Annotated in this window: 55 protein-coding genes and 1 riboswitch (2 of these 56 cut by a window edge); of the genes, 40 read left to right on the top strand and 15 right to left on the bottom strand. The window is 65.9% G+C overall.

All coding sequences use genetic code 11. The features are described from left to right. Positions 1–133, top strand: partial view of a protein adenylyltransferase SelO gene (locus AB0313_RS01740; protein ID WP_366303144.1) — the end only. Its footprint begins 1,337 nt before the window's first position; 133 of the gene's 1,470 nt are visible here — the last part of the coding sequence; the start codon falls outside the window, past its left edge; its stop codon occupies positions 131–133. 141 nt (positions 134–274) lie between these two features. Here the strand turns inward: AB0313_RS01740 and AB0313_RS01735 are convergent, their stop codons facing one another. After that, positions 275–1,093 carry a LysM domain-containing protein gene (locus AB0313_RS01735; RefSeq protein ID WP_307306161.1) on the bottom strand — a complete coding sequence of 273 codons (819 nt, stop codon included), beginning with the start codon at positions 1,091–1,093 and terminating at the stop codon, positions 275–277. A 3-nt stretch (positions 1,094–1,096) separates the two neighbouring features. After that, positions 1,097–1,266: riboswitch (cyclic di-AMP (ydaO/yuaA leader) on the bottom strand. Positions 1,267–1,452: 186 nt separating this feature from the next. Between AB0313_RS01735 and AB0313_RS01730 the strand changes: the two genes are divergently transcribed. Genes AB0313_RS01730 through AB0313_RS01720 form a run of 3 tightly spaced genes read left to right on the top strand, consistent with a single transcriptional unit; the run spans position 1,453 to position 2,801 of the window. Beyond that, positions 1,453–1,812: a TraR/DksA C4-type zinc finger protein gene (locus AB0313_RS01730; RefSeq protein ID WP_141941642.1), complete on the top strand. Its 360-nt coding sequence runs from the start codon at positions 1,453–1,455 to the stop codon at positions 1,810–1,812. Continuing rightward, the gene (locus tag AB0313_RS01725; RefSeq protein WP_141941640.1) at positions 1,809–2,336 is read left to right on the top strand and encodes a DNA alkylation repair protein; all 528 of its coding nucleotides are present in this window, start codon (positions 1,809–1,811) and stop codon (positions 2,334–2,336) included. Before AB0313_RS01730 ends, AB0313_RS01725 begins: the two co-directional genes overlap by 4 nt. Positions 2,337–2,357: 21 nt before the next feature. Beyond that, positions 2,358–2,801 (top strand): DUF1810 domain-containing protein, encoded by a 444-nt coding sequence (locus tag AB0313_RS01720; RefSeq protein WP_366303141.1) that lies wholly within the window; start codon positions 2,358–2,360, stop codon positions 2,799–2,801. Positions 2,802–2,838: 37 nt separating this feature from the next. Here the strand turns inward: AB0313_RS01720 and AB0313_RS01715 are convergent, their stop codons facing one another. Continuing rightward, positions 2,839–3,732 carry a glucose 1-dehydrogenase gene (locus tag AB0313_RS01715; protein ID WP_307306151.1) on the bottom strand — a complete coding sequence of 298 codons (894 nt, stop codon included), beginning with the start codon at positions 3,730–3,732 and terminating at the stop codon, positions 2,839–2,841. A gap of 157 nt (positions 3,733–3,889) precedes the next feature. Next, positions 3,890–4,396 carry a metallophosphoesterase gene (locus AB0313_RS01710; RefSeq protein WP_366303139.1) on the bottom strand — a complete coding sequence of 169 codons (507 nt, stop codon included), beginning with the start codon at positions 4,394–4,396 and terminating at the stop codon, positions 3,890–3,892. Positions 4,397–4,469: 73 nt separating this feature from the next. Here AB0313_RS01710 and AB0313_RS01705 point away from each other — a divergent pair, with 73 nt between their 5' ends. Both AB0313_RS01705 and AB0313_RS01700 read left to right on the top strand, forming a co-directional pair. After that, positions 4,470–4,661, top strand: a complete 192-nt coding sequence (locus AB0313_RS01705) for a DUF1918 domain-containing protein (protein ID WP_141946349.1) — start codon at positions 4,470–4,472, stop codon at positions 4,659–4,661. A 32-nt stretch (positions 4,662–4,693) separates the two neighbouring features. After that, the gene (locus tag AB0313_RS01700; protein ID WP_307306147.1) at positions 4,694–5,212 is read left to right on the top strand and encodes an NUDIX hydrolase; all 519 of its coding nucleotides are present in this window, start codon (positions 4,694–4,696) and stop codon (positions 5,210–5,212) included. On the opposite strand, the gene AB0313_RS01695 is transcribed toward AB0313_RS01700, so the two are convergent. Beyond that, positions 5,209–5,886 (bottom strand): endonuclease/exonuclease/phosphatase family protein, encoded by a 678-nt coding sequence (locus AB0313_RS01695; RefSeq protein ID WP_141941631.1) that lies wholly within the window; start codon positions 5,884–5,886, stop codon positions 5,209–5,211. The two genes, AB0313_RS01700 and AB0313_RS01695, sit on opposite strands and share 4 nt — an antisense overlap. Positions 5,887–6,043: 157 nt before the next feature. Between AB0313_RS01695 and AB0313_RS01690 the strand changes: the two genes are divergently transcribed. The 4 genes from AB0313_RS01690 to AB0313_RS01675 all read left to right on the top strand — a co-directional run bounded on the left by AB0313_RS01690 (position 6,044) and on the right by AB0313_RS01675 (position 10,108). Then, on the top strand, positions 6,044–6,847 hold the full coding sequence (locus AB0313_RS01690) for a thioesterase family protein (RefSeq protein WP_307306144.1): 804 nt from the start codon (positions 6,044–6,046) through the stop codon (positions 6,845–6,847). 150 nt (positions 6,848–6,997) lie between these two features. After that, complete coding sequence (locus AB0313_RS01685) at positions 6,998–7,534, top strand: PadR family transcriptional regulator (protein WP_366303136.1); 537 nt, start codon at positions 6,998–7,000, stop codon at positions 7,532–7,534. A 5-nt stretch (positions 7,535–7,539) separates the two neighbouring features. Beyond that, on the top strand, positions 7,540–9,249 hold the full coding sequence (locus tag AB0313_RS01680; protein ID WP_307306140.1) for an AarF/UbiB family protein: 1,710 nt from the start codon (positions 7,540–7,542) through the stop codon (positions 9,247–9,249). 109 nt (positions 9,250–9,358) lie between these two features. After that, positions 9,359–10,108 (top strand): lipoate--protein ligase family protein, encoded by a 750-nt coding sequence (locus AB0313_RS01675; protein ID WP_141941624.1) that lies wholly within the window; start codon positions 9,359–9,361, stop codon positions 10,106–10,108. Positions 10,109–10,146: 38 nt separating this feature from the next. Here the strand turns inward: AB0313_RS01675 and AB0313_RS01670 are convergent, their stop codons facing one another. After that, positions 10,147–10,404, bottom strand: coding sequence for a mycoredoxin (locus tag AB0313_RS01670; RefSeq protein ID WP_141941622.1), 258 nt, complete (start codon positions 10,402–10,404; stop codon positions 10,147–10,149). A gap of 154 nt (positions 10,405–10,558) precedes the next feature. Further along, positions 10,559–10,981 carry a VOC family protein gene (locus tag AB0313_RS01665; protein WP_141941620.1) on the bottom strand — a complete coding sequence of 141 codons (423 nt, stop codon included), beginning with the start codon at positions 10,979–10,981 and terminating at the stop codon, positions 10,559–10,561. 16 nt (positions 10,982–10,997) lie between these two features. Here AB0313_RS01665 and AB0313_RS01660 point away from each other — a divergent pair, with 16 nt between their 5' ends. Further along, positions 10,998–11,321: a chorismate mutase gene (locus AB0313_RS01660; RefSeq protein ID WP_141941618.1), complete on the top strand. Its 324-nt coding sequence runs from the start codon at positions 10,998–11,000 to the stop codon at positions 11,319–11,321. Between the two features lie 19 nt (positions 11,322–11,340). Here AB0313_RS01660 and AB0313_RS01655 read toward each other — a convergent pair whose 3' ends face one another. Continuing rightward, positions 11,341–11,730, bottom strand: coding sequence for a hypothetical protein (locus tag AB0313_RS01655; RefSeq protein WP_141941617.1), 390 nt, complete (start codon positions 11,728–11,730; stop codon positions 11,341–11,343). A 130-nt stretch (positions 11,731–11,860) separates the two neighbouring features. Between AB0313_RS01655 and AB0313_RS01650 the strand changes: the two genes are divergently transcribed. The 6 genes from AB0313_RS01650 to pdxS all read left to right on the top strand — a co-directional run bounded on the left by AB0313_RS01650 (position 11,861) and on the right by pdxS (position 20,136). Then, entirely contained in the window at positions 11,861–12,211 is a 351-nt protein-coding gene (locus AB0313_RS01650; RefSeq protein ID WP_366303132.1) for a DUF6504 family protein, read from the top strand. A gap of 12 nt (positions 12,212–12,223) precedes the next feature. Then, a complete protein-coding gene (gene dnaE / locus AB0313_RS01645) occupies positions 12,224–15,715 on the top strand; it encodes a DNA polymerase III subunit alpha (protein WP_366303130.1) in 3,492 nt (1,163 codons plus the stop codon). Positions 15,716–15,843: 128 nt separating this feature from the next. Further along, entirely contained in the window at positions 15,844–17,853 is a 2,010-nt protein-coding gene (thrS, locus tag AB0313_RS01640) for a threonine--tRNA ligase (protein WP_366303128.1), read from the top strand. 18 nt (positions 17,854–17,871) lie between these two features. Beyond that, the gene (locus tag AB0313_RS01635) at positions 17,872–18,459 is read left to right on the top strand and encodes an HIT domain-containing protein (protein WP_141941609.1); all 588 of its coding nucleotides are present in this window, start codon (positions 17,872–17,874) and stop codon (positions 18,457–18,459) included. Then, on the top strand, positions 18,449–19,072 hold the full coding sequence (gene pgsA / locus AB0313_RS01630; RefSeq protein ID WP_141941607.1) for a phosphatidylinositol phosphate synthase: 624 nt from the start codon (positions 18,449–18,451) through the stop codon (positions 19,070–19,072). The genes AB0313_RS01635 and pgsA overlap by 11 nt, the downstream gene beginning before the upstream one ends. 137 nt (positions 19,073–19,209) lie before the next feature. Further along, complete coding sequence (gene pdxS / locus AB0313_RS01625; protein WP_141941605.1) at positions 19,210–20,136, top strand: pyridoxal 5'-phosphate synthase lyase subunit PdxS; 927 nt, start codon at positions 19,210–19,212, stop codon at positions 20,134–20,136. A gap of 281 nt (positions 20,137–20,417) precedes the next feature. Here pdxS and AB0313_RS01620 read toward each other — a convergent pair whose 3' ends face one another. Continuing rightward, entirely contained in the window at positions 20,418–22,430 is a 2,013-nt protein-coding gene (locus AB0313_RS01620; protein WP_366303125.1) for a M3 family metallopeptidase, read from the bottom strand. Between the two features lie 197 nt (positions 22,431–22,627). Between AB0313_RS01620 and AB0313_RS01615 the strand changes: the two genes are divergently transcribed. After that, a complete protein-coding gene (locus tag AB0313_RS01615) occupies positions 22,628–23,956 on the top strand; it encodes a hypothetical protein (protein WP_366303123.1) in 1,329 nt (442 codons plus the stop codon). Positions 23,957–23,997: 41 nt separating this feature from the next. On the opposite strand, the gene AB0313_RS01610 is transcribed toward AB0313_RS01615, so the two are convergent. Both AB0313_RS01610 and AB0313_RS01605 read right to left on the bottom strand, forming a co-directional pair. Next, entirely contained in the window at positions 23,998–24,729 is a 732-nt protein-coding gene (locus AB0313_RS01610) for a glutamine amidotransferase (protein ID WP_366303258.1), read from the bottom strand. Positions 24,730–24,749: 20 nt separating this feature from the next. Further along, a complete protein-coding gene (locus AB0313_RS01605; RefSeq protein ID WP_366303256.1) occupies positions 24,750–26,042 on the bottom strand; it encodes a MurT ligase domain-containing protein in 1,293 nt (430 codons plus the stop codon). Between the two features lie 90 nt (positions 26,043–26,132). Between AB0313_RS01605 and pdxT the strand changes: the two genes are divergently transcribed. The 9 genes from pdxT (at position 26,133) to AB0313_RS01560 (ending at position 36,102) form a co-directional block, all read left to right on the top strand. Continuing rightward, positions 26,133–26,843: a pyridoxal 5'-phosphate synthase glutaminase subunit PdxT gene (gene pdxT / locus AB0313_RS01600; RefSeq protein ID WP_366303121.1), complete on the top strand. Its 711-nt coding sequence runs from the start codon at positions 26,133–26,135 to the stop codon at positions 26,841–26,843. 4 nt (positions 26,844–26,847) lie between these two features. Continuing rightward, a complete protein-coding gene (locus AB0313_RS01595; protein ID WP_018761454.1) occupies positions 26,848–27,603 on the top strand; it encodes a YebC/PmpR family DNA-binding transcriptional regulator in 756 nt (251 codons plus the stop codon). 68 nt (positions 27,604–27,671) lie between these two features. Further along, the gene (gene ruvC, locus AB0313_RS01590; RefSeq protein WP_141941593.1) at positions 27,672–28,250 is read left to right on the top strand and encodes a crossover junction endodeoxyribonuclease RuvC; all 579 of its coding nucleotides are present in this window, start codon (positions 27,672–27,674) and stop codon (positions 28,248–28,250) included. Between the two features lie 90 nt (positions 28,251–28,340). Continuing rightward, positions 28,341–28,985 carry a Holliday junction branch migration protein RuvA gene (ruvA, locus tag AB0313_RS01585; RefSeq protein ID WP_141941591.1) on the top strand — a complete coding sequence of 215 codons (645 nt, stop codon included), beginning with the start codon at positions 28,341–28,343 and terminating at the stop codon, positions 28,983–28,985. Continuing rightward, positions 28,978–30,063: a Holliday junction branch migration DNA helicase RuvB gene (ruvB, locus tag AB0313_RS01580; protein WP_366303118.1), complete on the top strand. Its 1,086-nt coding sequence runs from the start codon at positions 28,978–28,980 to the stop codon at positions 30,061–30,063. Before ruvA ends, ruvB begins: the two co-directional genes overlap by 8 nt. A gap of 208 nt (positions 30,064–30,271) precedes the next feature. Beyond that, a complete protein-coding gene (gene yajC, locus AB0313_RS01575; protein WP_366303116.1) occupies positions 30,272–30,688 on the top strand; it encodes a preprotein translocase subunit YajC in 417 nt (138 codons plus the stop codon). A 100-nt stretch (positions 30,689–30,788) separates the two neighbouring features. Then, positions 30,789–32,546, top strand: coding sequence for a protein translocase subunit SecD (secD, locus tag AB0313_RS01570; RefSeq protein WP_141941585.1), 1,758 nt, complete (start codon positions 30,789–30,791; stop codon positions 32,544–32,546). Continuing rightward, a complete protein-coding gene (gene secF, locus AB0313_RS01565) occupies positions 32,546–33,562 on the top strand; it encodes a protein translocase subunit SecF (RefSeq protein ID WP_141941583.1) in 1,017 nt (338 codons plus the stop codon). The genes secD and secF overlap by 1 nt, the downstream gene beginning before the upstream one ends. A 245-nt stretch (positions 33,563–33,807) precedes the next feature. Then, the gene (locus tag AB0313_RS01560; protein ID WP_141946348.1) at positions 33,808–36,102 is read left to right on the top strand and encodes a bifunctional (p)ppGpp synthetase/guanosine-3',5'-bis(diphosphate) 3'-pyrophosphohydrolase; all 2,295 of its coding nucleotides are present in this window, start codon (positions 33,808–33,810) and stop codon (positions 36,100–36,102) included. Here AB0313_RS01560 and AB0313_RS01555 read toward each other — a convergent pair. The 3 genes from AB0313_RS01555 to AB0313_RS01545 form a co-directional block, all read right to left on the bottom strand. Then, positions 36,031–36,729: a type IV toxin-antitoxin system AbiEi family antitoxin gene (locus AB0313_RS01555; RefSeq protein WP_141941581.1), complete on the bottom strand. Its 699-nt coding sequence runs from the start codon at positions 36,727–36,729 to the stop codon at positions 36,031–36,033. The two genes, AB0313_RS01560 and AB0313_RS01555, sit on opposite strands and share 72 nt — an antisense overlap. Positions 36,730–36,794: 65 nt before the next feature. Beyond that, the gene (locus AB0313_RS01550; protein ID WP_141941579.1) at positions 36,795–38,294 is read right to left on the bottom strand and encodes a DUF349 domain-containing protein; all 1,500 of its coding nucleotides are present in this window, start codon (positions 38,292–38,294) and stop codon (positions 36,795–36,797) included. 66 nt (positions 38,295–38,360) lie between these two features. Beyond that, the gene (locus AB0313_RS01545) at positions 38,361–39,179 is read right to left on the bottom strand and encodes a peptidylprolyl isomerase (protein WP_366303112.1); all 819 of its coding nucleotides are present in this window, start codon (positions 39,177–39,179) and stop codon (positions 38,361–38,363) included. 230 nt (positions 39,180–39,409) lie between these two features. Here AB0313_RS01545 and hisS point away from each other — a divergent pair, with 230 nt between their 5' ends. Then, the gene (gene hisS / locus AB0313_RS01540; RefSeq protein ID WP_366303110.1) at positions 39,410–40,780 is read left to right on the top strand and encodes a histidine--tRNA ligase; all 1,371 of its coding nucleotides are present in this window, start codon (positions 39,410–39,412) and stop codon (positions 40,778–40,780) included. A 34-nt stretch (positions 40,781–40,814) separates the two neighbouring features. On the opposite strand, the gene AB0313_RS01535 is transcribed toward hisS, so the two are convergent. Next, entirely contained in the window at positions 40,815–42,068 is a 1,254-nt protein-coding gene (locus AB0313_RS01535) for an APC family permease (protein WP_366303108.1), read from the bottom strand. A gap of 97 nt (positions 42,069–42,165) precedes the next feature. On the opposite strand from AB0313_RS01535, the gene aspS reads away from it, so the two are divergent. Together aspS and AB0313_RS01525 are read left to right on the top strand one after the other, a co-directional pair. Then, positions 42,166–43,962, top strand: coding sequence for an aspartate--tRNA ligase (gene aspS / locus AB0313_RS01530; RefSeq protein ID WP_307306091.1), 1,797 nt, complete (start codon positions 42,166–42,168; stop codon positions 43,960–43,962). Positions 43,963–44,081: 119 nt separating this feature from the next. After that, complete coding sequence (locus AB0313_RS01525) at positions 44,082–44,861, top strand: GNAT family N-acetyltransferase (protein WP_366303253.1); 780 nt, start codon at positions 44,082–44,084, stop codon at positions 44,859–44,861. Positions 44,862–44,906: 45 nt separating this feature from the next. Here the strand turns inward: AB0313_RS01525 and AB0313_RS01520 are convergent, their stop codons facing one another. Continuing rightward, positions 44,907–45,569: an acVLRF1 family peptidyl-tRNA hydrolase gene (locus AB0313_RS01520; protein ID WP_366303106.1), complete on the bottom strand. Its 663-nt coding sequence runs from the start codon at positions 45,567–45,569 to the stop codon at positions 44,907–44,909. A 77-nt stretch (positions 45,570–45,646) separates the two neighbouring features. Between AB0313_RS01520 and AB0313_RS01515 the strand changes: the two genes are divergently transcribed. From AB0313_RS01515 to AB0313_RS01470, 10 genes are all read left to right on the top strand, one after another. After that, positions 45,647–47,101, top strand: coding sequence for a replication-associated recombination protein A (locus AB0313_RS01515; protein ID WP_366303104.1), 1,455 nt, complete (start codon positions 45,647–45,649; stop codon positions 47,099–47,101). A gap of 169 nt (positions 47,102–47,270) precedes the next feature. Then, complete coding sequence (gene rpsD, locus AB0313_RS01510) at positions 47,271–47,897, top strand: 30S ribosomal protein S4 (protein WP_141941565.1); 627 nt, start codon at positions 47,271–47,273, stop codon at positions 47,895–47,897. 144 nt (positions 47,898–48,041) lie between these two features. Then, positions 48,042–48,416 (top strand): DUF948 domain-containing protein, encoded by a 375-nt coding sequence (locus AB0313_RS01505; protein ID WP_141941563.1) that lies wholly within the window; start codon positions 48,042–48,044, stop codon positions 48,414–48,416. A 16-nt stretch (positions 48,417–48,432) separates the two neighbouring features. After that, a complete protein-coding gene (locus tag AB0313_RS01500) occupies positions 48,433–48,663 on the top strand; it encodes a DUF6167 family protein (protein WP_307306079.1) in 231 nt (76 codons plus the stop codon). Between the two features lie 123 nt (positions 48,664–48,786). After that, the gene (gene alaS, locus AB0313_RS01495; RefSeq protein ID WP_141941560.1) at positions 48,787–51,465 is read left to right on the top strand and encodes an alanine--tRNA ligase; all 2,679 of its coding nucleotides are present in this window, start codon (positions 48,787–48,789) and stop codon (positions 51,463–51,465) included. 7 nt (positions 51,466–51,472) lie between these two features. Next, a complete protein-coding gene (gene ruvX / locus AB0313_RS01490) occupies positions 51,473–52,072 on the top strand; it encodes a Holliday junction resolvase RuvX (RefSeq protein ID WP_307306074.1) in 600 nt (199 codons plus the stop codon). Beyond that, on the top strand, positions 52,069–53,781 hold the full coding sequence (mltG, locus tag AB0313_RS01485) for an endolytic transglycosylase MltG (RefSeq protein WP_366303100.1): 1,713 nt from the start codon (positions 52,069–52,071) through the stop codon (positions 53,779–53,781). The genes ruvX and mltG overlap by 4 nt, the downstream gene beginning before the upstream one ends. Next, positions 53,778–54,638, top strand: a complete 861-nt coding sequence (locus tag AB0313_RS01480) for a shikimate dehydrogenase (protein WP_366303098.1) — start codon at positions 53,778–53,780, stop codon at positions 54,636–54,638. Before mltG ends, AB0313_RS01480 begins: the two co-directional genes overlap by 4 nt. A gap of 23 nt (positions 54,639–54,661) precedes the next feature. Beyond that, positions 54,662–55,861, top strand: coding sequence for a chorismate synthase (gene aroC / locus AB0313_RS01475; protein WP_366303251.1), 1,200 nt, complete (start codon positions 54,662–54,664; stop codon positions 55,859–55,861). Beyond that, positions 55,861–56,395, top strand: the 5' portion of a protein-coding gene (locus AB0313_RS01470) for a shikimate kinase (RefSeq protein ID WP_366303096.1). It continues 35 nt past the right edge of the window; the window shows 535 of its 570 coding nt (coding positions 1–535); the start codon lies at positions 55,861–55,863; its stop codon lies beyond the right edge, outside the window. The genes aroC and AB0313_RS01470 overlap by 1 nt, the downstream gene beginning before the upstream one ends.

Raw genomic sequence — 56,395 nt, 5'->3', positions numbered from 1 at the left:
CGGAGACCTGGCACCCCTGCAGCAGCTGCTGGATGCCGTCAGCAATCCCTTCACCGAGCGGCCCGGGCTGGAACACTACATGGAAGGGCCGCCGGAAGACTTTGGCAAATACATGACGTTCTGCGGAACCTGAGGTTCCCCCGCGCACCTGCCTTGAGGCCTGGCTGCAGGTGGCGGCCGGATGGCAAACGACAGGAGGGCGGCGGCCGGATACACCGGACGCCGCCCTCCTGCTCTGGCCGGACCTCCTGGGAGGCGGCCGCCTGCCCGCAGGTTAGGCTACGCGGACCACGGAGTAGCCGCTGAGCCAGCTGATGGGGTGGACCTGCGTGGTGTAGCCGTTGACGCCGCCGCTGACAACCTGGCCGGCACCAGCGTAGACACCAACGTGGCCGGAGGTGATGATCAAGTCGCCGGGCGCCGGGCTGCCTACCACGGTGCCGTATTGGAAGAACTGCGTGGGGGCGAGGTCGCCAACGCTCTTGCCGACCGAACGCAGGGCCTTTTCCACCATGGCGGTGCAGTCCTGGTTCACACCGATCTGGCTGTAAGCGGACGCCAGGATGGCAGCGCCGGTTCCGGTTCCGGTGGTGGCGGACGCGTAGGACATGTTCATGCCGGTGTTCGCGGGGGCCGTGGCCGCCGCAGCCTGGACGGGAGCTGCTGCGGGGGCGGGAGCCGGTGCGGCGGTGTAACCGGCGCCGGGAATCCGGATCTGGTCGCCCGGGTAGATGATCGAGGACAGTCCCAGTCCGTTGGCGGACAGGACGTCGTTCAGGCTGACGCCGTAGGCCGTCGCGATGGCACCCAGGGTGTCTCCGGAAACAACAGTGTGGATGGTGCCCGTGGCCGCGGCGGGGGCAGCGGGCGCGGAGTATGCCTGGACATTGGTCTTCTCAGTGGTATCCGGACCGGTCACACCGGCGTGGGCCGGGGCGCCGACGCCGAAGGCAATGCCGGAGGCTGCTGCAACGGCGAGTGCGGGACGGCCCAGCGAGCGGGCCTGGGACCTGGCTGTCACGGCGATGCCTTCGAGCGCAATGGAGCGGGCCGGAGTCGCGCGGTGACGGGCGGTAGTGGAATTTTTTGACACGGTTGATCGCCTCTCCCATGCCTGCGGGGTGAGCTGTCGGGTTCGGGCTGGAGATACCCGGCCGGAGTGACTCCGCGATGGACGGAGGCGCTGTCGACTTAACCCCAAGGCCGCAAGTGGCCGTGGAAACTTGGTTCCCCCGTCCCTGCCAGCTGGAGCGGTTGAATCCCATGGTCAGCGGCAGGGCTCGGCATGCTGACGGGAATGTCCCGTCTGAGAGGGACACCAAAAGACCATAACCCGCGCTCGGACTAATTGTCACATTTGGATAACATACGAGTTTCTCCTCTCGGATTGAGCAATCGAATGGATGGCGTGTACCCCTGAACCGGCACTGACGGACGCGCTAGGCTTTCCCCATGCCAGATTTCGACCGGTTCCGCGCGCTGCTCGAGGAGGAGCGGGAGCGGCGGATGGCGCTGCTGCCGGCGCTGCGGGCCGACATCGAGGCGGCTAATTCAGCCCGCCAGGACTCCAATGTGGACGACGAACACGATCCGGAAGGCGCCACGATAGCCTTCGAGTTGTCGCAGGCCGCGGCGCTCCTGAAGCAAAGCTCAGCTGGCCTTGACCAGATCGAGGCGGCCCTGGCCCGGTTGGCCGCGGGCACCTACGGAACCTGCGCCGAGTGCGGGGAGCCCATCGCGGAAGGCAGGCTGGAGGCCCGGCCGTGGACTCCGTTTTGCATCCGGCATGCCTCCTCAGGGCGCGGGCGATGACCGCTGCGGACGTCGTTTCCGCGGCGGCGGAGTTTGTTGACCGGACCCTTCGGAACGAGGGCGCCTGGTATCGGGCGGACGACGTCGGAGCCCGGCTGGGCGGGGCGCTGGCCTCCTACGGATCTTCCGTGGGGGCCGTCCGCGGCACGGTTCGGGACGCGCTGCGCAAGTTCAAGGACCTTGACCACGATGGAACGGTGATGCTGGCCTCCGCCCTGTGGGGGCAGCCGCGACCAGGCTCCCGTCCCGTGTTCGAGCGGCGCCTGGCCGCCGTGGTGCTGCTGCAGTCAAGGGTGCGGCTGCTCCGGCATTCGGATTTGACCCGGCTGGAAGGGTTCCTTCGGTCTGCCCAGGCAACCGACCTGACGGAGCCCTTGCTTGCCGATGTCCTGGCTCCGCTGTTGGCCGGGCTCGGGGAGCGGGACCGCCAGCGGGCCGGCGTTGTCCTGGCCCGGTGGCGCGGCGATCCCGACCCCCAGCTGCAGGCAGCGGCCGCTGCCCTTGAAAAAGATTTGGCGCTTTAACAATGAACCCAGGAGATCCCTATGTATGAGCCCTTTGACCTTGAACGTTATGTCGCCGCCCAAAACAGCGGCGGAACCTATGAGCAGGCGCTGGGGGAGCTTCAAGTCGGCCGCAAGTCCGGGCACTGGATGTGGTTCATCTTTCCGCAGATCGCCGGGCTGGGGCAGAGTGCCACCTCCCGCAAATACGCCATCTCCTCGCTGGCCGAGGCCCGCGCCTACCTGGACCATGAAGTCCTGGGGCCGCGACTCCTGGAATGCGCGCTGGTCCTGGCCAACCATGCTGAACAGTCGGCCGACGAGATTTTTGGCGGCATCGACGCCAAGAAGCTGCGGTCGTCCATGACACTGTTCCTCCGGGCCGCGCCCGGAGAAACAGTGTTCAAGACCGTCCTGGCCCAGTTCTTCGACGGCGAGCCGGACCCTTCCACCGACGAGCTCCTGGCCGGCCAGGAAGCCGGGTGACGCCTGCCGGCGGGGCCAGCCGGGCCCGTGGATGTTGCTAGGGCGTGGGGCTGCCGCCGTTGACGTTCAGCGTCTCGCCCACCACGTAGCTTGACTCAGGCGAGGCCAGGAAGACGTACGCGGGTGCCAGTTCGGCCGGCTGGCCTGCACGGCCCAGGGGAGTGGACTGCCCAAACTCCGGCAGTTCCTCCTTTGGCTGCCCGCTGCTGACCTGCAGCGGTGTCCAGATCGGCCCCGGAGCCACTGCGTTCACCCGGATTCCCTTGGGCGCCAGCTGCTGGGCCAGGCCCTTCGTGAAGTTGTTGATGCTGGCCTTGGTGGTGGCGTAATCCACCAGCGTGGGCGAGGGGTTGTATGCCTGGATGGACGTGGTGTTGATTATGGTCGAGCCAGCCGGCATGTGCGGGACGGCGGCCTTGGTCACCCAGAACATGGCGTAGACATTTGTCTTCAGGGTGTGGTCGAACTGCTCGTCGGTAATATCCTGCAGATCCTCCTGGGCCACCTGCTTGCCGGCATTGTTGACCAGGATGTCCACCCCGCCCAGGACGGCCACAGCGGTGTCCACCAGGTCCCGGCACGCCGCAGGGTCCTTGAGGTCGCCCGGCGCCTTGACGGCCTTGCGGCCGGCCGCCTCGATGAGCCCGGCAATGCGCGAGGCGTCCTCCTCTTCCTGCGGCAGGTAGGAAAGCACGACGTCGGCGCCTTCCCTGGCGAAGGCAATGGCCGTTGCGGCGCCGATCCCGGAGTCCGCGCCGGTCACAATGGCGCGGCGGCCTTCCAGCCGGCCGGTGCCGCGGTAGGTTTCTTCGCCCAGGTCGGCCTTGGGTTGCAGTCCCGCGTCGAGGCCCGGTTCGGGCTGGTGCTGCTTGGGCGGGGAGATCTTTTCGTAGGCAGTTACGGGATTGCGGAAGGTGTACTGGTCAGTCATGGTGGTCCTCCTGTTCGTGCGGACTCGGGCTTCTTCGTCGCCCCGGAACTGAAGCATCCTGCGGTCAAACCGCCACAGCCTGGAAGCTAAGCATGCTTATGGTTCCCAGCCTAGGCAATGGATACCGCCCTGCCAAGCGGCCGCGGGCACTGGCGCGTCAGCCCTGCCGGACTCCCACCAGCCTGACGTCAGTCAACCGGCCGGCGTCTACCGCAGCCTCCATGAACGTGCAGGAGGGCTGGCGGCGGCGGTCCGTGGGGGAACCAGGGTTCAGCAGGCGCAGGCCGCGCGGCGAGACCGTGTCCCAGGGGATGTGGCTATGGCCGAACACCAACACATCGGCATCGGGGTAGAGTGCTTCGCACCGAAGTTCGCGGCCCTTGGCCTGGCCGGTCTCATGGACCATCGCAAAGCGGACTCCGGCCAGAGTGACGGTTGCCGTTTCGGGCAGGCGCCGGCGTAATTCAGGGCCGTCGTTATTGCCATGGACGGCCAGCAGCCGCTTGCTCCGGCGTTCGAATTGGTCCAGCAGCGCTGCCTCCACCCAGTCGCCGGCGTGGAAGACCACGTCGGCCTTTTCGACGGCGGACCACACCTGTTCCGGCAGGTCCCGGGCGCGTTTGGGTACATGGGTGTCGGCGAGCAGCAGGAGGTTCAACGGCATACCGGAATCCTGCCATGCGGCCCTTTTCCGGCGCGTCCGCGAGCCGTACCCTTGGGGCGTGGAGGTGATTGCCATGGAGGCAGCCCAAGGTGACCGGATCGTGGTGCGCGGCAGGAATGTGGGGTCCGCAGACCGGCACGGGGTGATCCTGGAGGTGCGGGGTCCGGGTGGTGGGCCGCCCTATCTTGTCCGGTTCGACGACGGCCACGAAACTGTCATGTATCCCGGCGGTGATTTCGCCGTCGACCACGGGCAGGGCACCTGACGTCCCGCCGCTTCACCTGTCAAACTGGGGCAATGGACCATTTCCCTACCTCCAGCCTGTCTTCCACTCCGCCGCAGCGGACCGGCCCCCGCGATCCCGGCGATGCCTGGGTGGAAGGCGAGCGCGGCCGGTTCTGGGGCAGGTTTGGCGCGGCCGGCGTCCTGGCCTGGGATCCGGCCAGGGGAGTCCTCCTGCAGCACCGCGCCGTATGGAGCCATAACGGCGGAACCTGGGGCCTGCCCGGCGGTGCGCTGCACGAAGGTGAGGAAGCGGTTGAGGGCGCCCTCCGGGAAGCCCGGGAGGAGGCTGCCGTCCCGTCGGAGAGCGTGGAGGTGCTGTTCACCTCGGTGCTGGACCATGGGTACTGGTCCTACACCACGGTGGTGGTTCAGGTGCAGGAATCCTTCGACCCCGTCATCAGCGATCCCGAGAGTATCGCCCTGCTCTGGGTTCCGGTTGCCGAGGTGGATTCCCTGGACCTGCATCCCGGTTTCGCGGCAGCGTGGCCGGACCTGCTGGTGGCGCTGGACGGGCTGGCGGAGCCCCGCTAGTAGCCCTCGCCGTATTCGGCGCTCACCAGGATGGGCAGATGGTCTGAGTTGCCGCGCGGCAGGGTTTCCACGCTCGCAATGTCGAGGCCCAGCGAGGTGGCGAAGTCGAAGTGGCCCTTGAACACCTTGTACCGCGTATAGGTGCGGCGGTTGCTCAGGGAGAGGGCATAGCCGGAGTTCTTCATGTGCATATCGAGGTTCTTGGTGAAGAACGGGTAGTTGAAGTCGCCCACCATGAGGGTCATCAGGCCCCTGCCCATGCTGAGCAGTTCTGCGTGCGCTGCATGGATCTGCTTGCGCCGCAGCGAGTTGGAGGCCGTCAGCGGCGCGGCATGGAATGAACCGATAACCAGCTCATGCTGGGTTTCATTGTCCACCACCCTGGTGCCGATAAGCCGCTCGTGGGCCGGGGCCAGCACCCGGTCATGCATGGATTTCTTCAGGGCAAAGGACTGCGTGTCCAGCGCCGTGAACCGGCTGGTCCGGTAGTAGATGGCCAATCCCAGCCGGTTGCCCTTGGTGGCGTCCGCCAGGTGAAGCGGGCCCAGGGTTTCCGGGAGGTCGCTGGCATCCACCTCCTGGAGGCACAGCGCATCGATGTCATGGTTCCGGGCCAGGGCGAGAAGCTCGCCGCTGGCCTTGTGCTTGCGTAGGTTGTAGCTGATGACGCGCATGAAACACCTCTTTTGAGGGTTGCCGACAGGACCAGTTCCTTACTCTAGTCCGATTGCCACCCGCACCCTCCAACATTTCGTGTGCCGTCCCGGCGTGCCGTCCACCGCGAAGGATAGAGTTAGTGGCAATTCACTGAACTTCCGTAAGGGGCCAGCTTTGACCGCAGACCTGCCCGAACTCGCCGAGGGCAACTTCTACTACCAGGACCTGGGCGGCGGCCGGTTCCGGTCCACCATCCACGCGCAGGGCGCCTGGAATGTCCACGAGCAGCACATGGCTCCGGCATCCGGCCTCCTGGCAGACCTTTTGGAACGGCACCAGCCCAGGGATGACATGCGGATGGCCCGCATCAGCTACGAAATCCTTGGCCTGATCCCCGGCGGCGACTTCCGGATCGACACCGCCACGCTGCGGGCCGGCCGCACCATCGAACTGGTGCAGGCCGAGCTGGTGGCGGGCGGGAGGACGGCGATCCGTGCCACCGGCTGGCGCATGCTCACGAGCGACACCAGTGAGGTTGCCGCCGTCGAGGACGCAGCGATACCCGGCCCTGACGAATGCAAGCCCTATGACGGTTCCGCCGTCTGGCCCGGCGGCTACATCCGGTCCCTCGAGATGCGGGTGGCCGAAGGGCACCGGCCGGGTGCGGGAAAAGTGTGGCTCCGCACCGAACACCCGCTGACCAGCACCGCGGACAGCGGCGACTTTGCCCGCCTGATGGGCCTGGTGGACACCGCCAACGGCATCGCCGCGCGGGTCCCTCCGGGCAAAGACAGCTACGCATTTCCCAACCTGGACCTCCAGGTCCACATGTACCGCCGCCCCCAGGGGGAGTGGCTGGGACTGGACAACGCAGTGTCGTTCGGCAGCGACGGGATCGGCCTCACCTCGACTGTGCTGCACGACCGGCAGGGTCCGTTCGGCCGCGCGGAACAGATCCTCACCCTGCGCAGGACCTGAGGCTTCGGGGAATCCTGCACTTCGCGGCAGCCGGCCGCGCCGGCAGTTACCGCGCCTGCTGCAGGTCTCCCGGTCCCCTTCCGGCTCTGGTGCCGTCCTGTATCGCTGAGTATCGTTGTATATCGTTCGCGATTGACGAAGGAGTTCATCATGCGTGCTTCACACCCTGCAGGTGCTTTTGGCGGAAGCAACCTCGAAGGAATGTGGCAGGCCGTCGAAGAGCTGCGTTCGCGCTTCGAGAAGCGGGCCGGTACCCGGGCCGGGAAAGGCGAGGTCCGGGCCGCAGTGCTGGCCCTGCTTGCTGAACGGCCCATGCACGGGTACCAGGTCATCCGGGAGATCGAGGAGCGCAGCGGCGGCAGCTGGAAGCCAAGCGCGGGCTCCGTCTATCCCACGCTGCAGCTGCTCGCCGATGAAGGAACCATCAGCGCCGAGGAATCCAACGGCCGCAAGATCTACTCGCTGACCGAAGCCGGACGCGAGGAGGTGGCTGCCCACCATGGTGCTGCCCCTTGGGATCCGGAAACTACGACGGCCGGCACTGCTTCCCTCCCAAGGGCCGGAATGGAGCTGGCGCAGGCCGCGGCGCAGGTTGGCCGTACCGGGTCACCGGACCAGGTGCGGCAGGCGGTGGCGGTGCTGGACGAGGCCCGCCGCCGGCTGTATGGCATCCTTGCCCAGGACTGAAGCGGGTGGCGTCGACCGTCCAGGAGGGGAATGAGCGGCCGATCCCCGTGCGGGAGCACCGTGGGCGCTACCGGCGGATCCTGCGGTTCGCAGCCTGGCACCTCGCCACCACCTGGTGGTTCGAGCTGTTCCTGCCCCGGATTGGACTGGGCCGGATAGCCGCGCAGACCCGCTCCCGGAGGATGCGGCGTTTCGCCCAGAGGTTCCACGACCTCGCGGTGGAACTTGGCGGCCTGATGATCAAGGTGGGCCAGTTCCTGTCCTCGAGGCTCGATGTCCTCCCGCCGGAGATCACCAAGGAACTCGAAGGGCTGCAGGACGAGGTCCCCCCGGTGGCTTTTCCGGCGATCTCCGCACTGGCGGCGCAGGAACTTGGGACTCCACTGGCGCGCGTCTTCGACTCCGTGGACCAGACGCCCATCGCGGCAGCTTCGCTGGGCCAGGCCCATCGGGCCCACCTGAATCCAATGGACGCCGCTGACACGGGACTTGGGGCGGTGGTGGTCAAGGTTCAGCGGCCGGGCATCGGCGCCGTCGTCGACGTCGACCTCGCTGCCCTCCGGAAGGTCGCAGGCTGGCTCAGCCACGTCCGGCTCGTGTCCCGCCGCGCCGACATGCCGGCGCTGGTGGAGGAATTTGCCCAAACCAGCCTTGCGGAAATCGACTACCTCCAGGAGGCCGTCAACGCAGAGCGTTTCGCGGCGGACTTCGCCGGCGACGGGCGCGTGGCGGTACCGTCCGTGGTCTGGGAACGGACCACGCGCCGGGTACTCACCCTCGAAGACGTCACGGCCATCAAGATCACCGACGTCCACGCACTGCGTGCCGCCGGCATCGACCCTGCGCAGGTTGCCCCCGCGTTCGCGGCCATCATGTTCGACCAGCTCTTCACCAACGGCTTCTTCCATGCCGATCCGCACCCCGGGAACATCTTCGTCACCCCGGCCACGGCAGGAACAGGGGAACTGCCCTGGAAACTGACGTTCATCGATTTCGGCATGATGGGCGAGGTGACCGCCTCCACCCGCAGCGGCCTGCGGAAGCTGGTGATTGCTGCAGCCGCCCGCGACGGCAAGGGACTCGTGGCGGCCATCAATGACGTAGGCGTGCTGATGCCGTCGGCTGACAGTGCGGCGCTGGAGCGGGCCATGACGCAGCTCTTTGCCCGTTTTGGCGGCATGGGCTTCGCCGAACTGCGCGAAGTGGACCCGCGGGAGTTCCGCGACTTTGCGGTGGAGTTCGGTGACGTGGTCCGCTCCCTGCCGTTCCAGCTTCCCGAGAACTTCCTGCTCATCATCCGGGCCATGTCGCTGACGTCCGGCGTTTGCAGTGCCCTGGACGAGCGGTTCAACCTTTGGGATTCGGTGGAACCGTATGCGGCGCAATTGCTGCGCGACGAACGCGGCAACCTGGTGCAGGATGTGGCGCGCCAGGCCCTCGACGCTGCAGGTGTTGCCCTGCGCCTGCCGGGAAGGCTTGACGCCCTTGCCGCCCGTATGGAGGAGGGGTCACTGCAGGTTGCCGTCCCGCGGCTGGAGCGCCAGGCCGCCCGCGTGGAAAAGGCCGTACGACGCTCCGCTTCCGCCGTTGTCTTCGGTTCCCTGCTGGTCGCCGGTGCCATCGTGCGCGCCGATGACCTGGTGCTGGGCAATGTGCTGATGGCTGTCTCCGCAGTCCCTTTACTGCATGCGCTGTGGGTAGGGCGCCGGCGTTAAGGCTGCTGCCGACGTCGGGCGTAACCTAGGTGAGGCCTCTCCGGCCGCCACCGTCGAACCTGCCGGCACTGAACCTGCCGACGCCTGAGCCCAAGGGAGTTTCACCACGATGCACCACACGGGAACCGGACTCCGCACGCTCACCGTGGTCCGCCAGGACCTGTCGCTCGGCGCCGGCCGGGACCTGGAGTTCGGACTCGAGCTGCTGGCCAGGGCAAGGAGTGGAAGCGTAGGCCCCACCCTGCGGCTGTACCGCCCGGCCCCCACCGTGGCATTCGGACAGCGGGACACCCGGCTGCCCGGCTTTGATGCGGCAGCGCAGGCCTGCCGGGACAATGGCTTTGAACCACTGGTCCGCAGGGCCGGGGGGCGCGCAGCGGCCTACCACCAGGGCACCCTGGTAGTGGACCACGTCGAACCGGATGCGGACGCCGTTGCCGGGTCCAAAGCGCGGTTCGGCTACTTCGGGGAGCTCTTTGCGCGGGCCCTGCAGCGCGTCGGTGTTCAGGCGGCGGTGGGGGAAATTCCGGGGGAGTACTGTCCCGGCGAATTCAGCGTACACGGCACCGACCCGGCGGACAGCTCGCGGCAGGTGAAATTGGTGGGAACTGCCCAACGGGTGGTGTCCGGCGGCTGGCTCTTCAGCTCAGTCATCGTGGTGGAAAATTCCGCCCCCATCCGCAAAGTCCTCACAGACACGTATGCGGCCCTGGGCCTGGACTGGGACCCCGCCACCGCCGGCGCCGCGGATGACCTGGTGCCCGGAGTGGATGTCGCGGCCGTTGAGCAGGCCCTCCTGGAAACGTATGCGGGCCATGCCACCCTGGAAACTGCTTCGTTCAGCAGCCTGGGGGCATGACCCGCATCAGTCCTGCGGCGGCGCCGCCGGTGGAGTGCCTAGGCGGCCAGGCGGCTCTTGACCTCGGCAGCCGACGGGTTCGTGGCCGCGGTGCCGTCCGGGAAGAGAACCGTGGGAACGGTGCGGTTGCCGCCGTTGAGCTGCTCCACGAGTTCGGCGGTGCCGTCAACCTCTTCGATGTTGATTTCGGTGTAGCCGATGCCCTGCGCATCCAGCTGCTTCTTCAGCCGGTTGCAGTAGCCGCACCAGGTGGTGGAAAACATGGTGATGGTGCCGGATTCGGGAGTGAAGTCCACAGGGATCTCCTAAATGTCGCTTGAAAGGTTTCCTTACGGTCAACGGTAGCGCGGCTTTCGGTATTCCCTGGTGTTGTTGCGCCGCGGAGGGGCCTGTATGGCATCCCTGCCCAAGCAGCACCGTTCAAGCAGCCCCGCCCGGCGGGGCCGGTCATCACACGGTGACCGTGCCGGCGTCGTCCACTGCCCACGCGGGGTTGTACGCCACTTCCCAGCGGAAGCCGTCGGGATCTGCGAAGTACCCCGTGTAGCCGCCCCACGGCTGGGTGACCGGCTCCGCAATGATGGCAGCGCCTGCTGCCGCCGCCTCTTCCATGACGGTGTCCACCTCTGCAGGGCTTTGACAGTTATGGCTGAGGGTGATGCAGGGAACGCCGGCGGGTGCGTTGGTGAGGGCCTCCGCCTGCATCTGGCGCGCGTCCCACAGTGAAAGCACCAGACCATGGTTCACCTGGATGAAGAGCACCTCCCCGGTAACTTCGCGGTGGACGGGCCAGCCAAGGCCATCGACATAGAAGGCGCGGGAATCCTGGACGCTGCGGACACCGAGGGAGATAAAGTCGACTCTGGGCTGCATGCTTCGATACTGTCAGATGATGGCGACAATTCAAGGAAACGATAGGGATGCCCGGGCCGACAGGGAACAGCTCGCTGCCGTCCGGGTTGCCGTTGACGAGGTGGACGAGCAGATTGTCACCCTCATCGCGCGCCGCGAACGGCTGATCAGGATTGCCGGGACGCTCAAGGGTGATGACGCTGAAGTACGGGCCCCTGGCCGGGTGGAACGCATCATCGAACATGTGCGCTCCGCGGCCGAAAAAAAGGACATCGACCCGGACATTGTGGAGTCAACCTACCGGGCGATGATCTCAGCGTTCATCGAACTTGAACTGAAGATCCACAAAGAAAACAGCTAGCAGATGGGTGGAGGAGGCCCTAAAGGGCTTCCTCCACCGGCACTCCATGCTGGAACTCCCGTCCGTCCGCCTCGCTGAATGCGGACAGCACATGGCTCTGTCCGAGCCCGTTCAAGGCTGTCAGGGGAAAGCTTCCAGTGATGCTGTTTTCCGAATGGGAAACTCCTGCCAGGTCGTAGTCTTCCTCGATTCCCTGGTCACGGTTGAACGAGTAGCAGGCGATGGCCTCCCCGTTCATGAACTCGATGCACAGCCGGCGCTGTAAGGAATAGTCCGGTGAGGCTCCCATCAGGCCCACCACGTAGGCGCCGGATCCCGGAATGGCGCCATCGATATCGAATGTGGCTACCAGCGTGGAGTCCTGGGTCTTGATGCTTGCCTGCTTCAGGAGTGCGTCATCGGTACTCATGCCATCATCCTGCTCCCTGCCGCACGCCCCGTCCACCCCCGGCTATTTTTTACTTCCCACCCGGCGTAGACTGGCTTTATTCGAATACATATTCGAATACCAGTACAGGAAGCTCGTCCGGGAGGTGTGCATGGGCATGTTCAGCGAATCCGTTGACGTGGTGTGTTCCGCTTCCGGTCAGCCTGAATCTTTGACATGGGCTGGCAGGCCCTACGCTCTCTGCGCAGAACCCGTGCGCTGGTACGAACGCCGGCAGTGGTGGGCTGAGGACAGCAGGGCACCACTGGGAAGCGGGGCAGGTGTGGTGGACCACGAAATCTGGCGGGTCCAGGTCCTGCCTGTCGGCTGGACATCCCGCCCCGGAGCTCCGGAAGACGCCGCCGGAGTGGAACCCCTCACCCTTGACCTGACCCGCCATATCCGAAGCGGCCGCTGGCGCCTGCTGCGGATCCATGACGGTTTACGCCACAGAACTGCTTGAACGCGGAACAGCATGAGTTTCACCCACCTTCACGTCTCCACTGCGTTCAGTGCCCACTACGGCGTCTCCTGGCCAGAGGAACTTGCCATGGCAGCCGCCGCGGACGGCGCTACCGCCCTTGCCTGCACAGACAGGGACGGCCTCTACGGAACCATTAAGCACCTCAAAGCCTGTATGGCTGCGGGCATCGACCCCATCGTTGGGGTGGACCTTGCAGTATTTGACGACGACGGCGATCACCGTACGCAGGTCTCCGGCAGGGTAGTGGTCCTCGCCCGGGGCCACAACAACGGCGCAGGGTACCGGGCGCTCTGCCGGCTGGTGTCCGATGCCCATGCCAGGACCTCAGGGAAAGCAGGGGGAGCGGTACCTGCCGCGGTCACCCGCGCCGAACTCGCTTCCCGTACCCTTGACCCCCAAACCCTTAAACCGGTGCTGACCGTCCTGCTGGGCCCTGACTCAGATGTGGGACGGGCCATGGGTGGACGGCGCTACCTGCGTCCCCGCACCCTGTTCAAAAAATGGGTGGACGCAATGCCGGCAGGAACGGTGGTGGCGGAAATCGTCTCCCAGCTCAGTGCACCGGGGACGCCATTCAGCACTGCGCATGCTGTCCGCATGCTCAGGCTGGCCGAGGAACACCACATACCTGCCATCATCACCAACGCTGTGCGGTACTGCGCGGCGGATGGAGCACCCACAGCCGACGTCCTTGACTCTGCACGGACCCTGAAGTCACTGCCGGAACTGGCGGGCGAGCCGCTCCTTCAGCCCACCGGACAGGGATGGCTGAAAACCCGGGAACAGATGCTGGGGCTGGGCAGGGAAATCATTTCCGCTGCAGGGTATGGGGCCGCGGACCTTAGGCAGCTGATGGCACAGACAGAGGCGCTCGCCGACCTCTGCCGCATCGATCCCGTCAACGACATGGGCTGGAAGCAGCCCGTGGTGCCGGAGGCATCCGTCATCGGCATCAACCAGGATCCCCACGCCGAACTTATCCAGCGCTGCCAGGCAGGAATCGGCAGGCGTTTCCCTGGCGTCAACGGTATGGCGGAACAGGCAGTACTTGCCCGGCTGGACCATGAGCTGGGGATCATCCACAACCTTGGCTTCTCTTCCTACTTCCTGACGGTGGCTGAGGTTTCCCGGATGATCCAGGATATGGGGGTCAGGGCTGCTGCCAGGGGGTCGGGGGCCTCCAGCCTGGTCAACTACCTGATCGAGGTCAGCCATGTGAACCCGCTCCAGCATGACCTGATTTTTGAACGCTTCCTCTCCAATGACCGCGCCACCCTTCCCGATATTGACATCGACGTCGAAAGCGCTGAGCGCCACAACGTCTACCGCCGGATTTTTGAACGCTTTGGATCCGAGCGGGTCACCCTGATGAGCATGCAGAACGGATACCGGGCACGGGGAGCAGTGCGCGACGCCGGCCTGGCGCTGGGCATGGACGACGACGAAGTGGGGGAGATTGCCAAGCAGTTGTGGCGGTTTTCCGCGCGGAAGTTCCGTGAGGCGCTGCAGGAAAAACCCGAGCTGCGGGAATTTGCGGGCCGGGTTGAGCGGCGCGACACCGATGGGAACCAGCAGTTGGATCTCCTGGTGGACCTGACCGAACGGCTCGACCGGCTCCCAAGGCATATTTCCATGCACCCCTGCGGAGTGATCCTGGGAGATGCCACGCTCCTGGACCGTACCCCGGTCCAGCCAAGCGGCCTGGGACTGCCCATGAGCCAGTTCGATAAACATGACATGGACCCCATGGGAATGCTCAAGCTCGATGTGCTGGGCGTCCGGATGCAAAGTGCCATGGCGTTCGCCGTCCGGGAGATTATCCGGATACACCCCGGCAAAGAGGAAGTGGTGGCGGCAGGCGGCCACCCGCAAGGCCCTGACGGCTCCGGGCCCGACTACATAGCGGCCGATGGCAGGATCGACCTCAATGCTGTTCCCCTCGACGACGAAGCTACCTATGAGCTGATCCGGAGCACCCACACCCTTGGCTGCTTCCAGATTGAATCCCCCGGGCAGCGGGAACTGATTGGCAAGATGGCGCCAAGGGAGTTCAACGACCTCATCATCGACATCTCGCTGTTCCGCCCGGGCCCCATGAAATCGGACATGGTGCGGCCCTTCCTGGAACACCGGCACGGGTTCGCTCCTGAGGTCTATCCCCACCCGGACCTCAAACCGGTGCTTCAGGAAACCCATGGCGTCACGGTCTTCCACGAGCAGATCCTCAAAACCCTGGACACCATGACCGGCTGCGGGCTGGCCAAGGCAGACGAATTCCGCCGGTCGTTGGGAAGCGAGAGCGGTGAAGCGCAGGTAGAGGAATACTTCCGCAGGAACGCCAAAGGGAGGGGATATTCCCCTGACGTGGTGGACAAGGTGTGGGGGACACTGAAGTCCTTCGCCAGTTTCGGCTTCTGCAAGGCCCACGGAGCCGCTTTCGCCGTCCCCACCTACCAGTCGGCCTGGCTGAAGGCACATCACCCCGAAGCCTTCCTTGCCGGCTTGTGGGAACACGACCCCGGCATGTACCCAAAACGGCTGTTGGTGGCTGAGGCCCGCCGGCTGGGCATCCCCATCCTTCCCCTGGACATCAACCGGAGCAAAGCCGAATACCGGGTGGAGCGGATAGCGTCCGGACAGGACGCGGGAAAGCTGGGGATCCGGCTCAGCCTCAACGGGATCTACGGGTTGTCTGCTGCCGAATTGAAGCGGATCGTGGCCGGACAGCCTTATGACTCTTTGGCAGACCTCAGGGCGCGCTCGCGGCTCAGCAAGCCAAGCATCAGGCGCCTTGCCCAACTGGGTGCCTTCGACTCCCTGCACCGCGAAGCAGGTGGCCCTGCCAACCGGGCGGACCTGGTGCACCACCTGCAGCAGCTGCAGTCTTCCACCGGGTCCCGCAAAGGTACTGATGTGGTTGACGGACAACTCTCCCTGCCCCTGGGGGACATTGAACTGCGCAACCTCAAACCCGGCCTGCCCGCCCCCACGCTGGTTGAAAACGTCAGGGCAGAACTCGATCTCATGGCCGTCGACGTCAGTACCCACCTGATGGAAAGCCACCGGCCTCTGCTGGAAAAACTGGGTGTCACCACCGCGGATCAGCTCCTCAACCTGCGCAACGGCACGGAAGTGCTGGTGGCAGGCGTGCGGGTGGCAACCCAGACACCCCCCATGCGCGGCGGCAGGAGGGTGGTTTTCATCAGTATCGACGACGGCACCGGCTGCGTGGATTCGGTCTTCTTCCACGAAGCGCAGGAAACCGCCGGTCCGCTCCTGTTCGGGACCCGGCTGCTGCTGATCCGCGGGACTACCCGGAGGACCGGGCCCCGGGGCATCAGCCTGAGCGCAAGCATGGCGTGGGACCTGAGCCGGACGGAGACCCTGCCCTTCCCGGAGTCCGCTGCCGCCGCCGTCGAGGACGTGCCGCATCCCCTGGATGGGATCAGCAGGGCCCTTGCCATCACCGGTTTCAACGGCTGACATCCGTTCGGCACACCCCGTGTGCCGCGTTGGTCGGCCCTGAACCGAACCGATAGCATTGACGGTGGCTGGCTGTGGTCCCCGTATGCCGCAAGCTATGAAGCCTCAACTTTGAATAGGAGACACCCGTGTCAGATGCCCAGCAGATCACCCTTCTCGTCGACGGCGAAGAGACCAAGGTGACTAGCGGGACCACCGGTGCGGAACTCTTCTTTGAGCGCCGTGACGTCGTTGTAGCCCGCGTTAATGGCGAACTGAAGGACCTGGACCAGGAACTCCCCGAAGGCGCCGAAGTGGAGGGTGTCACCATTGAGTCGCCGGACGGCCTGAACGTCCTGCGCCACTCCACCGCCCACGTCATGGCCCAGGCCGTGCAGCAGCTGCGTCCGGACGCCAAACTTGGGATCGGCCCCTACATCACTGATGGCTTCTACTTCGACTTCGACGTCGCCGAGCCGTTCACTCCCGAGGACCTCAAGACCATCGAAAAGATGATGCAAAAGATCATCAACCAGAACCAGAAGTTTGTCCGCCGCGTGGTCAGCGAGGATGAGGCCCGCGAAGCCATGAAGAACGAGCCCTACAAGCTTGAGCTCCTGGGGAAGAAGAACGATGCCGCCGAGGCCGGGGAAGGCGTCAACGTTGAGGTCGGCGCCGGCGACATTACGATTTACGACAACGTGGAGCGCAAGGAAGGCACCACCGTTTGGTGCGACCTCTGCCGCGGCCCCCACCTGCCCAACACCAAGCTCATCTCCAACGCCTTCGCACTGACCCGCTCGTCGTCGGCCTACTGGCTGGGCAACCAGAAGAACCAGCAGCTGCAGCGCATTTACGGCACCGCCTGGCCTACCAAGGACGCCTTGAAGGCCTACCAGGAGCGGATCGCCGAGGCCGAGCGCCGCGACCACCGCAAGCTGGGCTCCGAACTGGACCTGTTCTCCTTCCCGGACGAACTGGGCTCCGGCCTGCCCGTCTTCCACCCCAAAGGCGGCATCATCCGCAAGGAGATGGAGGACTATTCCCGGCAGCGCCACGTCGAGGCCGGCTACGAGTTCGTCTACACCCCGCACATCACCAAAGGGCACCTCTACGAGGTCTCCGGGCACCTGGACTGGTACAAGGACGGCATGTTCCCCGCCATGCACGTGGACGCCGAACTCAATGATGACGGCACCGTTCGCAAGCCCGGCCAGGACTATTACCTGAAGCCGATGAACTGCCCCATGCACAACCTCATCTTCCGTTCCCGCGGCCGGTCCTACCGTGAACTGCCCCTGCGGCTGTTCGAATTCGGTTCCGTCTACCGCTACGAGAAGTCCGGCGTGGTGCACGGACTCACCCGCGTCCGGGGGATGACACAGGACGACGCCCACATCTACTGCACCCGCGAGCAGATGAAGGACGAGCTCACCAAAACCCTGACCTTCGTCCTGGACCTGCTCAAGGACTACGGGCTTAACGACTTCTACCTGGAGCTGTCCACCAAGGACCCGGAAAAGTACGTGGGCGACGACGCCACCTGGGAGGAGGCCACCAGGACCCTGGCCGAGGTGGCACAGGAGTCCGGGCTGGAGCTGGTGCCGGATCCGGGCGGAGCCGCGTTCTACGGGCCCAAGATTTCCGTGCAGGCCAAGGATGCGCTCGGACGCACCTGGCAGATGTCCACCATCCAGCTGGACTTCAACCTGCCCGAACGCTTCGAACTGGAATTCCAGGCCGCCGACGGCAGCCGCCAGCGGCCCGTCATGATCCACCGTGCACTGTTTGGATCCGTGGAGCGGTTCATGGGCGTCCTCACCGAGCACTACGCCGGAGCATTCCCTGCCTGGCTGGCACCCGTGCAGGTGGTGGGGATCCCGGTGGCGGAGGCCTTCAACGAGTACATGTTCGACGTCGTCGACCAGCTTAAAGCTGCCGGCATCCGCGCCGAGGTGGACACTTCCTCGGACCGGTTCCCCAAGAAGATCCGCACCGCCAGCAAGGACAAGATCCCGTTCGTGCTGATCGCCGGTGGGGACGACGCCGAGGCGGGTGCCGTTTCGTTCCGGTTCCGCGACGGAAGCCAGGACAACGGCGTGCCCGTGGCGGAAGCAGTCAAGCGGATCACCGACGCCGTCCGCAACCGGACCAGCTAGCCGAACGGAATCAGCACAGTGCAGGAGAACACAGGCGCAGGATATCCAGGCGATGACGGCGTTACCGACGACTTTGCCCTCGCCGGTGTCCCGGACGCCTTCCAGCGCCTGTGGACTCCGCACCGCATGGCCTACATCAAGGGCGGCCAGCACCAGTTCAAGAACGAAAACGACTGCCCTTTCTGCGTAGGCCCCAGCCGCACCGACGAAGAGGCGCTCATCGTGCACCGTGGCAGGACCTGCTACGTGGTGCTGAACCTCTTCCCGTACAACCCGGGCCACCTGCTGGTTTGCCCGTACCGGCATATCCCGGATTACACAGACCTCACGGTTGAGGAAACAGCCGAGTTTGCCGACCTGACCCAGACCGCCATGCGCGTCCTGCGCAAAGTGTCCAATCCAGGCGGGTTCAACCTTGGCATGAACCAGGGGGTGGTGGGGGGCGCCGGCATTTCGGCCCACCTGCACCAGCACATCGTTCCACGATGGGGCGGCGACGGAAATTTCTTCCCCATCATCGCCCAGACGAAGGCCATCACCCAGACCCTTGACGAGGTCCGGCAGCAGGTGTCCGACGCGTGGCCCGGGGAGTCGGATGCTGAATAAGCATGCCCGCGGCTTCTTCACCGCGCTGTTTACCCCGCTGGCCCGCTGGCTCCTGAAGATCGGCGTCTCCCCGGATGCGGTGACCATCCTCGGCACTGCCGGCGTGGCTGCTGGAGCCCTCGTCTTCTACCCCCTGGGCCAGCTCTTCTGGGGCACCCTCTTCATTACCGCATTCATATTCTCGGATGTCCTCGACGGGATCATGGCCCGGATGCAGAACGTGAAGAGCCGCTGGGGAAACTTCCTCGACTCAACGCTGGACCGGATCGCCGACGGCGCGTTGTTCGCGGGCGTGTCCGTCTGGTTCTTCACCGGCGGCAGCAACACCCCCATCGCTGTCTCCGCGCTTCTTTGCCTTGTCCTTGGCATGGTTGTCTCGTACGCCAGGGCGAAAGCGGAGTCGCTGGGATTCACCGCCAATGTCGGGATTGCGGAGCGGGCCGAACGCCTGGTCTCCGTCCTGGTGGTGACGGGCCTGACGGGGCTTGGGCTCCCGCCGGTGGTGCTCCTGGTGACGCTGGTTCTGCTGGCAGCCGCGAGCCTTGTCACCGTCGCGCAGCGGGTGGCCTCGGTGCGCCGGCAGGCCCTGGCAGAACCCACTCCGGCTGATTAAGCCTGATTAAGTTCCCCGGGCAACAGGGGACTAGTATATAAGTGCCCGGTCAACGGACCCGGCAATCGGTGCGTGCACGTCCGGCAGCTGCCGCCGCATGCCCGGCGAAGATCATCTGTCTACCCATAGGGGTTTTTGTGTCTACACCTGATGTAAGCAACGAGGCCGGTTCGTCCGCGAACAGCGTCACGGGCAGCAGCCGCGTGAAGCGCGGCATGGCCGAGATGCTCAAGGGCGGCGTCATCATGGACGTCGTCAACGTCGAGCAGGCCCGCATCGCCGAAGACGCCGGTGCCGTGGCGGTCATGGCGCTGGAGCGCGTTCCGGCCGACATCCGTGCCCAGGGCGGCGTGTCCCGCATGTCCGACCCCGACATGATCGACCAGATCATCGACGCCGTGTCCATCCCGGTCATGGCCAAGGCCCGCATCGGCCACTTCGTCGAGGCCCAGGTCCTGCAGTCCCTCGGCGTCGACTACATCGACGAGTCCGAGGTCCTCACCCCGGCCGACTACGTCAACCACATCGACAAGTGGAACTTCAAGGTTCCCTTCGTCTGCGGTGCCACCAACCTCGGTGAGGCCCTGCGCCGCATCAACGAGGGCGCGGCCATGATCCGGTCCAAGGGCGAGGCCGGCACCGGCGACGTCTCCAACGCCACCGGGCACATGCGCAAGATCCGCTCCGAGATCGCCAAGCTGTCCTCCCTGCCCGAGGACGAGCTCTACGTTGCCGCCAAGGAACTGCAGGCCCCGTACGAACTTGTCAAGGAAGTTGCCGCGGCCGGCAAGCTCCCCGTGGTGCTGTTCACCGCAGGCGGCATCGCCACCCCCGCTGACGCCGCCATGATGATGCAGCTCGGCGCCGACGGCGTGTTCGTCGGCTCAGGCATCTTCAAGTCCGGCAACCCCGCCCAGCGCGCCGCCGCCGTCGTCAAGGCCACCACCTTCTACGACGACCCCGACGTCATCGCCAAGGCCTCCCGCGGGCTGGGCGAAGCCATGGTGGGCATCAACGTCGACGAGATCCCCCAGCCGCACCGACTCGCCGAGCGCGGCTGGTAACTCTCTCCCTTTTCGGCGCCTCGGGCGCCGGGCGGCGTCACCCTCTGCGTGCTATTCCCCGCGCTCCTTTGGCAGCTTTCGCCGCTGGCTGGGGCGCGGGGCCCCTTTTACGCACGCTGCCGGGTAACGCCGTCCGACGCATTGGGTCGCCTTGTGATTTTGTGACGACGCCGGTTCCTCACCATTTGTTGGTGGGGGACCGGCGTCGTTCTTTTAAATCGATTGCTCCGTAATTGTCGTATTCCGGGCGCTAAACGACAATTACTCAGCAATCGATGGGGTTACTCGAGGCCTCGGCGCTTTAGCAGCGGGGCCAGGTCCGCGTCTCGGCCTCTCAGGATCCGGAAGGACTCCAGGGGGTCCCGGCTGTTGCCGCGGCTGAGGAGCTCCTGGCGGAAGCGTTCGCCGTTGCTTCTGGTGAGTCCGCCGTGCTCCTTGAACCACTCCACCGTGTCCGCGTCGAGGACTTCGCTCCAGATGTAGGAGTAGTACCCCGCCGCATAGCCGGCGCCGGCGAAAATGTGCTGGAAGTAGCCGGTCCGGTAACGCGGCGGGATCAGCGGATGCGCGATGCCTGCCGCTGCGAGGGCCTTTGCCTCGAACTCTGGGGCGTCGTCCGGAATGTTGTCCGGCTCCAGTGTGTGCCAAGCGAGGTCGAGCAGGGCGGCTCCCAGGTACTCGGTGGTTGCGAACCCTTCGCCCCAAAGCGCGGATGCGTCAAGCCGGTCCACGATGTCCTGCGCCAGCGGCTCGCCACTGACATAGTGCCGCGCGTAATTCGACAACACTTCCGGCCACAGGAGCCACATTTCGTTCACCTGGGACGGGTACTCCACGAAATCCCGAGGCACTGCGGTGCCGGAAAAACGCGGATAGGCCACGTCGGAGAACAGTCCGTGCAGGGCGTGGCCGAACTCGTGGAACAGGGTGCGGACTTCGTCCAGGGTCAGGAGTGCGGGTTCACCTGCCGGCGGCTTGGAGATGTTCAAGGTGTTGACCACCACGGGTTTGGTGCCGAGCAGGGCCGACTGGTCCACGAGCGAGTTCATCCATGCCCCGCCGCGTTTGGATTCACGGGCATAGTAATCGCCCAGGAACAGGCCCAGGCCGCTGCCGTCCCCATTCCGGACCTCCCAGATGCGCACATCCGGGTGATAGGCACGCAGGTCGGTCCGCTCGTGGAAGGTGACTCCATACAGGGACGTGGCGGCAAAGAACACGCCGTCCCTGATGGTCCGGTCCAGTTCAAAGTACGGGCGCAGAGCATGTTCGTCGACGTCGTATTTCTGGCGCCGCACCTTCGCCGAATAGTAGGCCCAGTCCCACGGCTCCAGGGGGTGTCCGGCAACCTCAGCCAGGGCCGCAGCCTCGGCGTCGGCATTTCGGACGGCAGCCGGTGCAATCCCGTTGAGCATGGTCCGCACCGCCTCGAAGTCCGGTGCCGTCTGGCGGTCCGCCACAAGTTCGGCGTAGTTGGCGAAGCCCAACAACTGGGCCTTCTCCGCCCGAAGTCCGGCCATCTCCCGGGCCAGATCCAGGACATCGAGGCTGCCGCCGCCGCTGCCCCTTGCCACGGACGCTTCAAACAGACGACGGCGGACGTCCCGGTTCCCAAGCGCGGCCAGTGCTGGCTGGTTCCCCGGCTGGATCAGGGTGAGCAGGTACTTGCCGTCGTGCCCGGCGGACCGGGCAGCCTCAGCGGCGGCTGCCACCTCGTCAGCCGGCAGGCCCGCCAGGTCCTGCTCATCCTCGAGCAGCAGTGCCGCGGACTTAATCCCTTCCTTCACCCGCTGACCGAACTCCGTGCCCAGCCGGGCCAGTTGCCTGTTGATGGCACGCAGCCGCTCCTGGCCCGGCGCATCCAGCTGGATTCCGGACTGCCGGAACTCCTTAAGGTATTCCTCCACAAGGCGGGCGGATTCCGAGTCGTGGCCCGCGGTATCAATGGCGGCAAAACGATCGAACAGCTGCCTGTTGAGGAATACCTCGTCCTGGTGGGCGGAGAACCTCGGGGAAAGGTCCGATTCGAGTTCCCGGATCTCCGGCGAAGCATCCGCTGACACCAGGGTGAAGAAGGCGGCGGCTGCGCGGTTCAGCAACTGCCCGGACCGTTCCATTGCGAGGGCCGTATTAGCGAACGTGGCTGGTTCGCTGTTGCCGACGATGCCCTTGATCTCGTCCAGGTGCGCACCAAGCCCCGCTTCTATCGCTTCGCGGTACTGCTCCACCGTAATCCCCACAAAAGGCGGGAGGGCGTAGGGCAGGGGACTGGCGGAAAGAAGGGGGTTCGTCATGGGGTAAACCTTTCACAAGGTGCAACGCTTCTCAATCGTCCAAAAATGCCCGTGTTCCCAGCGTCCATCCCTACAATGGCCGCTATGGGGTCCAGTCCGGGCCGCATTCTGTGCGTCATGCTTGGCAGCGCTGGGGTTGGGCACTGACGAAGGGAGCCAGGTCCATGGCCGAACGCGGCACGAGGTCGGGGAGTGCCTTGGCGGGCTTACCGTTCCGGTGGGTGGGACCCGCCGTTATCCTGGCGCTGGTGGCTGCCTATGGCATCTTTTGGTACCTGGCGCGTCCGGCCAGTGAACCTGTCCTGGGACACGTGGGGCAGTTGTTCGGCGGGGAATCAGTTCTGCTGTACTCAATCGCACTGGTCCTGGTCAGCACCCTTCCACATGTCGAGCCGGTCTTCGGCGGGATCGACCACGCCGCCATCTGGCATCGCAGGGTGGCCATCACCGCAACCGTCCTGCTCCTGCCGCACATAGAAATGGCGTCCAATCCGGAGGCCACCAGCCTCGGAAAGACCCTGGCGGTAGTGGCTATTTGCGGCCTCACGGCCCTGGCGGTGTGGGCCATCCTGCCGCGCTGGCGCACCATGCTTCCGGCGCCTGTCCGCCAGCTGGTGGTGGCCACGCTGCAAACACGGCCGGCCCGGCTGCTGGCCCGCCTGCTGGGTGGCTACGAACGGTGGCGGGGTTTCCATCGGCTCACCGGCCTGTTCCTGGCGGCGGGCTTCCTGCACGGACTGCTCGATGCCAGCGCCTTCGAGGCAGTTCCCGCGCTGCGGTGGAGCTACGTGGCCATCGGCGGAACGGGACTTGCGTTTTACGCCTACCGTGAGTTGCTGGCGCGGCGCTTCCTGCCGCACCACGACTACCAGGTGGCAGCGGTGCGGCCGGTTGCGCCGGACCTGCTGGAGGTTGCACTCCGGCCTCTCGGGCGTCCGTTGGCCTTCAAGCCCGGACAGTTCGCCATGGTCTATCTCGAGACGGCGGATGGCTGGCAGCGGCATCCGTTCTCCATCTCGGGCCCCGCCCCGGAAGGCGGGATCAGCATTACCGTCAAAGCCCTGGGTGACCACACCACAAGGCTCCCCGATGTGGTCCAGCCGGGAATGCCTGCGGTGGTGGGTGGACCCTATGGCCGTTTCGACAGGCATCGCGGCACTGCCCATCAGGTATGGATTGCCGGTGGCGTGGGCATCACGCCTTTCCTCAGCTGGCTGCGGTCCCTTGACGGGGAACTCCAGGAAGACGTCCACTTATTCGTTACCTCGGCTGGGCAGTCCCCGTTCGCGGACGAGATCACCGCCATCGCCCGGAACCATCCGCGGCTGGCAGTCCATCTTGTTGACACGGGAAGGGATGGGAGGCTGACACCGGAGGCGGTCATCGCGGCGGTGGACACGGAGCCGCGCCATCTGTCCGTCTTCATGGGTGGCCCTGACGCCATGCTGCGGCAGTTCCGGAAGGGCTTCCGGGCGGCAGGTGTGCGCCGCGCCAACATCCACCGGGAGTACTTCCAATGGCGGTAGGGCGCCCCTGAAACCGCCTGTTCCTGCGGCCCTTTTGCGGGTCAGCGGGGACGGCGACCGGCGTGCTCGCGGGCCAGGAGAGCGTAAGTGTCGTCCGGGTTGCCGGGGGAAAAGCTGCCAAACTTGCGCTCAGCGGCCGTGCGGATGAGGAAGTCCGCAATGGCCGGGTTCTTGGGCAGCAGCGAGCCGTGCAAATAGCTGGCCACTATGTTGCGGTAGCGGGCACCCTCATGGCCGTCGTTGCTGTTGTTTCCCGTGCCCTTGGGTACGGTGCCGAGCGGGCGGACCCCAGTGCCCAGGGTCGTCTGGCCGCTGTGGTTCTCGTAGCCCAGGACCTCGCCGAACTCCTGGGTAGACACCTTGACGTTGCCGATCAGGCGCTCATCAGTGCCGTGTGTTTCCACGTCAAGGATGCCGATGCCCGGGATGACCGCGCCCGTGCGGGTCTTGAAGAACCGGCCGAAAAGCTGGTAAAGGCCACAGATGACAAGCATGGGTGCGCCGTCCTCCGCCAGGTCCTTCAGTTGCCCGGCCCGGGCCTGCAGGTCATCCTGGATGACCAGTTGGCCGCTGTCCTGGCCGCCGCCGCCGACGATGATGTCCACGTCCTCCGGGAAGGGATCGCCGACGTTGTACTCAAGCAGTTCAGGGGTGTAGCCGTGCCACTGGATGCGCCGCTGCAGGACCAGGGCGTTGCCCCAGTCGCCGTAGATGTTCATGTCGCGCGGGTACAGCTGCACCACGCGGATGGTGCCCTTGGACCGGCCGTCCATGGCCGCTGCTTCTGCCTGGTTCACGAGACAACCTCCACGGTGGTGATTTTGGACAGTTCGCGGCGGATGGCCAGCATGGCAGTGTAGGTGCAGAAGATGCGCTTGGGCTTGCCCCGGCCCTCCCGGACGAACGCTGCCAGCGCCGCGGGAATATCCGTTTCCACCGCTCCGACGGGAACCTGGTCATACTGCAGCCGAAGTGCCATGTCGTAGGCCCGTGACCCGGTCAAAACGTCCACCCCGCCCTCGCGGAGGGAGTCGAATTCGACATCCCACAGCCAGGACATGTCGCGGCCGTCCGCGTAGTTGTCGTTGATGGCAATCATGGTGGCATAACCGGCGGCGGGGAAGGACTTCAACCCCAGGCGGAAACCGCTCGGGTTTTTCACCAGCACCAGGTCCAGCGGCTGGCCCTCCACGGTGAGACTTTCACCGCGGCCGAAAGCCGGGGCTACCCGGGACAGCGCCTCCAGCAACGTGGCGTGGTCAGCTGTTGCGGCGCCCGCTCCGCAGATGCTCCGGGCCAGCGTCAGGGCGGCGGCGGCGTTGAAGATGTTGTAGACGCCGCGCAGCTTCATCGCCGTGGTGACCGTCCCGCCGTCGTACTCAAACTCGGCGCTGTCCGCGCCCACCTTACGGAGTACGACGTCGGCGGCGGGCTTTTCCGGCAGGGCCGCCGGAGCAGGGCTGCCGGGGGCGGCGCGCATGTCGTCGTCGTTAGGAAAGGTGCCCAGCAGGGAGTGGTCAAGGCCGAAGTACTTGACCTCCTGTCCCGTCAGGGTGTCCGCGATCCTGGCGACCCTTGGGTCTTCACGGTTCAGGACAACCGTTCCGGTGGTTTTGGCGGCGATATGCTGCAGCAGCTGCGCGGTCTTGTCGATCTCGCCAAAGCGGTCCAGCTGGTCACGCAGCACATTGAGGAGCAGGCAGTACCGGGGCGGGACACTGTTCACGAAATGGACGGCATGTGCTTCGTCCAGCTCCAGGACAGCGACGTCTGCGTCCAGCCTCCCGCGCCAGTCAACCTCGCCCAGGAGGGCAGCCGCCACGCCCCGCGTGAAGTTGCTCCCGGTGCGGTTGGTGAACACCTTCAGGCCCTGGCTTTCCAGCAGCTCAACCACCATTTTGGTGGTGGTGGTCTTGCCGTTCGTGCCGCTGACCACCGCAACACCGTGTGGCAGGGTGGTGAGCGTCCGCCGCATGAAGCCGGGGTCGATTTTCTCGACCACCAGGCCTGGGAGGGCGGATCCGCCACCCCGGAGCCGGGAGACCCTGCGGACCAGCTTGCCGAGCGGAACAGTGAAGAAGACCATGTTTTGAATATATCCCAGCAGGGGCATGCAACCTTTGCCGGCCGCGTGCCCGCGGCTTCGGCCATCCTTCACGGCCCGTATGCTGGAGGGATGATTAATCCCCCATCTGCTGCTCCTGCACGCGTGGGTTCGGGCCTGAAGATTGGCGTCCTGGCCCTCCAGGGAGACTTCCGCGAGCACCTGCGTGCCGCGCAGGACACAGGCGCCCAGGCCGTGCCCGTACGCCGTCCGGAGGAACTGGACGGCCTGGACGGTCTCATCATTCCAGGTGGCGAATCCACCGCCATCGATAAGCTCGCACGGGCGTTCGAGCTTGCCGACCCCCTCCGCAAGTACATCGCCGAGGGACTGCCCGTCTATGGATCCTGCGCAGGCATGATCCTGCTCGCCTCGGACATCGCCGACCCCGCAACCGATCTGTCCGGCGCGCCCCAACAGACCTTCGGCGGCCTGGACATCACCGTCCGCCGGAACGCGTTCGGCCGGCAGCGTGAGTCCTTCGAAACCGCCCTGGACTTCAAGGGCCTGGACTTCAGCGCCACCGAATCCGGCGTGGAACCGGTGCACGCGGTCTTTATTCGCGGTCCCTGGGTGGAGCGCGTGGGGCCGGACGTGGAGGTCCTGGCCCAGGTGGAACCGGCGGACCCCGGGCAGGCGTCGCACGCCGTATCGCTCCCCGGGGCGGCTAGAATTGTCGCAGTGCGTTCCGGCCAGCTGCTGGCCACCTCCTTCCATCCGGAAGTGACCGGCGAAAAACGCGTACATGAACTTTTTATCCGAATGATCAGAGGAGAAGCGTAAAGCCATGTCAGGCCACTCCAAATGGGCAACGACCAAGCACAAAAAGGCGATCATTGACAGCCGCCGCGCCAAGTCGTTTGCCAAGCTGATCAAGAACATCGAAGTTGCCGCCCGCATGGGCGGACCGGACCTCGCCGGCAACCCCGGCCTGGAACTGGCTGTCACCAAGGCCAAGAAAACGTCGGTTCCCAACGACAACATCGACCGCGCCATCAAGCGCGGCGCCGGCCTCACCGGCGAAGTGGTGGACTACACCGAAATCATGTACGAGGCCCGCGGGCCCCAGGGCTCGGCCCTGCTGATCGAGTGCCTTACCGACAACAAGAACCGTGCGGCCTCCGAAGTGCGCCTGGCCATCTCCCGCAATGGCGGCACCATCGCCGACCCCGGTTCGGTCAGCTACCTCTTCACCCGCAAGGGCGTGGTGAACCTGCCCAAGAACGGCCTGAGCGAGGATGACGTCCTGATGGCAGTCCTGGACGCGGGCGCGGAGGAAGTCAAGGACAACGGCGAGACCTTCGAGATCCACTCGGAACCGGGCGACCTCCAGGCCATCCGTGAAGCGCTGACGGAAGCCGGCATCGAATACGACACGGACGAGGTGGAGTTCGTGCCGTCAATGCAGGTCGAGCTCGATGTGGACGGCGCGCGCAAGTTCCTCAAGCTCGCCGACGCCCTCGAGGACCTCGACGACGTGCAGAACGTGTACAGCAACGCCGACCTCAGCGACGAAGTCCAGGCTGCCCTGGAATCAGAGTGACGTCCGGCCTTGCCAGGTAATCGGCCGCCCGGGCTGGAACCGGCTGCGCCCGGGGCGCGGGTGCAGGCGTGACCCTCCGCGTCCTCGGCGTCGACCCCGGCCTCACCCGGTGCGGCATCGGTGTGGTGGATGTCGAGCGGAACCGCCGCGCCAGCATGGTGGCCGTCGGCGTCGTGGGCACGTCCCCGGACGAGAGCCTCGACCGGCGCCTGCTGGTGATCGCCACCGCCATTGACGAATGGCTGGACCGCTACGAACCGGAGGTCCTCGCCGTCGAGCGCGTCTTCTCGCAGCTCAACGTCAGCACCGTGATGGGCGTTGCCCAGGCCTCCGGCGTGGTCATCGCGGCGGCGGCCCGGCGGGGAATACCGGTGGCGCTGCATACGCCGTCGGAGGTCAAGGCGGCGGTGACCGGAAGCGGGTCCTCCAACAAGGACGCCGTGACCAAGTTGGTCACCAAGATCCTCCGGCTTGATGCCCCGCCGCGTCCGGCTGACGCTGCCGACGCCCTGGCACTGGCCATCACGCACGCGTGGCGGGCCGGAAGCGGGGCGGCCGTGGCAACCACCGGCCCCGGCAGTTCATCGCTCACGCCTGCCCAGCGGGCGTGGGCCGAAGCCGAGGCCAAGGCGCGCCGCGCACGCTGATTGTCCCTGCTGCTTGCTAGGGTATTCGTAGATATGTTCGGATAGCCGGGGCCACGATATAGGGTCCGGCAGAATAACGGGAGCCCGGCCTTGATCAGTTTCCTCCGCGGAACCGTAGCGCACGTTGGCCTGTCAACGGCAGTGATTGACCTCAACGGCGCGGGCATGAGTGTCTACGCCACGCCGCAGACCCTCAGCCGGCTGCGGGTGGGTGACCAGGGGCAGCTGTTCACCTCCCTGATCGTCAGGGAAGACTCGTTGACGCTTTTCGGCTTCGCTTCCGATGACGAACGCGAGGTATTCGACATCCTGCTCAGTGTCAGCGGTGTCGGCCCCCGCTTGGCTTTGGCAGTCCTGGCGGTGCATGATCCTGAAGCCATCCGCGTCGCAGCGCACACAGGGGACAGCAAGACCTTCACCAAAGTCCCCGGAATCGGGCCCAAGGTGGCCGGCCGGATCGTGCTGGAACTGGCCGGGAAGCTCGTCCCCCATGGAACCCCGGCAGCGCCCGGTGCCGCCACCCCGGCAGAAGCCGCCTGGAAGCCCCAGGTGGTGGCCGCCATGACAAGCCTGGGTTGGTCCGAGAAAGACGCCTCCGCCAGTATCGACAAAGCCCTGGCCGACGATCCTGAGGTGTCCTTCCGCGGCAACGTCCCGGAAATCCTGCGCACCACCCTCCGCTGGCTGGGCCAGGACGGCGCGCGCGCCGGCAACCGCGTAGGCACCCGTGGCTGAACACTCGCTGGTTGCCGCGGGGGAGGAGCCGGAGGAGCGGGCCATCGAGGCCGCGCTCCGGCCCAAGAACCTGGACGACTTCGTTGGCCAGCACCGGGTGCGCAAGCAGCTGTCGCTGGTGCTTCAGGCTTCCCGGATGCGCGGACGGACGGCGGACCACGTGCTGTTCTCCGGTCCGCCGGGCCTGGGCAAGACCACCCTTGCCATGATCGTTGCCGCGGAAATGAACGCCCCGCTGCGCCTCAGCAGCGGACCGGCCATCCAGCACGCCGGCGACCTCGCGGCCATCCTGTCCTCGCTGTCCGAGGGCGAGGTACTGTTCCTCGACGAGATCCACCGCATGTCCCGGCCGGCCGAGGAAATGCTGTACATGGCCATGGAGGACTTCCGGGTGGACATCGTGGTGGGCAAAGGCGCCGGTGCCACCGCCATTCCTCTCGAGCTGCCACCTTTCACCCTGGTGGGTGCCACCACCCGCGCCGGGTTGCTCCCGGGTCCTCTCCGGGACCGGTTCGGCTTCACCGGACACCTCGAGTTCTACTCCGTTCCCGAGCTGGAGCTGGTCCTTCGCCGCTCCGCAGGGCTGCTGGACCTCAAAGTCAATTCCGCCGGGTTCGCCGAAATCGCCGGCCGTTCCCGTGGGACCCCGCGCATCGCCAATCGACTGCTGCGCCGCGTCCGGGACTGGGCGCTGGTGCATGGTGTGGAACAAATCGATGCCAGGTCCGCCTCCGCTGCCCTGGATATGTATGAAGTGGACAAGAAGGGACTGGACCGGCTGGACCGGGCAGTCCTTGACGCCCTCATCACCAAATTCGGCGGCGGTCCCGTGGGTCTGTCCACCCTCGCCATCGCCGTCGGCGAAGAGACCGAAACCGTGGAGACGGTCGCCGAGCCCTTCCTGGTCCGTGAAGGCCTGCTTGGACGCACCCCCCGGGGAAGGATCGCCCTGGCGGCAGCATGGACGCACCTGGGCTACGCCGTCCCGGCCGGTGTCTTCGCACAGGAGCAACTCGACCTTTTTGAAGCCGGCGCAGATGAGTCCCCGGCCGCAGACTTGGCCCCGGACGCCCAATAGCAGGCTCCCTTCAGCTTTTCCCTCTAGACTGGTATGACGCCCGGCACGTTCGGGTCTTTGTTTCGCGGGAGGCCCTGACGCCCCCGTCGCTTGGGGAAGTAGTTGTCAGGCGCTCTGCCTGCATCATGCCAGCCCCGGCCGAAGCGAAGCCGACGTCGCTGGTAAACCAGCTGCACCCGCAAAAGAACGGAATTCCCCCTTGGATCCAATGTCAATTCTCCTGTTCGTCATGCTCGGCGTGTTCATCTTCATGATGTTCCGCCGCAACAAGAAGACGCAGCAGCAGCAGGCAGAGCTCCAGTCGAAGTTCGCCCCGGGCGTGGAGGTCATGACCAGCTTTGGTCTTTTCGGCCGGATCGTTGACATCGACGAGGCCGAAAACAAGGTCACCCTTGAACTTTCCCCCGGAAACCTGGCCACCGTCCACCGCCAGGCAGTTACCAAGGTCGTGGAGCCAGCCGTGGAACCCGCGGCCGAAACCGGCGGGCCCGCTGCCGTTTCGCCGGTGGTACCGAACGACGCTTCCTCGCTCACCTTTGGGGAGACCGGAAGCACGGCCACGGGTACCGAGACCCCCGAAGAAACCCTGAAGCGCCTCAACGACGAGGGCAAGAAGGACAGCTAGGCCCGCTGGCCCCTTTCCTCCCTCTACCGCTGCGGACCACCGCCGGCGCAGGCAGCAGCCCGCGCCGGCGGTTCCTCCGCGAATAAGAGAAAGATCGACAATGGCACGAACTGGCCGCAAGAAGCCGGGGCTCCGCGTCCTGGTCTGGCTTGGCGTACTCCTGGCAGCGCTGACTGCAGTCCTGGCCGGCGGGACCGCCGTCGGACAGGCCAGCTGGGCACCCAAACTCGCCCTGGACCTTGAGGGCGGCACCCAGATGATCCTCGCCCCGAAGGTCGAGGGCGGTTCGGACATCAACGAACAGCAACTCAACCAGGCCGTGGCGATCATCCGCCAGCGCGTCGACGGCTCCGGCGTTTCGGAAGCTGAAATCAGCACCCAGTCAGGGCGCAACGTGGTGGTCAGCCTTCCCGGCACGCCCTCCGCAGAAACCCGCAACCTGATCCAGGCCTCCGCGGACATGAACTTCCGCCCCGTCCTTCTCAACGGAGACGGAGCAGCGGTGCCGCCGGAGTCGCGGACGCCGGATGACAAGCTGCCCAAGCCCACGGCCCAGCCCGCCAACAGCAGCGACACCAACTGGATCACCCCTGACATCTACAAGCAGTTCGAGGCACTGGACTGCAACAGTGCCGCCGCCGAGAAGTCCCAGCGTTCGGATCCCACCAAGCCGCTGGTCACCTGCGAGCCTGCCACCGCCAAGTCTCCGGCCATCAAGTACATCCTGGGTCCCGTGGAGGTCAAGGGCAGCAACATCGTCACGTCGTCCTTCCAGCTGCAGCAGGGTGCGCAGGGTGCCGTCACCAATGACTGGGCCGTCAACATCCAGTTCGACGCCGAAGGAACAGCAAAGTTCAAAGACGTCACCGAGCGCCTGAACCAGTTCTACGTGGCCGCCGGCGGTCAATCGGGCACCGACCCGAAGTCCCAGTTCGCCATCGTCCTGGACGACCAGGTCATTTCCGCGCCGCGCGCGCTGGCAGTGATCACCGACGGACGTCCCCAGATCACCGGCGGCTTCACCGAGCAGACCGCCAAGGCACTGTCAGACCAGTTGAAGTTCGGCGCACTGCCCATCAGCTTCGACATCCAGAGCGAACAGCAGATCTCCGCCACCCTCGGTGGGGAGCAGTTGCGGATGGGCCTGCTGGCCGGCCTGATCGGGCTCCTGCTTGTGGTGGTGTACTCGCTGTTCCAGTACCGTGCCCTCGGCTTCGTCACCATCGCCTCCCTGGTGGTGGCAGGCGCCCTGACGTACCTCGCCATCGCCATCCTCGGCTGGACCGAGAACTATCGTCTTTCGCTGGCCGGCGTGGCAGGCATCATCGTGGCCATTGGCCAGACGGCAGACTCCTTCATCGTCTACTTCGAGCGAATCCGCGACGAACTGCGCGAAGGGCGCGGACTGGTGTCCGCCGTCGAAAACGGCTGGAAGCGCGCCAAGCGGACCGTCCTGGCCTCCAAGGCCGTCAACCTGCTTGCGGCCCTCGTGCTGTATTTCGTTGCCGTGGGCAACGTGCGCGGTTTCGCCTTCACGCTGGGCCTGACCGCCATCGCCGACCTCATCGTGGTGTTCATGTTCACCCACCCCACGCTGCAGCTCCTGGCCCGCACGCGCTTCTTCGGTGAAGGACACAAGTTCTCCGGCCTGGATCCAGAACGGCTGGGCGCCGTGCCGCTGTACCGCGGTGCAGGACGCATCCGAACACCGGAAGACAAGCCTGCGCTGGTTCGGACCAAGAACACCGGGGCGGCTGCAGAGGCTGAGCGACGCATGACCATCGCCGAACGGCGTTTGGCAGAGAAGCAGGAACAGCTGGCTGGCTCGTCCAAGACCTCCGCGAAGGAGAACAAGTAATGTCAGGCTTCGCCACTTTCGGCAACGAGCTCTACACCGGCAAACGCTCCTACGACTTCGTCGGCGCCAAGAAAATCTGGTTCATCATCGCCGCGGTGGGAGTGGCCCTTTCCATCATCATCCCGGTGGCCAAGGGCGGCTTCAACCTCGGCATCGAGTTCCGTGGCGGCTCCGAGTTCACGGTTTCGAACGTCAAGACCACAGATGCCACTGTCGGCGAGAAGGCTGTCACGGACGTGGTGTCCGGCAGCGTTCCGCGGGTGGCCAACGTGGCCGGCAACACCATGCGGATCCAGACGGACAAGCTGACCGACGACGAAACCCTCCGGATCAAGCAGGGGCTCACCGGGGCGTACGGCGTCACCGACAACGAGGTGACCTCCACGTTCGTTGGACCTACCTGGGGTGCTGACGTGACCAAGCAGGCATTGATCGGTTTGGTGGTGTTCGTTCTGCTTGCGGCGCTCCTGATGGCCCTGTACTTCCGCACGTGGAAGATGTCCGTCTCTGCCCTCGCCGGCATGGCTGTGACCATGTTCATCACTGCCGGGGTGTACGCGCTGAGCGATTTCGAGGTCACGCCCTCGGCCATCATCGGCTTCCTGACCGTCTTGAGCTACTCGCTGTACGACACCGTGGTGGTCTTCGATAAGATCCGTGAGAACACCTCGGGCATTGATGCGTCCACGCGGCGCACCTTCGCCGAGGAAGTAAACCTCGCCGTCAACCAAACGCTGGTGCGGTCCATCAACACCATGATGGTGGCTATCCTTCCCGTGGGCGCCATCCTGTTCATTGGTGCAGGGCTCCTGGGGGCAGGAACCCTGCGGGACCTGTCGCTGGCCTTGTTCGTCGGGATCCTGATCGGCACCGCGGCCACCATTTTCGTTGCCGCCCCGATGTACGCATGGCTCCGGCAGGGCGAACCGGACCTGGTCAAGCAGGCGCGGCGCGTGCAGCAACGCCGGGCCGGGGCAGGGGAACGGTCGGCCCCGGCATCGCCGGCCAAGGCCTGACAAGCCCGCGCCGGCCGTCCTGTGATCCGGAAGAGGCCGGGCAGCGCACACTGTGCGCTGCCCGGCCTCTTCCTATTCTCTCCCGGTTATAAAAGTGGGTGCCTTGAGGAATAGACTGGGGTAATTAAACGGTGGTGAGGGGTGCTTCATTGGAAGAACGTTCGGCGGCGGCGCCAACGGCACAGGAAGAAAAGAGTCCTGCCGGTGTACAGGCCGGTTCGGCAGCCCCGGCGCGCCCCGGTTCCCTGGTCCCCGTGGACAACTCGGGATCCCGTGCCACATTCCCTGGCCGCCGTGAACGCACCCGCTCCCGCCTGGCCCGCCTGACCGGCCGGGGCACCGCAACCTACTCGCCCATCCTTGAGCCGCTGCTCCGGACAGTGCGCGCCAATAATCCCAAAGAGGACTTCGACCTCATCCAGCGGGCCTTCGACGTAGCCGAACGCAGCCATCGGGGCCAGAAACGCAAGAGCGGCGACCCATACATCACCCATCCGGTGGCCGTGGCCACCATCCTTGCTGAGCTGGGCCTCAGCGGAACCACGCTGGCCGCGGCCCTCCTCCATGACACGGTGGAAGACACCCCCTACACGCTTGCGGACCTCAAACGGGACTTCGGGCCGGAAGTGGCCATGCTCGTTGATGGCGTCACCAAGCTGGACAAGGTCAGTTTCGGCGAGGCCGCCCAATCGGAGACGGTCCGCAAAATGGTCGTGGCCATGGCCAAGGACATCCGCGTCCTGATGATCAAACTTGCTGACCGGTTGCACAACGCCCGCACCTGGCGCTTCGTATCTGCCGAGTCGTCAGCCCGCAAAGCGCGTGAAACCCTTGAAATCTTCGCTCCGCTGGCGCACCGACTGGGTATGAACACCATCAAGTGGGAACTTGAGGACCTGTCGTTCGCGGCGCTTTACCCCAAAGTGTACGAAGAGATCGTCCGGATGGTGGGGGACAGGACCCCTGAGCGGGAAAAGAGCCTGGGGGTGATCCGCGACCAGATTACCGAGGACCTGCGCACCGCCCGGATCAAGGCGACCATCACGGGACGGCCCAAGCACTACTACTCGATCTACCAAAAGATGATCGTCCGCGACAAGGACTTCGACGACATCAACGACCTCATGGGCGTCCGCGTCCTGGTGGACTCGGTCCGGGACTGCTACGCCGCCCTGGGCATCATGCATTCGCGCTGGAACCCGCTGCCCGGCAGGTTCAAGGACTACATCGCGATGCCCAAGTTCAACATGTACCAATCGCTGCACACCACGGTGATCGGCCCCGGCGGCAAGCCGGTGGAAATCCAGATCCGCACCCATGAGATGCATCGACGGGCAGAATACGGCGTGGCGGCCCACTGGAAGTACAAGGACCAGCCCAACCGCACCGCAGTCGGTCCCGGCAGTCCCCGCGACGGCGACATGGGCTGGCTGCGTTCCCTGGTGGACTGGCAGCAGGAGACCTCGGACCCGGGCGAGTTCCTGGACTCGCTGCGCTTTGAAATCAACGCCCGCGAGGTGTTCGTCTTCACGCCCAAGGGCGAAGTCATGGCCTTGCCTGCCGGATCCACGCCGGTGGACTTCGCCTACGCCGTACACACGGAAGTTGGCCACCGCACCATCGGCGCCAGGGTCAACGGCAAGCTGGTGCCGCTCAACAGCGAGCTTAACCACGGCGACTGGGTGGAGATCTTCACCTCCAAGGCCGAGGGGGCCGGACCGAGCCAGGACTGGCAGCACTTCGTCAAGAGCGCCAGGGCGCGCAACAAGATCCGCCAGTGGTTCAGCAAGGAACGCCGCGAGGAGGCAATCGACCGCGGCAAGGAACTGCTGACCCGGGCCATGCGGAAGCAGAACCTTCCGCTGCAGCGCCTGATGACCCATGAGGCGCTGGCCGCCGTGGCGGAAGAGTTCAAGTACGCCGACATTTCGGGCCTGTACGCCGGCGTGGGGGACGGGCACACGTCCGCCCAGTCGGTCATGGAGAAGCTCATCGAGAGCCTGGGCGGCAACGAGAGCGCCGATGATGATGTTGAAGAAGTCAGCATCCCCACGCAGGTCACGAAGGCCCGCTTCTCGGACTCCGGCGTGGTGGTGCGCGGCGTGGGCGATGTCTGGGTCAAGCTCGCCCGGTGCTGCACACCCGTTCCGCCGGACCCCATTCTTGGTTTTGTGACCCGCGGGTCCGGGGTCTCCGTGCACCGCACGGACTGCACCAACATCTCCGACCTGAAGGACCAGCCGGACCGGATCGTCGATGTGGACTGGGCCCCTACGCAGTCCAGCGTCTTCCTGGTGGAAATCCAGGTGGAGGCTTTGGACCGCAAGTCACTGCTCTCGGACGTGACGCGTGTACTCTCCGACAATCACGTGAACATCCTCGCGGCCAGCGTCCACACCTCCACGGACCGGGTGGCCATCTCGAAGTTCGCTTTCGAGATGGGCGACCCCAAGTACCTCAGCCACGTACTAAGCGCCGTCCGCAGGATCGACGGGGTTTTCGACGTCTACCGGACCACCGGGAACAAACGCCGGAGCTAGCCGGGCAAGTTTTTCCAGGGCAGCGCGTTTGTGTGGGACCCGGGGTGTCGCCTCGATGGCGCGTACCAGAAGGCGAAGCTTCACATCCTTCTGCGGGCGTGCCAGGAGACCGGCCAGGGCTGGAACGGCTCGCTCTGGTTCAACATGCAGGGCGATATCAAGTGCCGTCCGCAAGGGGCTGGAGACCATGAGTCCGCCCAGGCTGACCACATCCAGGGGCCCCAGCCGGACCTCATGCAGAGTGCAGCCGCGGGTATTCCGAAGGCTGGACACCCTCCGTTTTGCGTCCACCAGCAGCGCCAGCCGGTCAGGCTCCGCGGCGCATCCGTAGATCCATGCTGCTGTCATCCGCCCGGCCACCACCCGTTGCCGGATTGGCGCCGGGACCGCGCCGGCTGCCGCCCTGGCCCGCAGCTGTGGAGAAGCGGTGACTCCCGGGAGGGTGTAGCCCTGTTGATGGAACCGGGCCAGCAGGCCGTCTGCCGCGAGGGACTGCAGTTCGGGGCCCGCGAAGGGCATCCCCGGAGCGTATAACTCCGGAAAGCGGGGCATGACGGCGGCGTCGCCTGAGGTGGCCTGGCGGTCCGGGCGGAGAGCGCCGGCGGGGGGAACTGGTGGTGTCGCCATATCCCTATCCTGCCCGCACGCACATAACCGGGACAGGGCCTGTGCGCGTCAGCTGGCCGAAAAAGTCAGGAGAGCTCGCTTGCCGAACGCTGGATCTGGTCGAGCCAGGCCTGGCGCGCCTCCAGGGCTTCGCGGGCCGCCTTGATCTTGCCCTCGTTGCCGCTCTTCTCAGCCGTGGCCAGGTCTTCCTGAAGGCCTGCGATGGCTGATTCCAGCTGGGACAGCGCGCTGTTGGTGCGTGCCTTGCGCTCCGGGTTGGACCGCTGCCACTGCTCTTCCTCCGCCTGGCGAACGGCGTCCTCCACCTTCCGCAGGCCGGCCTCAACCCGGCCCATGTCGGCGCGGGGCACCTTGCCTGCCTCTTCCCAACGGTCGCGGATGGACTGGAGTGCCTTCTTCGCCGCCGCCAGGTCCTTGACCGGGAGGATGGTGTTGGCCTCTTCCAGAAGCGCTTCCTTGACCGTGAGGTTCGCGGCGTATTCCTGGTCGATCTCGTCGTTGGCGGCCTGGCGGGAGGTGAAGAAGACGTCCTGGGCGGCACGGAACCTGGCCCACAGCGCGTCGTCATCCTTGCGGCTGGCCCGCGGGGACGCCTTCCACTGATCCATCAGCCTGCGGTACTCGCCGGCGGCGTAACCCCAGTCCGTGGATGTTGACAAGGCCTCAGCCTCGGCAATCAGCTTCTCCTTGGCGGCCTTCGCGGCGGAGTTGTTGCTGTCCAGCTGGGAGAAGTAGGCCCGGCGGTGGCGGTCGAAGACGGTCCGGGCGGCACGGAACCGCTTCCACAGTGCGTCTTCGTTGCTGCGGCCCAGCCGCACGCCGCTCTTCTGGGCTGCCTTCCAGTTCTCAAAAAGCTCGTTCATCCGGGCGCTGGAGGTCTTCCACTGCGTCTGGGACGGATCCTGGCCGGAAATCTGTTCGGCCTCGGCAACGATGGCTTCACGCGCTGCCAGCTCGGAGGCGCGCACGGCGTCGTGCTCGGCCTTTTCGGCCTTCTCCAGCTCGGCGATCTGGCCGGACAGTTTGTCCAATCGTGCCTCGGCCGCGCGGAGGTCGCCCACCATGTTGCGTTCGGCCAGCTGTTCATGCAGGTGCGTCACCGTCTTCTGCATGTCTGTGCTGGGGGCCTTGGAGCTGACCCGCTGCTCCAGCAGCACGATCTGCGCCACCACGTCGTCGTACTTCCGCGCGAAGTAAAGCAGGGCTTCGTCGTCGCTGACGCCGGGGTACTGGCCGACGGGGTGCTCTCCGCCGTCGATGTTCAGGTAGACGTGGCCGTCTCCCTCCACACGTCCCCATTTGGACGCTTCGGCAACAGACGTGCTGGGCGCGGCAGGAACCGGAGCTGCGGCCGGGGCAGCGGCAGCCGGCTTGGGCCGCGATGCGAAGGCTGCGGGGGAGGGTGCAGACGGCCGCGGGCCGGGAGCAGGTGCCGGTGCCGCGGGAGCCTCCGGGGCCGCAGGGGACTGGGCGGCAGGTACGTCCGTACCTTCGTTGGCGTCCGAAGCCGCCGCCGTTTCGGTCAGGTCTGTTGCTGTTTCGTCGGATTTCTGACTGTCTGTCACCGCTAAAAGTCTTTCGCTTGGAGGGAAATACTCACGTGCTCACCGTGGCCTGTACAGCCCGGCTTCCTACTTCAGAGAAAACGAGTCTATCGTGACTGGTTGTTTTGGCGCGCCGTCCGTGTCGCTGGTGCCCGGCGTGATTCCCGCGGCTGCAATGTTGGACACAACGTCCAGGCCGGACGTCACCTTTCCCACAACGGTGTAGCCCCCGGCAGCGTCCGCCGGGATAACGGTGTCCTTGTACACAATGAAGAACTGTGTTCCGTTGCCGTAGGCGTTGTTGCCCGTGCGGGCGACGGCGATGGTGCCGGCAGGGTAGGTGTTGTCAGCGGGGGTGTTCTCCAGCGGGCCCCACGTGTAATTGGGGTCGCCCTGGCCGTCTCCGTTGGGTGATCCGCACTGAAGCACGCCGAACTTGTCGGCGGTGGTCAGCCGGTGGCACGTCTTGCCGTTGAAGTAGCCCTGGTCGCCGAGCGATTTGAAGACCGCGGCCGCCTGCGGCGCCTTGGTGCCGTCCACTTCCACGCCAAGCGGGCTGCCGTTTAACAGCAGCTGGCCCGTGAAAGTCTTGCCGGCCGCAGTGTCTGCAGCGGGAATGTTCGGTCCGTTGGTTGCCGGTGCCGACGGGGTGGCGGACGGGCTCGCCGAGGCGGATGGCTCCGCCAGTCCTGCCTGCGCGGCAGCGTATTCGTCCTCCGTTGGGTTTCCGGCGAATGCGGTGAGTTGAAGGACGACGGCGAGCACCACGGCAGCAGCCCCCGCACCGGCGGCGACGAGGTTGTCGCGCTTCCGCCGCTTCTCCTGGCCGCGCCGGAGCTCACGCTTGGCTTCCATTTGCTGGATGCGCCGTTTTGCTTCGCGGGCACTGCGTGAACTGGCCGCCAAGGGTCCTCCTCATCGTCGGTCTGCTGGTGCCCTGCGGTTGGCCGCAGGGCGCAGTCATCAGGCGCCAGGCTCCCCGCTTCCGCCGCATTAGAGATGCACACGGATGCCGCATAAACTGGCTGCCGCACATAGTTTATGCATGGCTGGCTGTGCTGCCGCCGCACGCTGCCTCTTAATGGGGTACGTCAGGCAGCCCGCCGTGCCGTCCATCCCTAAGGAGAACCTTCCCCATGGCACGCACCGCCTCCCTGTCCGGATTCCCCGAGTGGCTTCCCGAGGAGCGGCTGGTGGAGCTGCATGTGCTCGATACCCTGCGCCGGGTCTTTGAATTGCATGGGTTCGGCTCGATCGAAACCCGCGCAGTGGAAACCGTGGGCCAGCTACTCCGCAAGGGGGAGATCGACAAGGAAGTGTATGGCCTCAGCCGGCTCCAGGAGGACGAGAGCGACAACCCCGTCAAGGGCGGCAAGGCCGATCCCAACGCGCTTGCCCTGCATTTCGACCTGACAGTGCCCTTCGCGCGGTACGTCGTGGAGAACGCCGGCTATTTGTCCTTCCCCTTCCGCAGGTACCAGATCCAGAAGGTGTGGCGGGGGGAGCGGCCCCAGGAAGGACGCGCGCGGGAGTTCACGCAGGCCGACATCGACGTGGTAGGCGACGGCGAGCTTCCGTTCCGCTACGACGTGGAGATTGCGCTGGTGATCGCCGAGGCACTCAGCGCCCTGCCCATCCCCGACTTCCGGCTGCGCATCAACAACCGGAAACTCGCTGAGGGCTTCTACCGCGGCATCGGACTCGATGACACGGCAGGGGTCCTGCGCAGCATCGACAAGCTCGAAAAGATCGGGGCCGCCAAGGTGGCCGAGCTGCTCAAGACTGAACTCGGCGCTTCCGACGAGCAGGCGGCCAAGGCCCTGCAGCTGGCTGCCATCCGCACCGAGGACACGTCCTTTGTGGCCCAGGTCCGGGCCCTGGGCGTCAGCAACGAACTCCTGGATGAAGGCCTGGACGAACTGGAACAGGTCATCGACGCCGCCGTGCAGAGGGCCCCGGGCAAGGTCCTGGCGGACCTCAGCATTGCCCGAGGCCTCGACTACTACACGGGGACTGTGGTGGAAACCGTGCTGGTGGGCCACGAGCAGCTGGGCTCCATCTGCTCCGGCGGCCGCTACGATGCCCTGGCGTCCAAAGGCAACCGCAAGTTCCCCGGCGTCGGCCTGTCCATCGGCGTCACCCGCCTCGTGTCCCGGATCCTGAGCCAGGACCTGGCCAAGGCCTCCCGCTCAGTCCCTACCGCGGTGCTGGTGGCCCTGAACCATGACGACAGCTGGGGGGCCGCCCAGGATGTTGCCGCCCTGCTGCGCAGCCGGGGTATTCCCACTGAAGTTGCGGCGAAAGCGGAGAAATTCGGCAAGCAGATCAAGTTCGCCGACCGGCGCGGCATTCCCTTCGTCTGGTTCACGGACGAGGACGGTACCCACCAGGTCAAGGACATCCGCACCGGCGAGCAGGTACTGGCAGCCCCCGAAACCTGGATGCCGCCGCTGGAGGACCTGGTGGTTCAGGTAGAGACCACGGCCACGGCGGCAGCTACGGTCTAGCCGGCAGGGCCAGGGCGGGGCTGGGGTGGCCGGCCTAACGACGTGGCTGGTGCTGCCGGAATCGAAGCGCCAGCCAGCGCCCCGCCATGCCTGCGGCGATGACCGCAGCCATGGTCAGGACGGGAGCCGCCGGCAGCGTGAAGGCAAGGACCACGCACCCTACGAAACCCACCGCGTTGAGCCAGCGGGGAGCATAGCCCGGGTGGATGGCAAGGGTGTAGGCAGCCGCGTTCGCCACCGCGTAATACACCAGCACACCGAAGCTTGAGAAGCCCACTACCGTCATCACGTTGGTGGTGAGCAGGAGCAGGATGACGACGGCGGCCACGGCAAGTTCCGCCACGAACGGAACCGTGTGGGTGCCGCCCACTTTTGCCAGTGGGCCTGGAAGATCGCGTTCCCGCGCCATGGCCAGGGTGGTCCGCCCCACGCCCGTGATCAGCGCGAGGAGCGCGCCCAGGCACGCGGCGGCGGCGCCCGCCTGCACCAGCGGCGCAGCAGGGGCAAGACGGGAGACCAGTACTGCATCAAGCAAGGGGGCTCCGGAATTGGAAAGCCGCACTCCGAGATGCGCCAGCAGGAGCACTGCCAGCAGCAGGTAGATAGCGAAGGCGGCTGCCAGGGCCGCCAAAATGGCCCGTGGGATGGCCCGCGCCGGATTCCTGACCTCTTCGCCAAGAGTGGCGATCCGGGCGTAGCCGGCAAACGCGAAGAACATCAGGCCCGCGGCAGGGAGGACCCCTGCCAGTCCGCCGGACCGCGTGCCCGCTGTCCCTGCGGCAGGGTGCGGACCCAGCACCGAGGCGATGGCAACAAACACGAGCGTTGCCAGGACCATGCACAGCAGGATCCGCGTCAGCAGGGCGGTACGGGTAATGCCCAGCAGGTTGACGCCGGTGAGGGCCACCACGGCGGCTACGGCCACCGGTACGGCATAGTCCCGCGCCACGTAACTGCCGAATGTCAAAGCCATGGCCGCGCACGATGCCGTCTTGCCCGTCACGAAACCCCATCCGGCAATAAAGCCCGGCCACTCACCGAGCTGTTTGCGGCCGTACACATAGGTCCCGCCGCTGGTGGGGTACTTCGCGGCGAGGGCTGCGGAAGCAACGGCATTGCAGTACGCCACAACGCCCGCAACCGCCACGGCCAGGACCAGCAAATTCCCCGCAAGCGCGGCCGCGGGGGCGAATACCACAAACACGCCGGCGCCCAGCATGGAACCGAGGCCAATGGCCGTGGCATCGAAGGTTCCCAAGCGGCGTTGCAGCTGCTGCGGTTCGCTCATGCGGCGGCAGTCCCTTTCCAGCGGGTAAACTCGAACGGGATCGTTCCCGCAACGATCATATTGAACTTCCCACTGTTTTCCCGCAGAAAGGCGTGCTGTGCTGCGCACACATGACCTCGGATCCCTTCGCTCCGAGCACATAGGACAAACCGTAACCCTGGCCGGCTGGGTGGGCCGCCGTCGTGATCACGGTGGTGTGGCATTCGTGGACCTGCGCGACGCTTCCGGCGTCGCCCAGGTGGTGGTCCGCGAGGAAGAAGTGTTCCACGGACTGCGCAACGAGTACGTCCTGCAGGTCAAGGGCACTGTCTCCAGGCGTCCGGAAGGCAACGAAAATCCTGCGCTGGCAACCGGCGAGATCGAGGTCATTGCCGAGGACGTCACCATCCTCAACACCTCGGACCCCTTGCCGTTCCAGATTGATGAGCACGTGGAAGTCGGCGAGGAAGCCCGCCTCAAGCACCGGTACCTGGACCTGCGCCGCCCCGGCCCCAGCCGCAACCTGCGCCTCCGCTCCGAAGCCAACCGCGTGGCCCGCGACCTGCTGCACCAGGAGGGCTTCGTGGAGATCGAGACCCCCACGCTGACGCGTTCGACGCCGGAAGGCGCCCGGGACTTCCTGGTTCCGGCACGCCTGGCCCCGGGTTCGTGGTACGCCCTCCCACAGTCCCCGCAGCTTTTCAAGCAGTTGCTGCAGGTGGGCGGCTTCGAGAAGTACTACCAGATCGCACGCTGCTACCGCGACGAAGACTTCCGTGCCGACCGGCAGCCGGAATTCACCCAGCTGGACATTGAAGCGAGCTTCGTTGACCAGGACGACATCATCCGGCTGGGCGAAAACATCGTCAAGGCCGTGTGGCAGCTCATAGGAGTGGACATCCCCACGCCCATCCGGCGCATCACCTACGCCGACGCCATGGCCCGGTACGGTTCGGACAAGCCGGATCTCCGTTTCGGCCAGGAGCTGACCGAGCTCACCGAATTCTTCAAGGACACGAATTTCGGCGTGTTCAAGGCTCCCTACGTGGGCGCCGTGGTCATGCCGGGCGGCGCTTCGCAGGCACGCCGCGCCCTGGATGCCTGGCAGGAATGGGCCAAGCAGCGCGGCGCCAAGGGCCTGGCGTACGTCCTGTACAAGGAGGACGGCGAGCTCGCCGGTCCGGTCGCCAAGAACCTCACGGAAATCGAGCGCGCGGGACTGGCCGACGCCGTAGGTGCCAAGCCCGGCGACTGCATCTTCTTCGCGGCGGGTGAGAAGACGCCCTCGCGTGCCCTCCTGGGTGCTGCCCGCGTGGAGATCGGCCACCGCACCGGCCTGATCGATCCCAACGCGTGGGCATTCTGCTGGGTTGTGGACGCACCCATGTTCGAGCCGGCAGCTGCCGCCGTTGCCTCCGGCGACGTCGCCGTCGGCGGAGGACAGTGGACCGCTGTGCACCACGCCTTCACCTCACCCAAGCCGGAATTCCTGGACACCTTCGACAAGGATCCCGAGTCGGCGCTGTCCTATGCCTATGACATTGTCTGCAACGGCAACGAAATTGGCGGCGGCTCCATCCGTATCCACCAGCGCGAGGTGCAGGAACGCGTCTTCGAGCTGATGGGCCTGGATAGGGAGGACGCCCAGACCAAGTTCGGCTTCCTGCTGGAAGGCTTCAAGTACGGCGCACCCCCGCACGGCGGCATCGCCTTTGGCTGGGACCGCGTGGTGTCGCTGCTGGCAGGAGTCGAGTCAATCCGGGACGTCATCGCCTTCCCGAAGTCCGGCGGCGGCCACGACCCCCTCACCGAGGCGCCGGCCCCCATCACGCCGCAGCAGCGCAAGGAAGCAGGCGTGGACTTCAAGCCGGAGGCCAAAAAGCCGGAAGAGAAGAAGCCCGAAGGCAAGCAGTAACACAGGGAGCGCGGCCGCGCCGTACTCACGGAGGTTCCCCGGTCCGCCGGGGGACCTCCTGCCGTTTACAGCCGTTCGTGAAGGAGAAGCCGGTGTCCACCGAGAGCCATATCCGGCCCATGGCCGTGGACCTTGAAAACGCCATGGATGCCGCCTGGCCGGCCCTGGAGAAGCAAGCGGCAGGCGGCTGGATCCTCAGGGCGGCGGAAGGCGTCACCCAGCGGGCCAACTCGGTCTGGCCGCGTGACCTTTCCGGTCATTCGGAGCAGAACCTTCCCGCCCTGCTCCGCGAGGCGCGGTCCTGGTACCGCAGCCGGCGGCTGCCGGTCATCTTCCAGCTCTTCGACACCCCGGCAGCATCCGCACTCCACCAGCTGCTGGACGCCGAGGGCTTCACCAGCCAGTCCGAGACCTTGGTCATGACGCGCCGCGCCACGGACGTCCGGGTTCCCGCAGGTGCCAGGCCGGCGGTGGAGCTCTCCATGGAACCGTCGCAGGAGTGGCTGCGGGTTTGGTGGACGGTGGACGGCCGCGGCGGGGAGGACGCCCTGGCCGTGGCCGGGAAGATTCTCCGAGGCTGCCCGTCTCTGTATGCCTTGGCCCGGGACGATGACGGCCGGCCCGCCGCCGTCGGGCGCCTTGCCCTTCCCGCCGGGAGCAACCAGGGCGGCCTGTATTGCATGGCAACCCTGCCGGAAGCACGCCGGCGGGGCTTCGCCGCAGCAATCCTGCAGGCCCTGCTGCAGGCCGGCGCGGAGCATGGAGCCGCCGGCTTCTGGCTGCTTGTCACAGCCGCGAACCATGGCGCGCAGAAGCTGTATGCGAAAGCCGGCTTCCGCGAAACCGCCCGCTACGTCTACCGGCAGGAACGGCCCCGGCGTGCGCTCACCGGCTGCTGACTGACAGCCATTGGTTGAGCTCGTCGAAACCTGACTTCCACCGTCCTAGGCATCCGTCACCGTGATCCGCACCGAGCAGGCGTCCGCCGCCGCCTTCTTCAACACGGCGGCCCGGGGCTCAACCACATCAAGGTAAGCAAGGCGCGGCAGGCGTGCGTAGTCACGCATCAGGGGTTCTTCAAGCACCAGGTCAGCCAGTGACCTGTCACCGCCCGGCACTACATATTCGAAGGCGTGGCCGGCGAAGACCAGCCTGGCCTGCTCCGCCACCGCCGCCACCAGCGCGTCCGCCTGGTTGGAACGGCGCCGGGCAAAGCGTTGCTGGGACTGGCCCCCGGCGGCGGTTCGGGACTGCACGTACCTGGTGCCGGCCTTCGCTGCAAGCAGCACGCCTTCGCTTGCCACCCCGACGCCGTAACCGCCGCGCCGTACCAGCAGCAGTCCCAGCCGGCGCGGCTGCGACGCAAGGGCAGCCAGCCGCTCCAGGGGTCCGTCGCCGCGTCCCGGGCGTCCGTCTGCCGGCCAGGGCGGCTGCAGCAGTGCTTCCGCGCCGTCGCCTGCCACAAGGCGGAGGCCGTCGTCGTCATCCTGCATCCGGTAGCCGCCGTGGGAGGCGCCGAAGCGCTTCGCCCAGCCGGCCAGCCGGGCACCGGAAACGAATGCCGTCCGGACTGGGGGCGGTGTGCCGGGCGAACCTGGGGCGGGCATGGCGGTTCCTCAAGTATCAGGGGACCGGCGGGAAGGCCGGGGAAAAACAGGTGCTGGACTGGAAGTAGCCTATCTATGTGGATGATCTCTTCGGCAACGGGCCAGAAAACGACGACGACGACCGTCCCGTTGGAGGGACAGGCGCCGCTTCCCGTGGACAGGGTGCAAGGGGGAATGGTTCGCCGCGGAGTCCGCTCGCCGTCCGCATGCGTCCCCGCACCCTCGACGAGGTGGTGGGCCAGCAGCACCTGCTCGGCCAGGGGTCGCCGCTGCGCCAGCTCGCAGCAGGAGCAGGCGCCGACGCCGCCGGTCCCGCCGGTCCCAGCTCCCTGATCCTCTGGGGACCTCCCGGAACCGGCAAGACCACCCTGGCGCACGTCATTGCCCGTGGACCGGGCCGGAAGTTCGTGGAGCTGTCCGCCATCACTGCCGGCGTCAAGGATGTCCGCCGGGTGATGGACGATGCGCTGACGGCCCGGGACCTGTACAAAACCACCACGGTGTTGTTCCTGGACGAGATCCACCGCTTCAACAAGGCCCAGCAGGACGCGCTGCTGCCCGGCGTCGAAAACCGCTGGGTGGTCCTGGTGGCCGCCACTACGGAGAACCCGTCCTTCTCGGTGGTCTCGCCCCTGTTGTCCCGCTCCCTGCTCCTCACGCTCAAGCCCCTGACGGACGCGGACATCGAGGGCCTGCTGTTGCGGGCCGTGGAGGACCCGCGCGGGCTGGGCGGCAACGTCAGCCTCAGCGACGAAGCACTGGAGCACCTGGTCCGGCTGTCCGGCGGGGATGCGCGCAGGGCACTCACGGCGCTTGAGGCTGCGGCGGGCGTCGCTTTCGGTGACGCGGACGACGTCGAGCGTCCGGTGGGGGCGGAGGGGGCACCCGACGCCCCGGCCACCGTGGAATTGCGCCACACCGAACGCGCCCTGGACGCCGCCGCCGTCCGCTATGATCGCGCCGGCGACCAGCACTACGACGTTGCCAGCGCCTTCATCAAGTCCATCAGGGGTTCGGACGTGGACGCGGCCCTGCATTACCTCGCACGGATGCTCGAAGCGGGGGAGGACCCGCGGTTCGTTGCGCGCCGGATCGTCATCTCCGCGGCGGAGGATGTGGGCATGGCCGACCCCACGGCGCTCCAGACCGCGGTAGCCGCAGCGCAGGCGGTTCAGCTCATCGGCATGCCTGAAGGGCGGATCATCCTGGCCGAGGCCGTAGTCCACCTCGCCACGGCGCCGAAGTCGAACGCCGCCTACATGGGTATCAACATGGCGATCGCGGACGTCCGTGCAGGACTCGGCGTGGGCATACCCGCCCACCTGCGCGACGCCCACTATCCCGGGTCCAAGCAGCTTGGCCACGGTGTGGGCTACAAGTACGCGCACGACGCGCCGCACGGAGTGGCAGCCCAGCAGTATCCCCCGGATGACCTGGTGGGCCGTGACTATTACCAGCCAACCGGCAACGGCGCCGAACGGGATATTGCCCAGCGGCTTGAGCGGCTGCGGAAGATTGTCCGGGGCAAGTAACCACGTGGTAAGCTGAATCCTTGTCTGGCAAGGCGCCGGCGCACAATCTCCCCAATTTCAGTTGGACAGGTTATGCCCTGCGCCCAGTAGCAAAAGGCAGCGGTTGGCCGATGCTCTCCATGATGGAGGCCAGTAACACTGACACGCCGCAGATATTGGAAGGACACAAGTGGCTAACAACACTCGTGCTCGCCGTCAGGCCCGCCTCTCGCGGTCCCTCGGCATTGCTCTGACCCCCAAGGCCGCCAAGTACATGGAGCGCCGCCCGTACGGCCCCGGTGAGCATGGCCGTGCCCGCAAGAAGCAGGACTCCGACTACGCCGTTCGTCTGCGCGAAAAGCAGCGCCTGCGCGCCCAGTACGGCATCCGCGAAGCACAGATGACCCGTGCCTTCGAAGAGGCCCGCCGCACCAAGGGCCTGACCGGTGAAAACCTCATCGAACTGCTCGAAATGCGCCTTGACGCCCTGGTCCTGCGTGCCGGCTTCGCCCGCACCATCGCCCAGGCCCGCCAGCTGGTTGTGCACCGCCACATCATGGTTGACGGCATCCGCGTTGACCGCCCGTCGTTCCGCGTCGGCGAGGGCCAGCTGGTCCACGTCCACACCCGCAGCGAGACCATGGTTCCGCTCCAGGTTGCCGCAGCCGGTGGCCACCGCGACGTCCTGCCTGCCGTTCCGGCCTACCTGGACGTCAAGCTGGAGGCCCTGCAGGCACGCCTGGTCCGCCGCCCCAAGCGTTCGGAAATCCCGGTGACCTGCGAAGAGCAGCTCGTCGTCGAATTCTACGCACGCTAAATCCCAGCAGCGTATCCAAAGAAGCCCGTGGCAAGCGCCGCGGGCTTCTTTGTATGTAAGGTACTTGGGGGACATCTGCGCTCCACCCTTCCGGGCGTGTGCAGGACGGAACCCAACCACGGAATTTCGAGGAGATGAACGTCTATGACTGGTGGCGATATTGCCGGCCTGATCGCTGCCGGGGTTTTTGCACTCCTGGTCCTGCTGCTTGCGGTCCCCATCCTGAAATTGGGGAAGGTCTTCGATGAGGTACGGACCACCATCAGGTCCCTGAGCGACGGTGCCACCCCCCTCATGGATGAGGTCACCGCCACCGTTTCCACCACCAACCAGCAGTTGAAGAAGGTGGACGGAATTTCGTCGAACGTTTCGGACGCCTCCGCAAACATCTCCGCCCTGTCGTCGCTGGTTGCCGCCACGGTGGGTTCCCCGCTGATCAAGGTTGCCGCGTTCAGCTACGGCGTGCGCAGCGCTTTCGCCAACCGCCGGAAGCCCGCTGCCGGGCGCCGCAGCCGCTAGATTCGAAAAGAAGACGATGAAAAGAATTGTGTGGATGGGAATCGGCGTGGCCATTGGTGTCATCGCCTTCCGTAAAGTGAGCCAGGCCCAGTCCAGCCTTGGACCCGAAGGCCTCAACCGCGCTGTGGGCCGGCTTGCCGACGGTGTATATGACTTCGCCGACGCCGTCCGCGCAGGAATGCAGGAACGGGAAACCGACCTGAGGACCGCGCTCGGCATCGAGTCCGCGGAAGTGGTTCGCCGCTAGGCCCCCAGGGCCCGTCACCGGCAGCCAGCCAATAACCGGCAGGGACCCGATCCGGGAAACCGCCACCTGAACGAAATATCCGTGCCCCATGGGCGCGGACCAAGAAGGGTAAGAAAACAGCTCATGAAGTCGCAGGAGATCACAAAGCGCTGGGTGGACTTTTTTGTCAGCAAGGGCCACACCGCGGTTCCCTCCGCGTCGCTGGTCTCCAGCGACCCCTCGCTGCTGTTCACGGTGGCCGGCATGGTCCCGTTCATTCCCTACCTCACCGCCCGCGAGGAACCGCCCTACTCCCGTGCCACCAGCGTGCAGAAGTGCATCCGCACCGGCGACATCGAGGAAGTGGGCAAGACCGCGCGCCACGGCACGTTCTTCCAGATGTGCGGCAACTTCTCCTTTGGCGACTACTTCAAGGAAGACGCCATCAAGTTCGCCTGGGAGCTGCTTACCACCAGCGTTGACGATGGCGGCTACGGCCTTGCGCCCGAGCGGCTGTGGGTGACGGTCTATGAGGAGGATGACGAAGCCGAGGAACTCTGGCTCAAGAACACCGGCGTCCCCGCTGAACGCATCCAGCGCATGGGCAAGTCGGACAACTACTGGTCAACGGGCCAGCCTGGTCCTGCCGGGCCGTGCTCCGAGATCTACTACGACCGCGGCCCGGCCTACGGCGTCGAAGGCGGCCCGCTGGCTGACGAGACCCGCTACATCGAGATCTGGAACCTCGTTTTCATGCAGTACCAGATCGAAAACGTGCGCTCCAAGGTCGATTTCGACATTGTGGGTGAGTTGCCCAAGAAGAACATCGACACCGGTCTGGGCATGGAACGCCTCGCCATGATCCTGCAGGGTGTCGAGAACATGTACGAGACCGACCAGGTCCGTCCGGTCATCGACAAGGCCGCGGAACTGTCCGGCAAGGAGTACACCTCCGCAGAGACTCCTGAGGATCCCCACCACACTGACGACGTCCGCATGCGCGTTGTGGCCGACCACATCCGCTCGGCCCTGATGCTGATCTCGGACGGCGTTACTCCCTCCAACGAGGGCCGCGGCTATGTCCTCCGCCGCCTGATCCGCCGTGCCGTGCGTTCCATGCGCCTGCTGGGCGTCGAACAGGCCTGCCTGCCGGAGCTGCTGCCGGCTTCCCGGGATGCCATGAAGGGCGTATACCCCGTGGTGGAGACGGACTTCGCACGGATCAGCCGCATCGCCTACGCCGAGGAGAAGGCGTTCCTGCGCACCATTGCGTCCGGCACTGCACGGCTCGAGGACGCGGTCAAGGAATCCAAGGCCGCCAACAAGCCCTTGTCCGGCGAGGACGCCTTCACCCTGCATGACACCTACGGATTCCCCATCGACCTCACGCTTGAGATGGCCGAGGAAGCCGGCCTGAAGGTGGATGAGGCGGCCTTCCGCAGCCTCATGCAGGAACAGCGCCAGCGCGCCCAGGCAGATGCCAAGGGCAAGAAGGGCGGCCACGCCGACGTCAGCGTCTTCCAGGAGCTCCTGGGCCAGGGCGAGACCGTCTTCACGGGCTACACGGAGCTCGAGGGCGAGTCGCGCGTCCGCGGCCTGCTCAGCGCAGGCCGCCAGGTACAGCAGGCAGCCACCGGCGACGAGATCGAACTCGTGCTGGCCGAAACCCCGTTCTACGCTGAAGCCGGCGGGCAGGCCGCCGACACCGGCCTCATCACCGGCGACGGCTTCGTCGTCGAGGTCCTGGACGTCCAGCGGCCCATCAAGGGCCTGAGCGTCCACAAGGCGATTGTCCGCGAAGGCGAAATCGGCGCAGACTCGCTGGTGCGTGCCGCCGTCGACCGTGAACGCCGGCACGCCGCGGAGCAGGCGCACACGGGCACGCACATCGTGCACGCTGCCCTGCACCAGATCCTCGGGCCGGAAGCCACCCAGCGTGGATCCTTCAACAAGGCCGGGTACCTGCGCTTTGACTTTGCCTGGGGTGAAGGACTGAGCACCGCAACCCGGTCCGAGATTGAAGAGGTCTCCAACCTGGCCATCCGCAACAACTACGCGGTGGAAACAAAGATCATGGGACTTGCCGAAGCCAAGGCCATGGGGGCCATGGCGCTGTTCGGCGAAAACTACGGCAGCGAAGTACGCGTGGTGGAGATCGACGGCGCGTGGTCACGCGAACTGTGCGGCGGCACCCATGTTGCCAACACCTCGCTCATAGGCAGCTTGTCCCTCCTTGGCGAGCAGTCCGTCGGTTCGGGCAACCGCCGCGTTGAAGCCTTCGTGGGCATGGAGGCCTTCCGCCACCTCGCCGCCGAGCGCGCGTTGGTGACGGAGCTGACGGACCTGCTGAAGGTCCCGTCCGGCCAGCTCGCCGACCGGATATCCGCCACCCTGGCCAAGCTGAAGGCCACGGAGAAGGAACTGGACCGGCTGCGCAAGGAGCAGCTGGCCGCTGCTGCGGCGCAGCTGGTCAACACCGCCCAGGACGCCGCCGGTGTCCGGGTGGTGGCCCATGACGCCGGCACCGTCAGTGGTGCGGACGACCTCCGCGGACTGGCCCTGGACCTGCGCAACCGGTTGGGCTCCGAGGCTGCCGCGGTGGCCGTCGCCGGCGTCGCCAACGACCGCCCGCTGATCCTGGTGGCGACCAATGAGGCCGCCCGCGAAGCCGGAGTCAAGGCCGGAGCGCTGGTGCGTGTCGCCGCCGGTGTGCTCGGCGGTGGCGGCGGCGGCAAGGACGATGTTGCCCAGGGTGGAGGGACCGACGCCGGAAAGGTTGGCGCGGCACTGTCCGCCGTCGTCAACGCCATTTCGGCGCGCTAATCCCGCCATGACCAATCCTGTTGCTGCCGGCGGCTGCCCCCAGGGGGTCAAACTGGGGGTGGACGTCGGCACCGTCCGGGTAGGGGTGGCGATCTGTGACCGGGACTCCATCCTTGCCACGCCCTACAAGACCCTGGACCGGAACCCCAAGAAGAACTCAGACGTGCGCGTCATTGCCAGGCTGGCTGAGGAACTCGGGGCGGTCCAGGTTTTCGTGGGACTGCCCAGGACCCTTAAGGGCGAAGAACACGCCTCTGCGAGGATGGCCACGGACTACGCCCAGTTGCTGGCTGCCGAGCTTTCCAGCCGCGGACTGGCAGTCCCGGTCAACCTGGTGGATGAGCGCCTGAGCAGTGTCACGGCCCACCGGAACCTCCACGAAGCTGGCATGAGCAGCAGGGACCACCGTAAAGTAGTTGATCAGGTCGCGGCGGCCGGTATTCTTCAGCACGCCATCGACATGCAGAAAGCCAGGGGAGCGGATGTCGGCTCACGCGTGACAGCGCCATCCCCGTCCGTGGACCTGGGGGCCGGTGGCCTGGACGAATCTGTCCGCACCATCTCCGCAGACACGGCCCGATCTTCAGATAATGGAAGGCAACAGTGAGCCCTGCCAACATTGACGACACCTCCAGCCCGCTGGGCACGGGGGCAGCGAGGCCGCTGACCCGCAAGGAACTGCGGGCGCGGGAGAAGAGCCTGAATACCGCTGGCCAGGATGCAGTGCCCCCGCAGGCGTACGAGACCCTCGACGTTCCGCCGGCCCCCGCAGCCCCGCCCGCAGCCCCGTCCCCGGCAGCCGACTCCACCTATGCTCCGCTTCCCGTGGCGGGTGATGTTCCGGCGGCACCCGAAGCACCGCCGTCCATCCAGGAAGAACAGCCTGCCGCCGCTGCGTTCGGCAGCGGGGACCCTGCAGAATCCGTGCCGGTTGTCTCCGGGCACGACGACGGCGCACACCCCTTCGACGTCCTGCGGGACGGAAACGGGACCCGGCTTGATGCTGCCCACCACGAGCCTGTCCCGCACCAGGCTGGAGAGGCCCACGACGACGGCCTGCAGCTTGGCGACAACCTGCACCACGATGAAGGCCTGCAGCACGACTTCCCTGCCCACGACTTCCCGGAAGACGTGCACGGCGACCACGCATACGACCCCGCCGGCTACCACGACGACGCACACGAAGAGGTCCCCCACCACGACGCGGTTCACGGACTGCTTCCGGCGCCGTCGGCAACGCAGGAAGTGAAACGGCCCTCGAAGAAGGTCCGCCGTCGCCGCCGCCTGCTGGCCCTATTCCTGACGCTGGCTGTCTTCGTGACAGCAGTGGCCGTGGGTGCGCAGTTCCTCAAACCCCTCCTCGGCGGCGGCAAGCCGTCGGATTTCCCAGGCCCTGGAACAGGAGAGGTCCAGGTCACGGTACAGAGTGGCGAAGGAACCCGGTCTGTTGCCACCGAGCTAGAAAGCCAGCGCGTTGTTGCCAATGCGGATACCTTCCTGCAGGCGTTCCACGCCTCCGGCGGAACGCTGTCGCCGGGCGATTACACCTTCAAGACCGAGATGAAGAACGCCGACGCAGTGAATGTCCTGCTCGGCAAGGACAAGACCAAGGTCATCTACTTCGCCTTGAGTGCAGGCCTGCGCATCGGCGAGTCCCTGCAGGCCATTTCCGAGGGCTCCGGGATCTCAATGCAGCAGCTCCAGGCGTTGAGCAACCAGCCGGCACAGTTCGGCCTGCCCGCCAAGGCCAAGAACCTCGAAGGCTACCTGGCGCCCGGCGAGTACCGCTTCCCCCTGGGAACTCCTCCCAAGGACATACTCCAGGCGCTGGTGAAAGCCACCACCGATGAACTGGTATCGCAGGGTATTACCGACCCCGCCAAGCAGTATGAAGTTGTCACCGTGGCCAGCATTGTCCAGGCCGAGGGCGGCCAGGCAGACTATGGCGACGTGGCCGGCGCCATTTACAACAGGCTCAAGCCCAACGACCAGACCGGCGGTTTCCTGCAGGTCGACTCCACCGTCACCTACGGCCTGGGCACCAGGAGCTTCAACTTCACGGATGAGCAGCGCAAGGACAAGTCCAACCCGTACAACACGTACGCGAACCCGGGCCTGCCTCCGGGACCCATCGGGTCTCCGGGCAAGACCGCGATCGATGCAGCTGCCAAGCCCAAAGCCAATGACTACCTGTTCTGGGTGACCGTGAACCTGGACACCAAGGAAACCAAGTTCGCCAAGACGCTGGCTGAACACAACACCTACGTGGAGCAGTACAACGCGTGGTGCCAGGCCAACCCTGGCCGCTGCACATGAGCCTCCGGGCTGCCGTCCTGGGCCACCCGATCAGCCATTCAAAGTCCCCTGCGCTGCACCTTTCGGCCTACGGGCAGTTGGGGGCCGGCATCAGCTACACGGCCATCGACGTGACGGAGGAGCTGCTGCCGTCCTTCATGCGGCAGATCCGCAACCAGCCGGGTTGGCGCGGGCTGTCCGTCACCATGCCTTTGAAAACGGCGGTGCTCTCGCAGGTTGATGAGGTACGGGGCGTGGCCCGGACCCTTGGTGTTGTCAACACAGTCACATTCGAGGAGTCCGACGGCGGCGTGAGGACGGTGGGCTCCAACACGGACGTCACGGGCATCGTCAACGCGCTCCGCCATGCCGGCACTGCCGCAGCACCATCCGCCGTAGTCCTGGGCGGTGGGGGGACTGCTGCGTCGGCCGTGGCTGCCCTCAGGGACATGGGAACCCGAACAGTGCAGGTGTTCGTCCGCGACGCTTCCCGGACGGGAGAGGTGCGCCGGGCTGCGGACAGCCTTGGTATCTCCCTGGAGATCCGCCCACTGGCTGGTGCCGCCAGCGCAACCGCGGAAGCCGACGTCGTAATTTCCACGCTGCCGCCCCGCGCGGCCGACGGACTCGCCGCGGAAATTGCGGCCTTGAAAACCACCACGCCCGGCGTGCTGCTGGACGTGGCGTACGATCCCTGGCCCAGCCTTATCGCCTCCGTTTGGCAGGCCGGCGGCGGCCGCGTGGTGCCGGGCCTGGAGATGCTGCTGTACCAGGCGGTGGAGCAGGTACGGCTCTTCACCCGGCTCGGGGAAGACGTTAATGCAGCTGTCATAGATGTGATGTGTGACGCAGTCGGCCTTGCCCGGCGGGCGTTCTGACCGCCCTACGTGGCAGGATGGAAATTATGCGTTGGTTGACTGCCGGTGAATCCCATGGTCCGGCTCTGATGGGAATTATTGAGGGCGTCCCCGCCGGTGTGGAGATCACCAGCGGCCACATCGCAGACTCCCTCGCCCGCCGCCGCCTCGGCTACGGCCGTGGGGCGCGGATGAAGTTCGAGCAGGACGTGGTCACCATCCTCGGCGGCGTCCGGCACGGCCGCACGCAGGGCGGTCCTGTTGCCATCCAGGTGGGAAACACCGAGTGGCCCAAATGGGAGCAGATCATGTCCGCCGATCCTGTGGACGCCGAACTCCTCGCCGACCAGGCCCGCAACGCGCCGCTGACGCGTCCCCGCCCCGGGCACGCGGATTTCACCGGTATGCAGAAGTACGGCTTTGACGAAGCCCGCCCGGTCCTGGAGCGCGCAAGCGCCCGGGAAACCGCCACCCGTGTTGCGCTGGGCACTGTGGCAGCACAGTTCCTCAAGCACCTCGGCATCGAATTGGTCAGCCACACCGTTTCCATCGCCAGCGTGACCGTGCCGGAAGGCCGTCCGCTGCCCGTGCCCGGGGACGTCATTGCCCTGGACACGGACCCCCTCCGCTGCTTCGACCGCGAAACCTCGGACGCCATGGTCGCCGAAGTGGACGCCGCGCACAAGGAAGGCGAAACACTGGGCGGAGTGGTGGAAGTCCTGGCCTACGGACTCCCGCCAGGACTGGGCAGCTACGTGCACTGGGACCGCCGGCTGGATGCCAGGCTCGCTGCCGCGCTCATGGGCATCCAGGCCATCAAGGGAGTGGAGGTCGGCGACGGCTTCCTCACCGCTGCCCGCCGTGGTTCTGCAGCCCACGACGAAATTGTGCGCGACGGCGACGGCCGCATCGTGCGTGCCAGCAACCGTGCCGGCGGCATCGAAGGCGGAATGAGCATCGGCGACGTCCTCCGTGTCCGGGCCGCCATGAAGCCCATCGCCACCGTGCCCCGCGCCCTGCGGACCATCGACGTCAGCACCGGCGAACCGGCCAAGGCGCACCACCAGCGGTCGGACGTCTGTGCGGTCCCGGCCGCCGGCGTGGTGGCCGAGGCCATGGTGGCCCTGGTCCTCGCTGAAGCCGTCATCGAGAAGTTCGGCGGTGACTCAGTGGCGGAGACCACGCGCAACATCAAGGGTTACCTGGACAACATCCCGGCATCCCTGGACTCGATCGGCCAGTAGTGCTCCACCTCAGCAGTCCCGGCCCATTCGGCAACCGTCCGATTGTGCTCATCGGCCCTATGGCCGTGGGCAAATCGGCCATCGGCCAGCAGCTGGCGCAGCAGCTTGGTGTCCGGTTCGTCGATACCGATGCCGTCATCGTCGCGGGCCATGGATCAATTGCCGAAATCTTCGCGGGGCGCGGTGAGCACGCGTTCCGGGAAATTGAGGCCCGGACAGTGGCCGATGCAGTTGAGGAGGCCGACGGGATGCCCACCGTCATTTCCCTTGGCGGCGGCGCCGTACTCGATTCCGGCACCCAGCAGCTCATTGGCCGATGCACCGTCGTGTACCTCGAATGCGATGCCGAAACCGTAGCGGACAGGATTGCCCGGAACTCAGGCCGTCCGCTCCTTGCCGGCGACGCCATGGGCCGCTGGAAGGCCATGTTCGCCACCCGCAGGCCGGTCTACGAGAGGCTGGCCGACATCACCCTGGACGTCCGCCACGGTTCCATACCCGAACTCGGCGGCCGGCTGGAAGCAGCACTGCGCC

The sequence above is a fragment of the Pseudarthrobacter sp. NPDC080039 genome (assembly GCF_040702335.1).
Classification (GTDB): domain Bacteria; phylum Actinomycetota; class Actinomycetes; order Actinomycetales; family Micrococcaceae; genus Arthrobacter; species Arthrobacter enclensis_A.
The sequence above is the reverse complement of the archived record's forward strand: the minus strand, read 5'-3'. Positions and strand labels throughout refer to the sequence as shown.

Excerpts from the sequence above, each read along its gene's own strand:
- ruvX (WP_307306074.1), top strand. The coding sequence starts at position 51,473 with ATGACCAATCCTGTTGCTGCCGGCGGCTGCCCCCAGGGGGTCAAACTG.
- AB0313_RS01480 (WP_366303098.1), top strand. The coding sequence starts at position 53,778 with ATGAGCCTCCGGGCTGCCGTCCTGGGCCACCCGATCAGCCATTCAAAG.
- AB0313_RS01610 (WP_366303258.1), bottom strand. The coding sequence starts at position 24,729 with ATGGACGGCCGGTCCAAGGGCACCATCCGCGTGGTGCAGCTGTACCCG.
- yajC (WP_366303116.1), top strand. The coding sequence starts at position 30,272 with ATGTCAATTCTCCTGTTCGTCATGCTCGGCGTGTTCATCTTCATGATG.
- AB0313_RS01660 (WP_141941618.1), top strand. The coding sequence starts at position 10,998 with ATGATGGCGACAATTCAAGGAAACGATAGGGATGCCCGGGCCGACAGG.
- AB0313_RS01500 (WP_307306079.1), top strand. The coding sequence starts at position 48,433 with ATGAAAAGAATTGTGTGGATGGGAATCGGCGTGGCCATTGGTGTCATC.
- AB0313_RS01665 (WP_141941620.1), bottom strand. The coding sequence starts at position 10,981 with ATGCAGCCCAGAGTCGACTTTATCTCCCTCGGTGTCCGCAGCGTCCAG.
- AB0313_RS01720 (WP_366303141.1), top strand. The coding sequence starts at position 2,358 with ATGTATGAGCCCTTTGACCTTGAACGTTATGTCGCCGCCCAAAACAGC.
- AB0313_RS01595 (WP_018761454.1), top strand. The coding sequence starts at position 26,848 with ATGTCAGGCCACTCCAAATGGGCAACGACCAAGCACAAAAAGGCGATC.
- AB0313_RS01705 (WP_141946349.1), top strand. The coding sequence starts at position 4,470 with ATGGAGGCAGCCCAAGGTGACCGGATCGTGGTGCGCGGCAGGAATGTG.
- AB0313_RS01505 (WP_141941563.1), top strand. The coding sequence starts at position 48,042 with ATGACTGGTGGCGATATTGCCGGCCTGATCGCTGCCGGGGTTTTTGCA.
- AB0313_RS01710 (WP_366303139.1), bottom strand. The coding sequence starts at position 4,396 with ATGCCGTTGAACCTCCTGCTGCTCGCCGACACCCATGTACCCAAACGC.
- AB0313_RS01555 (WP_141941581.1), bottom strand. The coding sequence starts at position 36,729 with ATGGCGACACCACCAGTTCCCCCCGCCGGCGCTCTCCGCCCGGACCGC.
- AB0313_RS01535 (WP_366303108.1), bottom strand. The coding sequence starts at position 42,068 with ATGAGCGAACCGCAGCAGCTGCAACGCCGCTTGGGAACCTTCGATGCC.
- AB0313_RS01715 (WP_307306151.1), bottom strand. The coding sequence starts at position 3,732 with ATGACTGACCAGTACACCTTCCGCAATCCCGTAACTGCCTACGAAAAG.
- hisS (WP_366303110.1), top strand. The coding sequence starts at position 39,410 with ATGGCACGCACCGCCTCCCTGTCCGGATTCCCCGAGTGGCTTCCCGAG.
- pdxT (WP_366303121.1), top strand. The coding sequence starts at position 26,133 with ATGATTAATCCCCCATCTGCTGCTCCTGCACGCGTGGGTTCGGGCCTG.
- AB0313_RS01650 (WP_366303132.1), top strand. The coding sequence starts at position 11,861 with ATGGGCATGTTCAGCGAATCCGTTGACGTGGTGTGTTCCGCTTCCGGT.
- AB0313_RS01700 (WP_307306147.1), top strand. The coding sequence starts at position 4,694 with ATGGACCATTTCCCTACCTCCAGCCTGTCTTCCACTCCGCCGCAGCGG.
- AB0313_RS01675 (WP_141941624.1), top strand. The coding sequence starts at position 9,359 with ATGCACCACACGGGAACCGGACTCCGCACGCTCACCGTGGTCCGCCAG.
- AB0313_RS01685 (WP_366303136.1), top strand. The coding sequence starts at position 6,998 with ATGCGTGCTTCACACCCTGCAGGTGCTTTTGGCGGAAGCAACCTCGAA.
- AB0313_RS01525 (WP_366303253.1), top strand. The coding sequence starts at position 44,082 with ATGGCCGTGGACCTTGAAAACGCCATGGATGCCGCCTGGCCGGCCCTG.
- alaS (WP_141941560.1), top strand. The coding sequence starts at position 48,787 with ATGAAGTCGCAGGAGATCACAAAGCGCTGGGTGGACTTTTTTGTCAGC.
- secF (WP_141941583.1), top strand. The coding sequence starts at position 32,546 with ATGTCAGGCTTCGCCACTTTCGGCAACGAGCTCTACACCGGCAAACGC.
- AB0313_RS01655 (WP_141941617.1), bottom strand. The coding sequence starts at position 11,730 with ATGAGTACCGATGACGCACTCCTGAAGCAGGCAAGCATCAAGACCCAG.
- pgsA (WP_141941607.1), top strand. The coding sequence starts at position 18,449 with ATGCTGAATAAGCATGCCCGCGGCTTCTTCACCGCGCTGTTTACCCCG.
- dnaE (WP_366303130.1), top strand. The coding sequence starts at position 12,224 with ATGAGTTTCACCCACCTTCACGTCTCCACTGCGTTCAGTGCCCACTAC.
- AB0313_RS01605 (WP_366303256.1), bottom strand. The coding sequence starts at position 26,042 with ATGGTCTTCTTCACTGTTCCGCTCGGCAAGCTGGTCCGCAGGGTCTCC.
- AB0313_RS01725 (WP_141941640.1), top strand. The coding sequence starts at position 1,809 with ATGACCGCTGCGGACGTCGTTTCCGCGGCGGCGGAGTTTGTTGACCGG.
- AB0313_RS01520 (WP_366303106.1), bottom strand. The coding sequence starts at position 45,569 with ATGCCCGCCCCAGGTTCGCCCGGCACACCGCCCCCAGTCCGGACGGCA.
- secD (WP_141941585.1), top strand. The coding sequence starts at position 30,789 with ATGGCACGAACTGGCCGCAAGAAGCCGGGGCTCCGCGTCCTGGTCTGG.
- AB0313_RS01695 (WP_141941631.1), bottom strand. The coding sequence starts at position 5,886 with ATGCGCGTCATCAGCTACAACCTACGCAAGCACAAGGCCAGCGGCGAG.
- AB0313_RS01620 (WP_366303125.1), bottom strand. The coding sequence starts at position 22,430 with ATGACGAACCCCCTTCTTTCCGCCAGTCCCCTGCCCTACGCCCTCCCG.
- AB0313_RS01730 (WP_141941642.1), top strand. The coding sequence starts at position 1,453 with ATGCCAGATTTCGACCGGTTCCGCGCGCTGCTCGAGGAGGAGCGGGAG.